49 protein-coding genes and 6 tRNA genes (2 of these 55 cut by a window edge) are annotated in these 56,542 nt (G+C 60.0%); 38 read left to right on the top strand and 17 right to left on the bottom strand.

The window, feature by feature from the left end; genetic code table 11:
• From B9Z33_RS09425 to B9Z33_RS09495, 15 genes are all read left to right on the top strand, one after another.
• Positions 1-5,698 carry the end of a YDG domain-containing protein gene (locus tag B9Z33_RS09425; RefSeq protein ID WP_108286739.1) on the top strand. It extends 10,031 nt beyond the left edge of the window, so 5,698 of the gene's 15,729 nt are visible here — the last part of the coding sequence; the start codon falls outside the window, past its left edge; it ends in the stop codon at positions 5,696-5,698.
• A 111-nt stretch (positions 5,699-5,809) separates the two neighbouring features.
• A complete protein-coding gene (locus B9Z33_RS09430) occupies positions 5,810-6,154 on the top strand; it encodes a hypothetical protein (RefSeq protein ID WP_146183849.1) in 345 nt (114 codons plus the stop codon).
• A complete protein-coding gene (locus B9Z33_RS09435; protein WP_108286741.1) occupies positions 6,151-6,558 on the top strand; it encodes a hypothetical protein in 408 nt (135 codons plus the stop codon). Before B9Z33_RS09430 ends, B9Z33_RS09435 begins: the two co-directional genes overlap by 4 nt.
• Positions 6,551-7,378, top strand: coding sequence for an ABC transporter substrate-binding protein (locus tag B9Z33_RS09440; protein ID WP_158270205.1), 828 nt, complete (start codon positions 6,551-6,553; stop codon positions 7,376-7,378). The genes B9Z33_RS09435 and B9Z33_RS09440 overlap by 8 nt, the downstream gene beginning before the upstream one ends.
• An 87-nt stretch (positions 7,379-7,465) precedes the next feature.
• A complete protein-coding gene (locus B9Z33_RS09445) occupies positions 7,466-8,971 on the top strand; it encodes a sigma-54-dependent Fis family transcriptional regulator (protein ID WP_108286743.1) in 1,506 nt (501 codons plus the stop codon).
• A 205-nt stretch (positions 8,972-9,176) separates the two neighbouring features.
• On the top strand, positions 9,177-10,364 hold the full coding sequence (locus B9Z33_RS09450; RefSeq protein ID WP_108286744.1) for a substrate-binding domain-containing protein: 1,188 nt from the start codon (positions 9,177-9,179) through the stop codon (positions 10,362-10,364).
• Between the two features lie 108 nt (positions 10,365-10,472).
• Positions 10,473-11,237, top strand: a complete 765-nt coding sequence (locus tag B9Z33_RS09455; RefSeq protein ID WP_108286745.1) for an ABC transporter ATP-binding protein — start codon at positions 10,473-10,475, stop codon at positions 11,235-11,237.
• Positions 11,234-11,959: an ABC transporter ATP-binding protein gene (locus B9Z33_RS09460; protein WP_108286746.1), complete on the top strand. Its 726-nt coding sequence runs from the start codon at positions 11,234-11,236 to the stop codon at positions 11,957-11,959. Before B9Z33_RS09455 ends, B9Z33_RS09460 begins: the two co-directional genes overlap by 4 nt.
• On the top strand, positions 11,956-12,942 hold the full coding sequence (locus tag B9Z33_RS09465; RefSeq protein ID WP_108286747.1) for a branched-chain amino acid ABC transporter permease: 987 nt from the start codon (positions 11,956-11,958) through the stop codon (positions 12,940-12,942). The genes B9Z33_RS09460 and B9Z33_RS09465 overlap by 4 nt, the downstream gene beginning before the upstream one ends.
• A 10-nt stretch (positions 12,943-12,952) precedes the next feature.
• Positions 12,953-14,044 (top strand): branched-chain amino acid ABC transporter permease, encoded by a 1,092-nt coding sequence (locus B9Z33_RS09470; RefSeq protein WP_108286748.1) that lies wholly within the window; start codon positions 12,953-12,955, stop codon positions 14,042-14,044.
• Between the two features lie 7 nt (positions 14,045-14,051).
• A complete protein-coding gene (locus B9Z33_RS09475; RefSeq protein ID WP_108286749.1) occupies positions 14,052-14,918 on the top strand; it encodes an alpha/beta fold hydrolase in 867 nt (288 codons plus the stop codon).
• 67 nt (positions 14,919-14,985) lie between these two features.
• Entirely contained in the window at positions 14,986-16,002 is a 1,017-nt protein-coding gene (locus B9Z33_RS09480; RefSeq protein ID WP_108287081.1) for an ABC transporter substrate-binding protein, read from the top strand.
• A 13-nt stretch (positions 16,003-16,015) separates the two neighbouring features.
• Positions 16,016-18,235, top strand: coding sequence for an iron ABC transporter permease (locus B9Z33_RS09485; protein ID WP_108286750.1), 2,220 nt, complete (start codon positions 16,016-16,018; stop codon positions 18,233-18,235).
• A gap of 4 nt (positions 18,236-18,239) precedes the next feature.
• On the top strand, positions 18,240-19,295 hold the full coding sequence (locus tag B9Z33_RS09490) for an ABC transporter ATP-binding protein (RefSeq protein WP_108286751.1): 1,056 nt from the start codon (positions 18,240-18,242) through the stop codon (positions 19,293-19,295).
• A gap of 156 nt (positions 19,296-19,451) precedes the next feature.
• Positions 19,452-20,081: an HAD family hydrolase gene (locus B9Z33_RS09495; RefSeq protein ID WP_108286752.1), complete on the top strand. Its 630-nt coding sequence runs from the start codon at positions 19,452-19,454 to the stop codon at positions 20,079-20,081.
• A 199-nt stretch (positions 20,082-20,280) separates the two neighbouring features.
• Here the strand turns inward: B9Z33_RS09495 and hemH are convergent, their stop codons facing one another.
• Positions 20,281-21,369: a ferrochelatase gene (gene hemH, locus B9Z33_RS09500; RefSeq protein WP_108287082.1), complete on the bottom strand. Its 1,089-nt coding sequence runs from the start codon at positions 21,367-21,369 to the stop codon at positions 20,281-20,283.
• Positions 21,370-21,388: 19 nt separating this feature from the next.
• Between hemH and B9Z33_RS09505 the strand changes: the two genes are divergently transcribed.
• Together B9Z33_RS09505 and B9Z33_RS09510 are read left to right on the top strand one after the other, a co-directional pair.
• Complete coding sequence (locus tag B9Z33_RS09505; RefSeq protein ID WP_108286753.1) at positions 21,389-22,096, top strand: HAD family hydrolase; 708 nt, start codon at positions 21,389-21,391, stop codon at positions 22,094-22,096.
• Between the two features lie 84 nt (positions 22,097-22,180).
• Positions 22,181-22,831 carry a glutathione S-transferase family protein gene (locus tag B9Z33_RS09510; RefSeq protein ID WP_108286754.1) on the top strand — a complete coding sequence of 217 codons (651 nt, stop codon included), beginning with the start codon at positions 22,181-22,183 and terminating at the stop codon, positions 22,829-22,831.
• Positions 22,832-22,861: 30 nt separating this feature from the next.
• On the opposite strand, the gene hpnD is transcribed toward B9Z33_RS09510, so the two are convergent.
• Both hpnD and B9Z33_RS09520 read right to left on the bottom strand, forming a co-directional pair.
• Positions 22,862-23,701, bottom strand: coding sequence for a presqualene diphosphate synthase HpnD (hpnD, locus tag B9Z33_RS09515; protein ID WP_108286755.1), 840 nt, complete (start codon positions 23,699-23,701; stop codon positions 22,862-22,864).
• A 31-nt stretch (positions 23,702-23,732) separates the two neighbouring features.
• Entirely contained in the window at positions 23,733-24,806 is a 1,074-nt protein-coding gene (locus tag B9Z33_RS09520; protein ID WP_108287083.1) for a squalene/phytoene synthase family protein, read from the bottom strand.
• Positions 24,807-24,891: 85 nt separating this feature from the next.
• On the opposite strand from B9Z33_RS09520, the gene B9Z33_RS09525 reads away from it, so the two are divergent.
• The 11 genes from B9Z33_RS09525 (at position 24,892) to B9Z33_RS09575 (ending at position 36,079) form a co-directional block, all read left to right on the top strand.
• Positions 24,892-26,055 (top strand): efflux RND transporter periplasmic adaptor subunit, encoded by a 1,164-nt coding sequence (locus tag B9Z33_RS09525; RefSeq protein ID WP_108286756.1) that lies wholly within the window; start codon positions 24,892-24,894, stop codon positions 26,053-26,055.
• A gap of 4 nt (positions 26,056-26,059) precedes the next feature.
• Positions 26,060-29,215: an efflux RND transporter permease subunit gene (locus B9Z33_RS09530; protein ID WP_108287084.1), complete on the top strand. Its 3,156-nt coding sequence runs from the start codon at positions 26,060-26,062 to the stop codon at positions 29,213-29,215.
• Positions 29,216-29,331: 116 nt separating this feature from the next.
• Positions 29,332-29,418: transfer RNA gene (locus B9Z33_RS09535), tRNA-Leu, on the top strand.
• A 64-nt stretch (positions 29,419-29,482) separates the two neighbouring features.
• Positions 29,483-30,796, top strand: coding sequence for a trigger factor (tig, locus tag B9Z33_RS09540; protein WP_108286757.1), 1,314 nt, complete (start codon positions 29,483-29,485; stop codon positions 30,794-30,796).
• Between the two features lie 123 nt (positions 30,797-30,919).
• The gene (clpP, locus tag B9Z33_RS09545; RefSeq protein WP_108286758.1) at positions 30,920-31,528 is read left to right on the top strand and encodes an ATP-dependent Clp endopeptidase proteolytic subunit ClpP; all 609 of its coding nucleotides are present in this window, start codon (positions 30,920-30,922) and stop codon (positions 31,526-31,528) included.
• 108 nt (positions 31,529-31,636) lie between these two features.
• The gene (gene clpX, locus B9Z33_RS09550; RefSeq protein ID WP_108286759.1) at positions 31,637-32,902 is read left to right on the top strand and encodes an ATP-dependent Clp protease ATP-binding subunit ClpX; all 1,266 of its coding nucleotides are present in this window, start codon (positions 31,637-31,639) and stop codon (positions 32,900-32,902) included.
• Between the two features lie 100 nt (positions 32,903-33,002).
• Positions 33,003-35,426, top strand: a complete 2,424-nt coding sequence (lon, locus tag B9Z33_RS09555) for an endopeptidase La (RefSeq protein WP_108286760.1) — start codon at positions 33,003-33,005, stop codon at positions 35,424-35,426.
• A gap of 96 nt (positions 35,427-35,522) precedes the next feature.
• A tRNA-Gly gene (locus B9Z33_RS09560) sits at positions 35,523-35,598 on the top strand.
• 94 nt (positions 35,599-35,692) lie between these two features.
• Positions 35,693-35,766: transfer RNA gene (locus B9Z33_RS09565), tRNA-Cys, on the top strand.
• 86 nt (positions 35,767-35,852) lie between these two features.
• Positions 35,853-35,928, top strand: a tRNA-Gly gene (locus B9Z33_RS09570).
• A 77-nt stretch (positions 35,929-36,005) separates the two neighbouring features.
• Positions 36,006-36,079, top strand: a tRNA-Cys gene (locus tag B9Z33_RS09575).
• Positions 36,080-36,119: 40 nt separating this feature from the next.
• Here the strand turns inward: B9Z33_RS09575 and B9Z33_RS09580 are convergent.
• Entirely contained in the window at positions 36,120-36,905 is a 786-nt protein-coding gene (locus B9Z33_RS09580; protein ID WP_108286761.1) for a hypothetical protein, read from the bottom strand.
• A complete protein-coding gene (locus tag B9Z33_RS09585) occupies positions 36,902-37,435 on the bottom strand; it encodes a hypothetical protein (RefSeq protein WP_108286762.1) in 534 nt (177 codons plus the stop codon). Before B9Z33_RS09585 ends, B9Z33_RS09580 begins: the two co-directional genes overlap by 4 nt.
• 128 nt (positions 37,436-37,563) lie before the next feature.
• Between B9Z33_RS09585 and B9Z33_RS15610 the strand changes: the two genes are divergently transcribed.
• From B9Z33_RS15610 to B9Z33_RS09605, 5 genes are all read left to right on the top strand, one after another.
• Complete coding sequence (locus B9Z33_RS15610) at positions 37,564-37,734, top strand: hypothetical protein (protein ID WP_167394290.1); 171 nt, start codon at positions 37,564-37,566, stop codon at positions 37,732-37,734.
• A gap of 130 nt (positions 37,735-37,864) precedes the next feature.
• Positions 37,865-38,257: an MAPEG family protein gene (locus B9Z33_RS09590; protein ID WP_108287085.1), complete on the top strand. Its 393-nt coding sequence runs from the start codon at positions 37,865-37,867 to the stop codon at positions 38,255-38,257.
• Positions 38,258-38,296: 39 nt separating this feature from the next.
• Positions 38,297-38,388, top strand: a tRNA-Leu gene (locus B9Z33_RS09595).
• A 19-nt stretch (positions 38,389-38,407) separates the two neighbouring features.
• Positions 38,408-39,037: a DUF6806 family protein gene (locus tag B9Z33_RS09600; RefSeq protein ID WP_108286763.1), complete on the top strand. Its 630-nt coding sequence runs from the start codon at positions 38,408-38,410 to the stop codon at positions 39,035-39,037.
• An 8-nt stretch (positions 39,038-39,045) separates the two neighbouring features.
• A complete protein-coding gene (locus B9Z33_RS09605; protein WP_108286764.1) occupies positions 39,046-40,347 on the top strand; it encodes an MFS transporter in 1,302 nt (433 codons plus the stop codon).
• Here B9Z33_RS09605 and murI read toward each other — a convergent pair whose 3' ends face one another.
• The 3 genes from murI to B9Z33_RS09620 are packed head-to-tail and all read right to left on the bottom strand — an operon-like array spanning position 40,348 to position 43,450.
• Positions 40,348-41,199: a glutamate racemase gene (gene murI, locus B9Z33_RS09610; RefSeq protein WP_108287086.1), complete on the bottom strand. Its 852-nt coding sequence runs from the start codon at positions 41,197-41,199 to the stop codon at positions 40,348-40,350.
• A gap of 55 nt (positions 41,200-41,254) precedes the next feature.
• The gene (locus tag B9Z33_RS09615) at positions 41,255-42,808 is read right to left on the bottom strand and encodes a fumarate hydratase (RefSeq protein ID WP_108286765.1); all 1,554 of its coding nucleotides are present in this window, start codon (positions 42,806-42,808) and stop codon (positions 41,255-41,257) included.
• 39 nt (positions 42,809-42,847) lie between these two features.
• Positions 42,848-43,450, bottom strand: coding sequence for a TIGR00645 family protein (locus B9Z33_RS09620; protein WP_108286766.1), 603 nt, complete (start codon positions 43,448-43,450; stop codon positions 42,848-42,850).
• Between the two features lie 177 nt (positions 43,451-43,627).
• Here B9Z33_RS09620 and acs point away from each other — a divergent pair, with 177 nt between their 5' ends.
• Entirely contained in the window at positions 43,628-45,589 is a 1,962-nt protein-coding gene (acs, locus tag B9Z33_RS09625; protein WP_108286767.1) for an acetate--CoA ligase, read from the top strand.
• Positions 45,590-45,683: 94 nt separating this feature from the next.
• On the opposite strand, the gene B9Z33_RS09630 is transcribed toward acs, so the two are convergent.
• The 3 genes from B9Z33_RS09630 to B9Z33_RS09640 form a co-directional block, all read right to left on the bottom strand.
• Entirely contained in the window at positions 45,684-46,667 is a 984-nt protein-coding gene (locus B9Z33_RS09630; protein WP_233252783.1) for a tripartite tricarboxylate transporter substrate binding protein, read from the bottom strand.
• A gap of 103 nt (positions 46,668-46,770) precedes the next feature.
• Positions 46,771-48,582, bottom strand: a complete 1,812-nt coding sequence (locus B9Z33_RS09635; RefSeq protein ID WP_199220320.1) for a gamma-glutamyltransferase family protein — start codon at positions 48,580-48,582, stop codon at positions 46,771-46,773.
• A 94-nt stretch (positions 48,583-48,676) separates the two neighbouring features.
• The gene (locus tag B9Z33_RS09640; protein WP_108286770.1) at positions 48,677-49,435 is read right to left on the bottom strand and encodes a 3-hydroxyacyl-CoA dehydrogenase; all 759 of its coding nucleotides are present in this window, start codon (positions 49,433-49,435) and stop codon (positions 48,677-48,679) included.
• 202 nt (positions 49,436-49,637) lie between these two features.
• On the opposite strand from B9Z33_RS09640, the gene cfa reads away from it, so the two are divergent.
• Positions 49,638-50,813, top strand: coding sequence for a cyclopropane fatty acyl phospholipid synthase (cfa, locus tag B9Z33_RS09645; protein ID WP_108286771.1), 1,176 nt, complete (start codon positions 49,638-49,640; stop codon positions 50,811-50,813).
• Positions 50,814-50,823: 10 nt separating this feature from the next.
• On the opposite strand, the gene B9Z33_RS09650 is transcribed toward cfa, so the two are convergent.
• On the bottom strand, positions 50,824-50,952 hold the full coding sequence (locus B9Z33_RS09650) for a DUF3149 domain-containing protein (protein WP_199220321.1): 129 nt from the start codon (positions 50,950-50,952) through the stop codon (positions 50,824-50,826).
• Positions 50,953-51,092: 140 nt separating this feature from the next.
• Between B9Z33_RS09650 and B9Z33_RS09655 the strand changes: the two genes are divergently transcribed.
• The 3 genes from B9Z33_RS09655 to ahpF all read left to right on the top strand — a co-directional run bounded on the left by B9Z33_RS09655 (position 51,093) and on the right by ahpF (position 53,948).
• A complete protein-coding gene (locus B9Z33_RS09655) occupies positions 51,093-51,491 on the top strand; it encodes a DUF423 domain-containing protein (protein ID WP_146183850.1) in 399 nt (132 codons plus the stop codon).
• A 161-nt stretch (positions 51,492-51,652) separates the two neighbouring features.
• Entirely contained in the window at positions 51,653-52,216 is a 564-nt protein-coding gene (gene ahpC, locus B9Z33_RS09660) for an alkyl hydroperoxide reductase subunit C (protein ID WP_108286773.1), read from the top strand.
• A 181-nt stretch (positions 52,217-52,397) separates the two neighbouring features.
• Positions 52,398-53,948, top strand: coding sequence for an alkyl hydroperoxide reductase subunit F (gene ahpF / locus B9Z33_RS09665; protein ID WP_108287088.1), 1,551 nt, complete (start codon positions 52,398-52,400; stop codon positions 53,946-53,948).
• Between the two features lie 185 nt (positions 53,949-54,133).
• Here the strand turns inward: ahpF and B9Z33_RS09670 are convergent, their stop codons facing one another.
• The 5 genes in view from B9Z33_RS09670 to B9Z33_RS09690 are tightly spaced (at most 45 nt apart) and all read right to left on the bottom strand, a layout consistent with a single transcriptional unit that may run on beyond the window.
• Positions 54,134-54,352, bottom strand: a complete 219-nt coding sequence (locus B9Z33_RS09670) for a hemin uptake protein HemP (protein ID WP_108286774.1) — start codon at positions 54,350-54,352, stop codon at positions 54,134-54,136.
• Positions 54,349-54,762: a biopolymer transporter ExbD gene (locus tag B9Z33_RS09675; protein WP_108286775.1), complete on the bottom strand. Its 414-nt coding sequence runs from the start codon at positions 54,760-54,762 to the stop codon at positions 54,349-54,351. Before B9Z33_RS09675 ends, B9Z33_RS09670 begins: the two co-directional genes overlap by 4 nt.
• Entirely contained in the window at positions 54,752-55,453 is a 702-nt protein-coding gene (locus B9Z33_RS09680) for a MotA/TolQ/ExbB proton channel family protein (protein ID WP_108286776.1), read from the bottom strand. Before B9Z33_RS09680 ends, B9Z33_RS09675 begins: the two co-directional genes overlap by 11 nt.
• 45 nt (positions 55,454-55,498) lie before the next feature.
• Entirely contained in the window at positions 55,499-56,188 is a 690-nt protein-coding gene (locus tag B9Z33_RS09685; RefSeq protein WP_108286777.1) for an energy transducer TonB, read from the bottom strand.
• Positions 56,189-56,193: 5 nt separating this feature from the next.
• Positions 56,194-56,542, bottom strand: the 3' portion of a protein-coding gene (locus B9Z33_RS09690; protein ID WP_233252784.1) for an alpha-hydroxy acid oxidase. It continues 746 nt past the right edge of the window; 349 of the gene's 1,095 nt are visible here — the last part of the coding sequence; its start codon lies beyond the right edge, outside the window — the gene reads right to left on this strand; it ends in the stop codon at positions 56,194-56,196.

The raw sequence follows: 56,542 nt of genomic DNA on the forward strand, positions 1-56,542 counted from the left end.
GCAGATTGACAAGGCCAATTTGATCGCCACCGGCAACAGCGGTTCGGTGACTTACAACGGTGCCAATCAAAGCGTGAGCGGTTTCGCGGTGAGCGGTTTGTTGGGCAGTGATTCGGTGAGTAGCCTGAGCAGCATTGTTGCAAGCGGTGCCACCGGCAAAAATGTGGGCAGTTACACCAATACGGTGACGGCTGGCACCGAGGCCAACTACAACGTGAGCACGGTCAATGGCAGCTTGCAAATTGGCAAGGCCAACTTGATTTTGTCGGGCACGCGCGAATACGACGCGGGCAAGACGTTTGCGGGGACGCATCTCACAGCCACGGGCGTCGCTGGTGAAACGTTTGCCCTGACCGGTGCAGGCGACGCCAGCAACCTGAGCAGCAAGAATGTTCAGACCAACCAGTTGCTCAGCAGCGTGACGGGTTTGAGCTTGGGCACCAGTGCCAATGGTGGATTGAGTACAAACTACAACGCCATCAGCACCACAGGTTCCAGCGTGAGCGTGACGGCGAAGGCAGCAACCGTGACGGGCACCGCCACCAACGTGACCTACAACGGCAGTTCACAGACGCAGTCGGCAGCTGCCAGCACAGGCTTCATCGCGGGTGATGTCATCAGCATCACAGGTGAGGCCAGTGGCAAAAATGCGGGCACCTACACGTCCAGCTTGGCCGTGAGCGGTGCCGATGCGGGCAACTACAACGTGACGGTGAGCAACGCCGATCTGGTGATTGCCAAAGCAGCATTGACCGTGACGGCTTCGCAAGTGAGCAAAACCTACGACGGTGGCTTGGGGGCTACAGGCACGGGCACTGTGGGTACCTTGGCGGGTGCAGCGGCAGGCGATGTGGTCAACAACGCGGGCGCCCAGGCTTATCTGGACGCCAACGCGGGCACGGGCAAAACCGTGCGTGCTTCGGGCTTGACGATCAAGGACGCCAGCAACGCCGACATGACGGGCAACTACACGATCAGCTATGTGGACAACACCACCAGCACGATCAGCAAGGCCGCCTTGACCGTGACGGCCAATGCCGATGCGCGTTTTGTGACCCAGACCGATGCAGCGGGTTTTAACGGTGTGAGTTATGCCGGATTTGTGGGCGGAGAAAACAGCAGTGTTTTGGGCGGCTCTTTGGCGATTTCTCGTACCAATGCCCCTGGCACGCAGGGGGCCGGGGTTTACAGCGGTGTGTTAGAAGCCAGTGGGCTGACTTCGGGCAATTACGACATCCGTTACACGAACGGAAATTACACGATTGTTCCGGCCAATCAGCTGCTGATCAAGACTGTGAACAATTCAGTCACGTATGGCGGAGCGCCTGTTTTCAACACCACGGCACAGTACCTTCTGGACGATGGTGTGCATCCAAGCCAGGTGGTGACGCTCTCTCGCTCGGGCAGCAACGGCAGCTACAGCTTCAGTGACGGGGTGGGCGGCTCGGTGAGTATGGTGCTCAAGCCGTATGTCACCAACAGCGCGACTGCAGCGGCGGTGAGCAGTTCGAGCCATACCGTGGTGGGCAATTACGACATCAAGGACGCATCACCGACTGTGGTGGGCAGCAACTTTGTGGGTGCGCCCGTGTTTGTGGGTGCGCTGACCGTCGACACCAAAGCCGTGACGCCCAGTGCCACGGGCGTGAGTAAAGTCTACGATGCCAGCACATCGATGAGCAACGTTGTTGTCGGGTTGAGCGGTCAAGTCGGTTCTGACAATTTGACGATCAGTGGCACCGGCGCGTTCTCTCAGAAAAATGTGGGCACAGGGCTGGGCTACACCGTGTCGGGCATCACGCTGAACGGCTCAGACGCAGCGAACTACCACTTGGCTGGAGGCAACACCAGCTTGTCAGGCCATGATGGTGTCATCACGGCGGCCGAGTTGAAGCTCACCACCTCGAATGTCACCAAAATTTACGATCGATCTCTCAGTGCCTTGGGCACTGCGCAGGCCACTCAAGGCACACAACTCTTTGGGTCAGACACGCTCAGTGGTGGCGCATTTGCTTTCACCAACGGGAATGCGGGCAACGGCAACAAAGTGGTGACGGTGTCCGGTGTGACGGTTAATGATGGCAACAACGGCGCTAACTACAACGTGAGCTACGTGGACAACACCACCAGCACCATCACGCCTAAAAATCTGACAGCCAATTACACCGCGATCAGCAAAACCTACAACGGCAGCATGGCCGCCACCGTGACGGGCAGCTCCAGCGACGTCATCAGCGGGGATACGGTCAATTTGTTCAACACCAGTGCCAACTTTGGCTCCAAGGACGTTGGCGTTAGCAAAACTGTGACGGTTTCGGGCATTGGCATCAGTGGTGCCGATTCGGGCAACTACGCCTTGCAAAACACAACGGCCAGCACCACAGCCGACATCTCGGCCAAGAACTTGACCGCCCGCTTCAGTGCGGCGACCAGGGCCTACAACGGCGGTGTGGTGGCGAGCGTGACGGGCAGTTCCAGTGACATCGTGGGCAGCGATGTCGTCACGTTCAGCACCACCAGCGCTAGCTTCGATACCAAGGATGCAGGCATCGGTAAAGTGGTTTCGGTCGCTGGCATTGGCTTGGGCGGTGCAGATGCGGGCAACTACATTCTGCAAAACACCTCGGTCAGCACCACGGGAGCCATCACTAAAAAAGATGTTTCGATCACCAGCCTGACCGCAGACCACAAGGTCTATGACGGTAGCCGGGTTGCTGTGATTTCAGCAGGTGCCGTGTCGACGGGTGTGGGCTCTGAAACGCTGCTGCTCAGTGGCAGTGGTACTTTTTCGGGCAAAAACGCAGGAACTGGCAAAACGGTGACCGTGGCCGATGTGACCACCTTGACCAAGAGCGATGGCACGGGCGATTGGCGCAATTACAACCTGGTCAACACCGGCGGCATGACGACAACAGCCGACATTGCTCAGGCAGCGTTGACGGTCACGGCCTCTGCGGTGACCAAGACCTATGACGGCACCTTGGCCGCCAGTGGCGCGGGGACCGCAGGGGCGCTGGCCGGTGCCGGTGACGTGGTGGGCAGTGCAGGCAGCCAAGTTTTTCTGGACAAGAACGCTGGCACGGGCAAAACCGTTCGCGCCTCAGGCGTGACGATCAAGGATGCCAGCAACGCGGACATGACGGGCAACTACGCCATCACGTATGTGGACAACACGACCAGTGTGATTCAGCAGGCGGCATTGGAGTTGACGACTGCCAATGTGGTGAAAACCTATGACGGTCTGTTGGGTGCCAACGGGACGGCAGCGGTCAAAACAGGCACCTTGTTTGCCGGTGACAGTTTGACCAGTGGCACATTTGCTTTCACGGACAAAAACACCGGTGTGGGCAATAAAACTGTGACGGTTGCGGGCGTGACGGTGGGTGACGGCACCCACAATGGCAACTATGCGGTGACGTATGCGGCCAACACGACCAGCACGATCCATAAAGCCGCATTGACGGTGACGGCCAATGGCGTGACCAAGACCTATGACGGCACTTTGAGTGCCACAGGCTCGGGGACCGCAGGGGTGCTGGCTGGTGCCGGTGACCTGGTGAACAGTGCGGGCAGCCAGGCCTTTTTGGACAAGAACGCCGGTACGGGCAAAACCGTTCGCGCTTCGGGTGTGACGATCAAGGACGCCAGCAATGCCGACATGACGGGCAACTACACGATCAGCTATGTGGACAACACCACCAGCACGATCAACAAGGCGCAACTGAGTGCTGCATTGGTGGGACCGATTCAGAAGGAGTACGACGGTACCACCGCCACTGCCACCGATTTGACCCCTGCCCACTACGCCCTGACCGGGTGGGCCACGGTGGGCGGTGTGTCTGAGGGTGCGAGCGTGGGCCAGAAGGTGGCGGCCTATGCCAACGCCAACGTAGCAAACAACCAGGGGGCCGGCAGCGTGACGGCATCGCTGCAGGCCACAGACTTCACCGCCAATGCAGGCACGGATCTGGGCAACTACCAGCTGCCCATGTCGGCCAGCGGCAATGTGGGTTTGATCACGCGTGCCGCCCTGACGGTGAAGGTGAACAACACGGCCATGTTTGTGACGCAAGACCCCAATACGGCGTTTGACCAAGGCTTCAGCTTCACGGGCCTTAAAAATGGCGAAAGCGGTGCCAGTGTGTTGGGCGCTTTGACCCGAAGCTACGCAGGCGCGGCCAATCCGGCCACAGGCTCTTATGCTTCGGTCTACGGGCTGGCCACTGCGCCAGTTGCCGCCAATTACAACGTCACGGTTCAAAATGGCGATTTGACGGTCGTTGCGGCAGACAAATTGCTGATCAACGTGGGCGGAAAATCTGAAACTTATGGGGCCTTAACGGCCAGCAATGCCGGAGCCAGCGCCAATACAGTCGTTGCGCAGTATTGTCTGGTGTCGACCGATTGCAATGGGGCCAATCTGGCCAACCTCGCGATGAGCCGTCAGGGCAGCCTCTGGACTGCGACCGATGTGTCGAACTCCACCATCAGCTTCAACACCGTGGTGGACACTGCGGGTCGCATTTCAGGCGGCGGTTACCTCAATGCAGGCAGTTACACCTATGCCACAGAGGGCTTGACCACTTCGGGTGTCGTCAACTTCAACGGCATCGTGTTGTCGGGTGGCGTGTTGAGTGTAGACGCCAAGCGCTTGACTTTGAGTGCCTCCAACGTGAGCAAGGTGTATGACGGCACCGTTGCTTTGGCAGGCATGGCCTTGACGCCCTCGGGTGTGTTGGCTGGCGACTCGGTGGGCGTCACTTCCAGTGGCGGTACGTTCAGCAGCAAAAACGCAGGCAGCCAAGCCTTCAGCCTGACTGGCCTTCAGCTGCAAGGCAGTGACCTTGCAAACTATGTTTTTGCGGGCAACAGCCTGTCTGGTACCGGCACCATCACGCCAAAAACCTTGTTGGTGACGGCCAGCGCGTTGGACAAAACCTATGACGGCACCACAGCCGCAACCGGCAGCCTGAGCACCGCCAATGTGATCGGCCAAGACGATGTGCGGCTCAGCTGGGGCCCTGTGGCCTTTGCGAGCAAGGATGTGAGCCGTGATGCACAAGGGCAAGTCCAAGCTCAATCTGTCAATTTTGCAGGTGTGCAATTGAGTGGTCTGGATGCGGGTAACTACAGCGTCAACAGCACGGCCCTGAGCAGCGCCAAAATCACGCCCAAGTTGCTGAGCGTCAGCGGCACTGTGGTGGCCAACAAGCCACAAGACGGCAACACGCAGGCCAGCGCCCAGGCGGGCAGCTTGTCGGGCTTGGTGGGCTCTGAGCAGTTGCAGCTGCAAGCACAGGCCAGTTTTGATACACCCTTGCCCGGCAGCAACAAACCGGTGACGGTGCGTTATCGCCTGGCCAATGGAGCCAATGGCGGTTTGGGTGGCAACTACGAACTACCGGCCCAAGTCTTGAGCGCCAGTATTTTGGCGCGATCGGGGGGCAATGCGGTGCAGCCGCTGCGTGTGCCGGTTGTGACGGTTAAGCCAGGTACGGTCAATTCGGGCACGGGTGCGGCGATTGGCACGTTGAGGAATACCGAAAGCGGAGATGTTTGCTCATCTGCCACACCTGAAAAATGCCAGTGCCATGCAACCAGTGTGGCTGGCATGGAAATCTGCACGCCGGGGCTTTTGAAGCCCGAGCCTGCAACACCTGAGCGGGGCCGGATGTTCGTTCAAGCGAAGGGCCCGTGATGGTTGATTTTGAATTTGAAGCATAAAATATGCACTTTGGGTTTTTCCATGCCGTGTGCCCCTTGTCCAGACTTCACTGTTCCCGTTGCCGAGCCTCGGCCATGAGTCGGCATGGTTGAGATGAAACACGCCTTCAAATGGGCTTTGGCAGGTGTTGTGCTCTGCTGGCTATCGCCATTGTGGGCCGATGTGTTGCTGGACTTTTCGGTGGTGCTGCCCCCAGCGGTTGACAAGCACAAGGTTGTACAGCCCGTGGTGCAATGGCTTGTGCGCGCGGATGCGCCAGGTTATTGCCAGCAGATCAAGGAGCACGATGGCTTTGCCGTCTGGCAAGAGGGGTGTGTTTATTGGACGAGCACCCCGTCGACTTGCTCGATCGTGACCACAGGACGAACCACCCATTCTCAGGTCGGGCGTTTGTTCCTCTTGTGCCTGACTGCCGGGGAACCCACATGAGTAAGTGGCAGGGCAGCTTGTGCTGCGCGCGATTCGTGTTGCTGATGTGGCTAAGTGTCTTCTCAGCGGCCCAAGCCCAGACTGTCGATGTGAACGATCTGCCCGATGCCAGTTATGTGCGCAGGTTCCGTCCGCCTGCTGTAGACCGCACGCGTTTTGAGCCTTTGCAACCCGATCAGCGCATGCTCAACGAGCCCAAGGTCAAATACCTGGCCCGTAAAGATGGTTATGAGTTCTGTTCTCGCATCACAGGTGTACCGATCAGCCTGACATCGCGTCCGATGGCCTGTGCTTTTTGGAACGTCAAGCGCCGAGAGTGCACCGTGGTCACCCCTGAGGTCACGGGTTACAACTACGTGGGGCATGAAATTCGCCACTGCTTTGAGGGGGCGTTTCATGATTGATTCACGCGCTCCTCAGCAGCTTTGTGTGCCGCCAGTCGGAAGACGCGCGTGGCTGCAAATGGCCTTGGCGCTCGCCTGTTCGGGCGCAGCCCTTCATGCCCCAGCGCAAGACAAGCCACGCATGCGCGTGGGCTTCATCTCGCGCTACCAGCCCTACAGCTTTGTGCAAGCCGACGGCACTTTGACGGGCTTTGATGTAGAGGTCGTGCGGGCCTTGTTGAACGCTTCGGGCCACGACATGGAGCCCGTGGCCGATTCTTTGACGAATTTGCGCCAGAAGATGCAAAAGGGCGAGATCGATTTCATTGGCAACCAGTTGTTGGTGACCCCTGAAAACCGACGCCACTTTGATTTTGTGAAGTCCTACGCCACGATCCAGTTGGTGAGTGTGCTGCATGAAGACGATGACCGCGACTTGATGAGCTTGGATGACTTTCTGGGTAAAAAGCTCGGCGTTTTGGCCAATACCGGAATTGAAGAGCAGGCCCGGGGGGCAGTGGGCAAGTCGGTGCAATCGTTTGAGCGCATCGAGGATGCGTTTCGCGCGTTGGTCGATAAAAAACTCGACGCGGTGATCGAAGAGAACCTGATTGCCGAGTACTTCATCGATAAAGCGGGCTTGCCGCTCAAGGTGGGTGTGCCTTTTGCTGCGCCCATTCGTGTGGGCTTGGCGGTGCCCAAAGGCAACAAGGACATTGAGCAGCGCTTGTCTTTGGGTGTCCAATCACTGGTCAAAGACAAAAACTTCAAAGCCATTTCGACGCGCTGGTTTGGCTACGACGTCAGCCGGCCTCGGGTCTCTCACGCGTCCAGCACCTGAAGTCTCTGCTGTTTGTAAAGTTGTGTGGGAGGCTGCCCCTGCGGCCGAATGCCTGTCGTGGCTCCCGTGCATCGGTAAGATCACAAGATGCCTCTATCTGCACCATCTGACCTGACGGGCTTGCCCAAAGACGCCCAAAGCATCCTCAATTTGGCGGCCAAGTCGCTTTTTGACGTGTTTGCCCATGCCAGCGAAGGCATGCTGCTGGTCGACCGTGCGGGCAAAGTGGTTTGGATCAACGACCAGTACCGACGTTACTTGCCCGCCTTGGGCTTTGCCAGCGAGCAGGATTTTGTGGGGCAGCCTGTGTCGGCGGTCATTCAAAACACCCAGATGCAGCAGGTCTTGGAAACCGGCAAACCCATCCTGATCGATCTGCTGGTCAACAAGGCCGGCACGTTTGTGGTGAGCCGTTTCCCTTTGCACGATGACGCCGGTCAGGTCATTGGGGCTTTGGGGGTGGTGTTGTTTGACCAGCCGCAATCGAATTTGCAGCCTTTCTTGGCCAAATTCACCTTGATGCAACGTGAGCTGGATGAGGCGCGTGATGCCTTGGCGGTGCAGCGCCGCGCGGGTACGGGCCTGCGCCAGGCACGGCACAGTTTCGCCAGTTTCATTGGCTCCAGTTCTGTGGTGGTCGATCTCAAGCGTCAAGCGCGCAGGGCGGCGCAGTCCAGCAGTCCGGTGCTGTTGTTGGGTGAGACGGGCACGGGCAAAGAGTTGTTGGCCCACGCCATCCATGCCTCTTCGCCCCGAGCCAAAGGGCCACTGGTCAGCGTGAACATTGCGGCGGTGCCCGAGACTTTGCTGGAGGCCGAGTTCTTTGGTGTGGCACCGGGCGCTTATACCGGCGCTGAACGCAAGGGACGCGATGGCAAGTTCAAACTGGCCGATGGCGGGACCTTGTTTTTGGACGAAATTGGCGACATGCCTTTGGGCTTGCAGGCCAAGCTCTTGCGCGCACTGCAAGAAGGCGAGATGGAGCCGCTGGGCTCCAACCGCCTGATCCCGTTCGATGCACGCATCATCGCCGCCACCTCGCGCGATTTGGTCAAGCTGGTGCAGTCGGGCCAGTTCAGGGAGGATTTGTTTTACCGCCTGAACGTGTTGCCCTTGCGGGTGCCGCCCCTGCGTGAACGCTCAAGCGACATACCCGCCTTGATCGAGGTGTTGGCCGAAGACCTGGCTTTGCGCAGTGATTTGCCGCACCCGGAGTTCAGCCCGCAAGCCGTGGCTTTGTTGTCGGCACAGAACTGGCGCGGCAATGTGCGTGAGTTGCGCAACGTGCTGGAGCAATTGCTGCTGCGCAGCGATACCGGCGTGATGGATGCGCCTGAAGTGGAGCAGGTCTTGCGCGAATCCGGTTTGGGCCAGATTTCACCTGTGCCTGCGTCTGCGCCCTTCGCGCGCCATTCGGTTTTGCCTTTGGTGTCACAGGATGCAGATGCCTTGTTGGCACCTTTGTCGCAACAGGTGGAGGCGCTGGAGCGTCTGGCCGTGGCCAAAGCACTTGAAGTGACCCAAGGCAACAAAGTGGCGGCCGCCAAAATGTTGGGGGTTTCTCGCGCCAAACTGTACCTTCGGCTTCCTTGATGTGTCTTATTTTTGATCAAGTGTATTTTTATTAATCAGTCAATATGTATTTTAAAAATACACTTTGCCGCTGCCTGAACAGTTCAACTGGAAATTTCAAGCAATGACAAGGGGTTAGGATGGTGCTGCTGATGCACGTTTCTGGCACGGCTTGTGCAAAGCATGTTGCGTGACAAGCGCATGACCATTCCAACAGGAGACCCCTATGTTCCGTAGACACCTCATCTCTTTGGCCGCCTTGGCGGTTGCATCTTCTTTGGCACCGGCTGTGATGGCCCAGGGCAAAGACATCAAGATCGCCCACATCTACAGCAAGACCGGCCCGCTGGAGGCTTACGGCAAGCAAACCCAAGTCGGCCTGATGATGGGCCTGAACTACGCCACCGGCGGCACCATGACCGTGGGTGGCCGCAAGATCGTGGTGATTGAAAAAGACGACCAGGGCAAGCCTGATTTGGGCAAGAACCTGTTGGCCGCGGCCTATGGCGACGACAAGGTGGACCTGGCCGTCGGCCCCACCGCTTCGCCCGTGGCGCTGGCCATGCTGCCTGTGGCCGAAGAGTACAAAAAGATTTTGCTGGTCGAGCCTGCTGTGGCCGACTCCATCACCGGCGAGAAGTGGAACAAATACATCTTCCGCACCGGCCGCAACAGCAGCCAGGACGCGATTGCCAATGCTGTGGCCGTGGACAAAGATGGTGTGAGCATCGTCACCATGGCGCAGGACTCGGCTTTTGGCCGTGATGGTGTGAAGGCCTTCAAGGACTCGGTCAAGAAAGCCAAGCTGGTGCACGAAGAGTACCTGCCGCCTGCCACCACCGACTTCACCGCCGGTGCACAGCGCATGATCGACAAGCTGAAGGGTTTGCCCGGCCGCAAGATCATCTTCATCATCTGGGCCGGTGGCAACCCCTTCAAGATCGCCGACATGGACTTGAAGCGCTACGGCATCGAGATCGCCACGGGTGGCAACATCCTGCCCGCGATGGTGGCCTACAAGCAGTTCCCCGGCATGGAGGGCGCGGCCTACTATTACTTCGGCATGCCCAAGAACCCCGTCAACGATGCCATGGTGGCTTCGCATTACCAACAGTTCAAGACACCGCCAGACTTTTTCACCGCAGGTGGTTTCTCGTCGGCCATGGCCTTGGTCACCGCGCTGAAAAAGACCAACGGCGACACCAGCGCCAACAAGCTGATCAGCACCATGGAGGGCATGAGCTTTGACACGCCCAAGGGCAAGATGACCTTCCGCAAAGAAGACCACCAGGCCATGCAGAGCATGTACCACTTCAAGATCAAGGTCGACCCGGCTTTCGCCTGGGGCGTGCCCGAGCTGATCCGCGAGATCAAGCCTGAAGAAATGAACGTGCCGATCCGCAACAAGCGCTGATCGTTTTTATTGTGCAGGAGCCCGCCCTTGCGGGCGAATGGCCCGGCGCACTGCCGGGCCTGTTCGCACGCATGGGCATTCCCTCGGCTTATCTTTTCACTCCACTCCATGCTTGAAACCCAAAACCTGACCGTGCGGTTTGGCGGTCATGTGGCCGTCAATGCGATCTCTTGCCGCTTTGAGCCCGGCACGCTCACGGCCATCGTCGGCCCCAATGGCGCGGGCAAAACGACCTACTTCAACCTGATCTCTGGGCAGCTGCCTGCCACCGCGGGCTCGGTGCACCTGAACGGCCGTGAGTTGACCGGCTTGCCTGCATCCGCGCGCACGCGCGCTGGCTTGGGCAGGGCGTTTCAGTTGACCAACCTGTTTCCCAATTTGTCGGTGCTCGAAAACGTGCGCCTGGCGGTGCAGGCCACGAAAGAAGGCGCGCACCGCAGGGGCCTGAACCTGTGGAGCATCTGGAGCGACCACACAGCCTTGACCCAACGCGCCTTGGAAATTTTGCAGTCCGTCTCGATGACTGCGCAGCAAGACGCCCCGGTGGCCAGCCTGCCGCACGGCGACCAGCGCAAGCTTGAAGTGGCGCTGCTCATGGCGCTGGAGCCTTCGGTCTACATGTTTGATGAGCCCACCGCAGGCATGAGCCATGACGAAGCGCCGGTGATCCTGGACCTGATCCGCCAGCTGAAAAAAGACAAGACCAAAACCATTTTGCTGGTCGAGCACAAGATGGACGTGGTGCGCGAGCTGGCCGACCGCATCATCGTGCTGCACAACGGCACGCTGGTGGCCGATGGCGAGCCCAATGAGGTGATCGCTTCGCCCATCGTTCAGGAAGCCTACTTGGGTAAAGCCAGGGAGGTGGCATGAATAAGAACCTGTTGACCCTCGAAGGCGTGCACACGCATATCGGGGCGTACCACATCCTGCACGGGGTGGATTTGGCCGTGCCGCGTGGCGAGCTGACCATGCTGCTGGGCCGCAACGGCGCGGGCAAGACCACCACGCTGCGCACCATCATGGGCTTGTGGACGGCCTCGCAAGGGCGCATCACCTTTGGCGGTGAAGACATCACGGCACTCAACACGCCCGCCATTGCGCAAAAGAACATCGCTTATGTGCCCGAAAACATGGGCATCTTCTCGGACCTGACCGTGAAAGAAAACATGCTCCTGGCCGCCCGCAGCGCCAAAAATTCGACGCAGATGGACGAAGCGCGTTTGCAATGGATTTTCAAACTGTTCCCGGCGGTGGAGAAGTTCTGGAACCACCCGGCGGGCAAATTGTCTGGCGGGCAAAAGCAGATGCTGGCGGTGTCGCGGGCGATTGTGGAGCCGCGTGATCTGCTGATCATCGACGAGCCCAGCAAGGGCCTGGCCCCGGCCATCATCCAGAACATGATTGACGCGTTCGAGCAGCTCAAGGCCAGCGGCGTGACGATCTTACTGGTCGAGCAAAACATCCACTTTGCCCGGCAACTGGGCGACAGCGTGGCCGTGATGGACAACGGCCGCGTGGTGCATGCGGGCCGCATGCAGGCGCTGGCCGAAGACACGGCTTTGCAGCAATCCTTGTTGGGGCTGGCCTTATGAAATTATTCGAAGACATCGATACGCGCCCGCTGCTGCTGGTGCCAGTGCTGGCGTTGCTGGCATTTCCGTTGATCGGCTCGGGTTCGACCTGGCTCACGCTCACGGTGGCGGGTCTGGCCATGGGCATGATCATTTTCATCATGGCCTCGGGCCTGACGCTGGTCTTTGGCCTGATGGACGTGCTCAACTTTGGCCACGGTCTGTTCATCGCGCTGGGCGCTTTTGTGGCCACCAGCGTGCTGGGTGCCATGGGTGACTGGACCGGCTCGGGCGAGTGGTGGCGCAACATGGTGGCGGTGTTGCCTGCCATGGCGGTAGCCATGGCTGTGGCGGCTGCCGTGGGCTTGACGTTTGAGCGTTTCATCGTGCGGCCGGTCTATGGCCAGCACCTCAAGCAAATCCTGATCACCATGGGCGGCATGATCATTGGCGAAGAACTCATCAAAGTGGTCTGGGGGCCGCAGCAGATCGCCTTGCCTTTGCCCGAAGCCATGCGTGGCGCGGTGCTGTGGGGCGATGCCGCGATTGAGAAATACCGCCTGCTGGCCGTGTCTGTTGGCTTGGCCGTGTTTACTTTGCAAATGTGGGTGCTGGGCCGCACCAAGATCGGCTTGTTGATTCGGGCCGGCGTGCAAGACCGCGAGATGGTCGAGTCGCTGGGCTACCGCATCCGCCGCCTGTTTGTGGGCGTGTTTGTGGCGGGCAGTGCGCTGGCGGGCTTGGGCGGTGTCATGTGGGGGCTGTACCAGCAGAACGTGGTGCCGCAAATGGGCGCGCAGGTCAATGTGCTGATCTTCATCGTCATCATCATCGGCGGGCTGGGTTCTACAGGTGGGGCATTGATCGGTGCTTTGCTGGTGGGCCTGATGGCCAACTACACCGGCTTTTTGGCCCCCAAGCTGGCGTTGTTTTCCAATATCGCGCTCATGGCGGGCATTTTGTTGTGGCGTCCGCAGGGCGTGTACCCGGTGGCCAACCGCTGAAAGGCCAGACATGTTCAATCGACTCATTTCCAACGACCAGCCGCGCAGCCGCCTGCTCGCTGCTTTGCTGATCGTCATCCTGCTCGGGCTGGCGTTTGCGCCCTTTCTGTTTCCGGGCGTCAAGGCCTTGTCGGTCGCAGCCAAGGTGCTGATCTTTGTGGTGCTGGTGGCGGGCTTTGACCTGCTCTTGGGCTACACCGGCATCGTGAGCTTTGCGCACACCATGTTCTTTGGCATCGGGGCCTATGGCATTGCCATCTCGTCCAACACCTGGGGGCCGACTTGGGGGGCGATCGGGCTGGGTTTTGCGCTGTCGCTCGTGCTCACGTTGGTGTTGTCGCTGGCGATTGGCTTGTTTTCGCTGCGGGTGAGGGCGATCTTTTTCGCCATGATCACGCTGGCCGTGGCGGCGGCCTTTCAGACGCTGGCATCGCAGCTGTCGGACTTCACGGGCGGTGAAGACGGCCTGAGCTTCAAGCTGCCCGAGCTGCTGCTGCCCAGCACCGAGTTCAGTGAAGAGCCGTTTTTGGGTGTGTCGCTCGACGGGCGTTTGCTCTGCTACTACCTGCTGTTTGTGCTGGCCGTGGGCATGCTCTTGTCACTGCTGCGCATCGTCAACTCGCCCTTTGGCCGCGTGTTGCAAGCCATCCGAGAAAACGAATTCCGGGCCGAAGCCATTGGTTACCGCGTGGTGGTCTACCGCACGCTGTCGAGCGTGTTGTCGGCGCTCTACGCCTGCGTGGCCGGGGCCATGCTGGCGCTTTGGCTGCGCTACAACGGGCCTGACACCTCGCTGAGCTTTGAAATCATGATGGACGTGCTGCTGATCGTGGTCATCGGCGGCATGGGCACCATTTATGGCGCGGCCATCGGCGCGGTGCTGTTCTTGCTGGCGCAAAGCTATTTGCAGGATTTGCTGCGTTTGGCGAGCGAAGCCACCACGGCTTTGCCTTTGCTGTCGGCCTTGTTGTCGCCTGACCGCTGGTTGCTTTGGCTGGGCCTGTTGTTTGTGTTGTCGGTCTATTACTTCCCGACCGGGGTGGTGGGGCGCTTGCGCAGCCGGGCTGTGGTGAATGCCTTGGCATCGTCGAAACAGGCTTGAGGTGGACATGACTTTCACATCCAACTACATCACTTGCGCCGGACTGGAAATCCATTACACCGACTGGGGCAAGGCCGACAAAGGCACGGTGATTGCCTGGCACGGCTTGGCCCGCACCGGGCGCGACATGGACGAGCTGGCCGCACACCTGAGCGCTCAAGGCTACCGCGTGATCTGCCCCGACACTGTGGGCCGTGGCCTGTCGCAATGGAGCAGCTCGCCCGAGCAGGAGTATTGCCTGGCGTTTTACGCACGCATCGCCCGCGAGCTGATGGACGGTCTGCAGCTGCGCGCCGTGCATTGGGTGGGTACCTCCATGGGCGGCGCGATTGGCACACTGTGCGCGGCTGGTCTGGTGGAGCCCAGCCTCAAGCACCGAATCCTGAGCCTGACCCTCAACGACAACGCGCCTGAGCTGGCCCAAGCAGCCATTGACCGCATCAAGGCCTATGCGGGCACGCCCCCGGCATTTGCCACGGTGACCGAGCTCGAGGCCTTTTTGCGCCAGGTCTACAAGCCCTTTGGCTGGCTGAGCAATGCCCAGTGGCGGCGCCTAACCGAAACATCGACGCGCCGTTTGCCTGACGGCCGCGTGACGCCGCATTACGACCCGGCCATGGCCCTGCAGTTCACAGCGCACCCCAACGATTACCTGATCTGGGAACATTACGACGCTTTGAAGTTGCCTGTACTGCTGCTGCGGGGGGTGGACTCGGATTTGGTCTTGCCTGCAACGGTGATGGAGATGCGACGCCGCGGCCCGGGCTTGCGAGGTCAACTCAAAACCATCGAGGTGCCTGGTTGTGGGCACGCGCCCGCCTTGAATGTGCTGCAGCAGCTGGAGTGGGTGACCGATTTCATTGGGGCTGTCTGAGTGTTTCTACTCTGAAGGTTTTCAGCTTTTCCCTGCACAATGGTTTTTTGCGTTGCTGGAGAATCGTGTGAAGTCTTTCAAACTGCTGCCTCTTTTGGCCATTCTGGCCACAGGTGCCCAAGCCCAAAACCGTGAGGTCAACATCATCTGCTCGGCCCAGGCGGCTTGGTGCAGCATGATCGCCGTCACCTTTGAAAAGAGCCAAGGGATCAAGGTCAACATGACGGCCAAAGGCTCAGGCGAGGCCCTGGCCCAGCTGGCCGCCGAAAAAGCCAACCCCAAAACCGACATCTGGTTTGGCGGCACGGGCGACCCGCATTTGCAGGCGGCCGAGCAAAACCTGAGCTTGGAATACAAATCCCCCACCTTGCCCAAGCTGCACGACTGGGCGCAAAAGCAGGCCGCCCAATCGGGCTACAAGACGGTGGGCATTTACTCTGGCCCGCTGGGCTTTGGCTACAACACCGAGCTGCTGGCCAAAAAGAAATTGCCCATCCCCAAAACCTGGGGCGACCTGCTCAAGCCTGAATACAAAGGCGAAATCCAGTCGGCCAACCCGGCGTCCAGCGGCACGGCTTACACCATGATCGCCACGCTGGTGCAACTCATGGGTGAAGACAAAGCCTTTGAATACCTCAAGGGCCTGCACAAGAACATCGGCACCTACACCCGCTCGGGCACCGGGCCTATCAAGGCCGTGGCGCGGGGCGAGACGGCGGTGTCGATCAGCTTTGTGCACGACGGTCCGGGCGAAAAAGCCCAGGGTTTCCCCATCGAGACCATCACACCATCCGATGGCACGGGGGCCGAAATCGGCTCGATGTCCATCGTGCGCGGCAGCCGCAATCTGGAAGCGGCCAAAAAGTTTTACGAATGGGCGCTGACCCCCTCGGCACAAGCGCTGGGCGCAGCCACTTTGCAGTTTCAGCTGCCCTCCAACAAAGAAACGCAGGTCGATCCGCGTGTGCCTGACTTCCGCAAAATCAAGCTGATCAATTACGACTACGCCAAATACGGCCAGACCGCCGAGCGCAAACGTCTGATCCAGCGCTGGGAAAAAGACGTCAATTCCTTGCCCCGGTGAGTGAAAGTCTGAGATGAATCCTGCGCTGCGTTTGCAGCGCGCATTGCAAGGGTGGGTCGTGCTCGGCCTGCTCAGTTTTGCGCTGCTGCCCTGGTATTTCCTGCAACAAATGTCACTGGCCGAGGCTTTGCCGGGTATCTGGGCCGTCACCGGGGCCGGGGCCGAAACGGCCAGCGGTGCCGTGCAGGCACTGAAACACGGTCGTCCCTGGCTGTGGTCAGGCCTGGCAGGTTTGCTGGTTTGTGGTCTGGCGGTGGTGCGCCCGTGGCTAGCCCGGGTTCAAGGCAGGGCTTTGCTGGCGGGTAGCCTGATCGGCCTGTTGGGCTTACTGCTCAGCGGCTTTGCGATTGGGGCCACAGGTTGGGCGTTTGAATTGCTCGCCACACTTTGGGGTGATTTACCCATTGGCCAATACGGCATGGGTTGGGGCGCGGCCGTGGTGCTGCTCAGCCTGGTGGTCTTGCTGGGCGCAGCGCTGGCGCGGCTGGGCGCTTTCAGGGGCGATGTGTTCGTGGCGGCAGCGGTGGTGGCGTGCACTGCGCTGCTGGCGCTGTTTGTGGTGTATCCGGTGCTGCGCTCGCTGGTGGCAGCCTGGGTGGACGATGCGGGCGGTTATGCCTGGGCACATCTTTTGGAGCGCGTCGCCACCGAACGGGTTTGGGGCCTCGGCTGTGTGCAAGGGGCAGGGCGCTGCGGCGTGGCCTGGAACACCCTGTGGCTGGCCAGCCTCACGGCGGTGGGCACCACCCTCATGGGCACTTTGCTGGCTTTGTGGGCCGAGCGGGGTAACACCCGGCTGGCCAAACCGCTCAACATCCTGGCCATGCTGCCCATCATCACGCCGCCTTTTGTGGTGGGTCTGGGTTTGATCTTGCTGTTCGGACGTGCGGGCTTGTTCAATCAGGCGCTGGAGTGGGCCTTCGGCATCGAGCCGGGCCGCTGGTTTTATGGCGTGTTGGGCATCTGGCTGGCCCAGATGTTCGCTTTCACGCCCATCGCCTTCATGATCATGCGCGGCGTGGTGCAGGGCGTGAGCCCCAGCATGGAAGAGGCCGCGCAAACCCTGCGCGCCAGCCGCATGCAAACCTTCTGGACGGTGACGCTGCCCCTGCTCAAACCTGGTCTGGCCAATGCCTTTTTGGTGGGCTTCATTGAGAGCATGGCGGACTTTGGCAACCCCATCATTCTGGGTGGGCAGTACGCGGTGCTGTCCACCGAAATCTTTTTCGCCATCGTGGGTGCGGCGCTCGACCCCGGCATGGCCGCTGCGCTTGCGCTGGTACTCACGGCATTTGCGTTGGCCGTGTTTTTTGTGCAGCGCCGGGTGCTGGCGGGCAGCAGTTTCACCACCGTCTCGGGTAAGGGCGATGCGGGCGTGGCCATGGCCTTGCCGCCCGTGGTGCTGCGCGTGTGCCGCAGCGTGGCCGGGCCGTGGTTGTTGTTCACCGTGGTGGTGTATGTGTTTGCCTTTGCGGGTGGCTTTGTGCAGACCTGGGGGCGCGACTTCACCTTCACGCTGGCGCATTTCAAAACCGCGTTCGATGTGCAATCGGGCGAGTTTGGTTGGGTGTTTGCAGGCACCGCCTGGAAGTCGCTGTTCACCACGCTCAGCCTCTCGGCCATGGCCGCCCCGGTGTGTGCGGGCGTGGGTCTGTTGATCGCGTGGTTGCTGGCCCGGGCCGAGTTCCGGGGCAAGGCCGCGTTTGAGTTTTCGGCCCTGCTGACGTTTGCCGTGCCGGGCACGGTGCTGGGCGTGAGTTACATCCTGGCGTTCAACGTGCCGCCGGTCGAGCTGACGGGTACCGGCTTGGTGATCGTGCTGTGTTTTGTGTTCCGCAATTTGCCGGTGGGTGTGCGGGCGGGCACGGCGGCCTTCCGGCAGCTGGACCGTTCGCTGGACGAAGCCTCTCAGATGCTGCGCGCCAGCACGCTGACCACGCTGCGCCGGGTGGTGCTGCCGCTGCTCAAGCCCGCGCTGGTGGCGGCGCTGGTCTACAGCTTTGTGCGCTCCATGACCACGGTGTCGGCGGTGATCTTTTTGGTCACGGCGCAGTACGAGCTGGCCACGACTTACATCATTGGCCGCGTGGGCAACGGCGACTATGGCGTGGCGCTGGCTTATTGCACGGTGCTCATGGTGCTGATGTCCGTCATCACCTGGGGCATTCAAAAGCTGGTGGGGCAGCGGCAATTGGGGCGCAGGGCTGCCCCGCTGAACGAAACAAGGGTTTAAGGCCATGGGCATTCAATTCAAACAAGTCACCAAACGCTATGGCGGCAGCGCATCGCCGCTGGTGGTGCAAGGCATCGACTTTGTCGTGCCCAAGGGCAGCCTGACCACGATCCTCGGGCCATCGGGCTGCGGCAAAACCACCACCTTGCGCATGATCGCCGGGCTGGAAGCGCCCAGCGGCGGGCAGATCCTGATCGACGGTGTGGACGTGACGCACCTGGGCCCGTCCGAGCGCAATGTGAGCATGGTGTTCCAGAGCTATGCGCTGTTTCCGCACATGAACGTGATCGGGAACGTGCGCTACGGCCTGGACGTGAGCGGTGTGCACAAGGCCGAAGCGCAGGAGCGTGCCCTCAAAAGTCTGGCGCTGGTGGGTCTGGCGGGTTATGAAGAGCGCCTGCCCAGCGAGTTGTCGGGCGGGCAACAGCAGCGCGTGGCGTTGGCGCGAGCGCTGGTGCTTGAGCCCTCGGTCTTGCTGTTTGACGAGCCGCTGTCCAACCTGGATGCCCGGCTGCGCCGCTCCATGCGCGACGAAATCCGCCACTTGCAGCAGCGCCTGGGCCTGACGGTGGCCTATGTGACGCACGACCAAAGCGAAGCGCTGGCCGTGAGCGACCAGATCATCGTGATGGAGGCCGGCCGCATCGCGCAAGCGGGCACGCCGCAAGACCTGTACGAACGGCCCGCATCCGCATTTGTGGCCGGGTTTATGGGCGAGGCGGTGCTGTTTGACGGCCAGTCGCTGACCGACGGCACGGTGCAGCTGGGGCCACTGCGCCTGGTGCCGCGCCATGTGGTGGCACCGGGTGCGGTGCGTGCAGCGGTGCGGCCCGAGGCCTGGCTGGTGGGGCGCGAGCTGCTGGGCAGCGAAACCGTGCCCGGCAGTCTGTCGGCCAAGCTCCTGCAATGGTCTTATTTGGGCAGCTTCGTCGAGCTGACCTTCGAGACCGCACTGGGCCCCGTCTTTGTGGTCTCGCCCGAAGTGGAGCGCGACTGGCGCATCGGTCAGGTGCTGGCCCTGAGCTTGCCGGGACGCGGGGTGTCTGTGGTTGCGGTTTGAACTCAGACACAGTGTTGCGGGTTTGTTGTCGGAGCGAGCCCCTGCTCGCGAATGCGTGCACAGCCCAGCCATCCATCGGCCTCAGGGACGGCCTCCCACAAAGCCCCAATTTGCATGTTGCTGAATGGGGCAATGGCTGCAATGGAAAGATAAGAGATGAGCAAAGACGTGGTGTTTGATCTGGGTGGCGTGGTGTTCCGTTGGGAGCCGCTGGTGGTGCTGCAAACGCTGTTCCCGCAACGCGTGCCCAACGAGGCGGTCGCCCGCGAGTGGGCGGCTCAAATTTTCCAGACCTTTCACCCCGATGCGGACTGGGCGCAGTTTGATCTGGGCCTGATCGAGCCAGAACCCCTGGCGCATCGCATCGCGGCGCGCACCGGGCTGGCGCTGCCCGATTTGCGGCACCTGATCGACAGCATCCCCGCACACCTGTTGCCGATGCAAGGCACGGTGGACCTGATTCATGACCTGAAAGCGCAGGGCCATCGGCTGTACTTTTTGTCGAACATGCCCGCAGGCTATGCCGAACACCTGGTGCGCGAAAACAGCTTTTTCAGCCAGTTTGAAGAAGGCATCTTCTCGGCCCATGTACAGCAGATCAAACCGTTGCCCGACATTTTTGCAACGGCGCAGGCCCGTTGGCCCCTGCGCGGGCAGCCGGTGTTCATTGACGATGTGCAACACAACATCGACGCCGCCGAGCTGCACGGCTGGCAAGGTGTGCGATTTGACACGCCTGAGCAGGTGAGGGCGGAGATGGTAGCGCAGGGTTATTTAGCCGCTTGATGTAAGCGGTGGGATACCGCTCCTGCAGCCGCATGGAAGCCGTTGCAAGTCGTTCAATCGCCAGCAGGCGCTCGTTCCCACACGGAGCCTGTCGAGGCTTTGGGGGGGGTGTGGGAGGCCGCCCCTGCGGCCGAATGCGTGTTGTTGCAGGTCAGCCATTCGCGAGCAGGGCTCGCTCCCACTTCAACGGGTCAGGAGCTCAGACTTTCGCCCCATGCGCCAAAGCCCTTGCCCGGCTGGCTGCCAGCGCCGCCGCATCTGGCGCTGACAAATCCCAGCCCTGCATGTGCCCCAGGCTGATGTCGGCCAGCGCTTCGATCCACTGCGCGTGGTTGTTCAGGCAAGGGATGTAGCTGAACTTTTCACCGCCTGCGTGCAAAAAGGCTTCCTGCGCTTCTTGCTGAATCTCTTCCAGTGTCTCCAGGCAGTCGCTGGTGAAGCCGGGGCAGATCACATCGACCTTTTTCACGCCTTGCTGTGCCATGGCGATCAGTGTAGGTTCGGTGTAGGGCTCCAGCCACTTGGCTTTGCCAAAGCGCGATTGGAAGGTCAGCTTGTACTGGTCCTTGGTCAGGCCCAGCGCCTCGGCCAGCAGGCGGCCGGTTTTCATGCACTCGCAGTGGTAAGGGTCGCCCAGCTGCAAGGTGCGCTCGGGCACGCCATGGAAACTCATCACCAATTGTTCCGCCTGGCCGTTGGCTGCCCAGTGTTCGCGCACGGTCTGTGCCAGCGCGGCGATGTAGCGCGGGTCGTCGTGGTAGCGGTTGACAAAGCGCATCTCGGGGATGAGCCGGGTTTTCAGGCCCCAGCGGTACACCGCGTCAAACACGCTGGCCGTGGTGGTGCCGCTGTATTGGGGGTAAGCGGGCACGATCAGCACGCGCTGCACGCCTTCGGCTTTGAGGGCATTGAGCTGCTCGGGGATGGACGGCTGGCCGTAGCGCATGGCGTAACGCACGCTCACGTTGTGGCCGCGCTCTTGCAGTACCGTGCCCAGCGACTGGGCTTGTTGTTCGGTGAAGGCTTTCAGGGGCGAGCCTTGCTCTGTCCAAATGCTGGCGTATTTGGTGGCCGACTTTTTGGGGCGCACGCGCAAGATGATGCCGTGCAGGATCAGCCACCAGATGGGTTTGGGGATCTCGACCACGCGGCTGTCGCCCAAAAATTCGGCCAGGTATTTGCGCAGGGCCGGTGCTGTGGGTGCGCTGGGTGTGCCCAAATTGCAATACAGGACAGCGGTACGGGCGGCTTGCCCGTGCTGGAAGGAAGGTTCTTTGTTGAATGCCATGCGGTATTCTCCCACCACCATGCTTGACATTTCCCGCATTCGCGCCATTACCCTCGATCTGGACGACACCTTGTGGCCCGTCTGGCCCACCATCCACCGGGCCGAACAGGTGCTGACCGACTGGCTGGCTCAGCATGCGCCCGCGACGGCTGCCTTGTCGGGGCAGCCCGAAGTCAAAAAAGCCGTGCGGGCCGAGATCAATGCCCGCCATGCCGACCGGGCGCACGATTTGTCGTTTTTGCGTTTGGAAGCCATTCGCGCCATGCTGCTGCAAGCCGGGGACCCGGGCCACCTGGCCGAGCCTGCGTTTGAAGTCTTTTTTGCCGAGCGCCAGCGGGTGGATCTGTTTGACGACGCGCTGCCCGCGCTGGCGTTCTGGAGCCAGCGCTACCCGGTGGTGGCCTTGTCAAATGGCAATGCCGATGTGCACCGCGTGGGCATTGGCCAACACTTTCACGCTAGCGTGAGCGCCAAGTCCATGGGCGTGGCCAAACCGGACTTGCGGGTTTTTGTGGCCGGGGCAGAGGCCGCAGGCGTTGCGCCCCACGAAGTGCTGCACATTGGCGACGATGCCCACGCCGACTGTGTGGGCGCACTGGCTGCGGGCATGCAGGTCGCCTGGCTCAACCGCGAAGGCCAGGTCTGGAGCCACGGCGACACGCGCCCGCACCTAGAAGTGCGAGACTTGCACGCGCTATGTGCCAGCTGGCCCGAATACGTGTTGTAGGTCGGTGGCTTTAGCCCCGAAATGCGTTGTGAATGAGATGGCGTTGGAGCTGAAGCTCCAACCTACAAAAAACAGGAGAACCACATGACTTTGAAAATTTACGGCATTGGTGCATCACGCGCAGCCCGCCCTTTGTGGACCGCTTTGGAGCTGTGCGTGCCGTTTGAACACATCCCCACGCCCTATGCCGGCGGTGCCACGCGCACGCCCGAGTTTCTGGCGATCAACCCCAACGGCCACATTCCAGCCCTGATCGACGAGCGCCCCGAGGGCACGGTCACTGTGTGGGAGAGCATGGCCTGTGCGCTCTACATCGCCCGCGTGCACGGCCAAGCCGATGGCCAGTCGATCACCCCCGCCACGCCCCGCGAAGAAGCAGAAGCCCTGCGTTGGAGCTTCTGGACCGTGTCAGAACTCGAAAAAGACGCGCTCACCGTGCTGATGCACCGCATGGCCATGCCTGCCGAGCAGCGCAAGCCCGAGCTGGCTGACCAAGCCGAAAGCCGCCTGAAAGTGCCACTGGCCGTGCTGGAACAACACCTGCAAGCTCAAAATGCCAGGGGCGAGGCCTACCTGGCCGCCAACCGTTTCACCGTGGCCGATGTGTGTGTGGCCAGCGTGGCGAGCTGGATTCGCCCGGCGGCAGCCTTGCTGGCGCAGTACCCTGCAGTGTCCGCATGGTTAAAGGCCTGTGTGGACCGGCCTGCGCAAGTGCAGGCGCGGGGAATGAAGTAAGCCAGTCAACTCAGGCAACGAGGCGGGTGATCAAAACCGCCCCAACGCCTGCATCTTCCACGCCAGCCACAGCTTGCGCAGCGGGGTGAGGGCAATGCGCTGGTGCAGCACCTGAAAGCCCGACGCCTCGATCTCGCGCAACAAAGTGCGGTAGATGCTGGCCATCATGAGGCCGGTTTTTTGGGTGCGGCGGTCGGCGGCGGGCAGCAGGGCCAGGGCTTCGTCGTACAGTGCGTGGGCGCGTTCGGTCTGGAACTTCATCAGCGCGGTGAAGTTGTCTGAATAGCTGCGCTGGATCAGGTCTTGCGCCTTAACGCCAAAGCGTTGTTGTTCGTCCAGCGGCAGGTAAATGCGCCCGCGCAGGGCGTCTTCGCCCACGTCGCGGATGATGTTGGTCATCTGAAAGGCCAGGCCCAGCTTGTGCGCGTAGGCTGTGGTGGCCTCGTCGGTCTGGCCAAAGATGCGGGCGGCGACTTCGCCCACCACGCCGGCCACCAAGTGGCAATACTTCGTCAGACCCGCAAAGTCCAGATAACGGGTCTGGTTCAGGTCCATCTGGCAGCCTTCGATCACGGCCATCAGGTGGCGGCTTTCGATGCCAAAGGGCTGGGTGTGTGGCATGAGCGCATGCATGACCGGGTGGGTGGGCTGACCCGCATAGGCTTGCTGCACTTCTTTTTGCCACCAGCCGAGCTTGGCGGCAGCCACGCTGGGGTCGCTGATTTCGTCGACCACGTCGTCCACTTCGCGGCAAAACGCATAAAACGCGGTGATGGCCGCACGGCGTTCTGGCGGCAGGAACAGGAAGGCGTAATAAAAGCTGCTGCCCGAGGCGGCGGCTTTTTGCTGGACGTAGTCTTGCGGGTTCATGGACGGGGATTCTCGCACCCAAACATGGGGCTCAAGCTGTGGATGTGCCGGACAATTTTTGGAACAACCGACCCAAAGTGGCGGGCGAACCCAAGCCACAGGCGATTTGCCACATCAGCAGGCGCATTTCTTGGCGCGGCATTTTGACGCGTTGGGTCAAAGCCAGCGGTCCAGCTTGCCGCAGCATCGCAACGGTGCGTGCGCCAATCAGGGCGGGCAGGGCACTGGCCAGGCGCAGGCGAAGCGGCTTGACGGCCATGGCGTAGCGCATGCCGTCGGCCAATTGGGCTTGGGTGTGGTCGAGCCACTGGGTGTAAAGCGGGGCCAGGGTCTGCAAGGTTTTGGCGCACCCCGTTGCGGCGGCTTTGGCCAGTTGCGCTGGTGTGAGGCCGACAGTCGCCAGTGTTTCCAACGGCCAATAGCAACGCCCGCCAGCCAGATCGGCACCGGCGTCGCGCAGGATGTTCAGGCGCTGCAAACCCATGCCGTATTGGCGACCAATGCGCAGCATCTCTTCTTGCGGCAGTCGCGCATACCCGGGCAAATGGCGCTCGCACAGCTCGGTCCAGAACTCGCCGACGCACCCGGCCACCAGCCAGGTGTAGTTGTCGAGTTCGGCTTCGGTGTTCAGGGCGTGCAGGCCGGGGCCAAAGCGGGCCATGTCCAGTTGCTGGCCTTGGGTGATGTGGCTCAGCACTTGGCGCACGCTGGCCTGGTCTGGTGCCCCCAGAGTTTGCAGCAGGGGCAGGCATTGCGGCAGCGCTTGCATCAAGGCGCGCTCGTGCGGGTCCGTTTGTTGAGCGGCAAAGGCCTGAATGAGCGGGGTCAGGTCAGGGGCTTGAGCGGCATCAGCGTCTGGCGACGCGATCGCTTGCGACATGCCGTTCAACAAATGCTGGCGTTCATCCAGCGGCAAGGCGGTGGTGTCGGCCACGGTGTCGGTGGCTCGTGCCAGAAGGTAGCCGATGGCCACGGGCGCCTGCAGTGCACCGGGCAAGAGCCGGATGGACAGGTCAAACGAGCGCGACACATGGCGCAAGAGTTGCCGGTGTTCCGGACTCAGGCGGGGGTGCTTTGGGCGCTTGAATGGGGCTTGTTGGTGCATGGTCAATCGCTATTGTCGCTTGACACGGCGGGCGACTTTGAATAGATTACTAACCAGTCAGTCATTATTATTTTCCGGAAATTCCATGCCTTCTACCTTGTCACTCGCCAGCCGGCGGGTTCTGCGTTTGTGCGCCGCCGCTGTTTTTGTGACTACTTTGGTAGCGTGTTCCAAAGCCGAGGCCCCCAAAGAGCCCTTGCGCGCCGTCAAGGTGCTGACCGTGGCCGGTGGTGCTTTGAATGTCGAGGGCGAATATGCGGCCGAAGTGCGTTCGCGTGTGGAGTCCCGACTGGGTTTCAGGGTTGCAGGCAAGTTGGTGCAGCGCTCTGCTGAGCAAGGGCAGCGTGTGGCGGCAGGTCAATTGCTGGCTCAAATTGACGCGCAAGACTACCAATTGGCCGCTCAGGCGGCTTTGGCGCAGGTGAGTGCTGCGCAAAGCCAGCGCGATCTGGCGGCGGCCGACTTCAAACGCTTTGAAGCCCTGAAAGCGCAAAACTTCATCAGCGGCGCGGAGCTGGAGCGTCGCGATGCCACCCTCAAAGCCGCCGATGCCGCCTTGAACCAGGCCAAAGCCCAAGCCCAAGCCCAAAGCAACCAGGCGGGTTACGCCCGTTTGATGGCGAGCCATGCCGGTGTGATCACGGCCGTCGAAGCCGAAGTGGGGCAGGTGGTGTCTGCGGGCCAGCCCGTGCTGCGTTTGGCCCACGATGGCCCGCGTGACGCGGTGTTTGCCGTTTCCGAGCAAATGGCTTTGGCCCTGAAAGTGGGGCAACCCATGCAAGCTACCTTGGCCAGCACGGGGCAAACCCTGAAAGGCAAAGTACGAGAGTTGGCCGCCAGTGCCGACCCGATCACGCGCACCTATGCCGTCAAGCTGGCGCTGGACGCCTCGGACCGCTTGCCTTTGGGGGCCACGGTCAACGTGCTGGCCGCCCAATTGCCAGGCAGTCAAAGCGCCGTGATCAAGTTGCCCACCAGCGCGTTGCGCCAGGAAGGGCAGGGCACGGTGGTGTGGTTGCTGGACGAATCCAGCATGACCGTGAACACCCAGTCGGTGCAAGTGGGACCTGTGGATGGCAACGAGGTGGTCATCACCTCGGGCTTGAAGCCGGGGCAAAAGGTGGTGAGCGCGGGGGTGCATGTTTTGTCGCCGGGCCAGAAGGTCACGGTGTATGGCGCTGCTGCCAGTGGTGCAGTGCCTGCACCCGCCGCAGCCGCCTCCACACCTGCACCCACAGCGCAGCGGTGACCGCATGAGCAGCACCGACAACACCGCATTCAACCTCTCGCGCTGGGCGCTGGAGCATCCGGCCCTGACCCGCTACCTGATGGTGGTGCTCATGGTCTTGGGCATGGCCTCTTACTTTCAGTTGGGGCAGGACGAAGACCCGCCCTTCACCTTCCGCGCCATGGTGGTGCGGGCTTATTGGCCTGGGGCGACCGCCGAGCAGGTGGCCGAACAGGTGACCGACAAGCTGGAACGCACCCTGCAGGAAGTGCCGTTCACCGACAAGATCCGCAGCTATTCCAAGCCGGGCGAGGCGCAGATCATTTTCCAGATCAAGGACAACTCCAAACCCGGTGATGTGCCTCAGGTCTGGTATGCGGTGCGCAAAAAGATCGGCGACATGCGCGGCAGCTTGCCGCAAGGCGTGGTGGGGCCATTTTTCAACGACGAGTTTGGCGATGTGTACGGCGTGATCTACGCCCTGAGCGGGCAAGGCTTTACGGCCGCTGAAGTCAAGACCGAGGCCGACAGCCTCCGCCAGACTTTGCTGCGCGTGCCCGATGTGGCCAAGGTGGAGTTGTTTGGCGCACAGGACGAAAAAGTCTTTGTCGAGGTCTCGCAAAAGAAGCTGGCCCAAATGGGCCTGGACATGGGCGCGGTGCTGGCCCAACTGAACCAACAAAACGCGGTGGAGTCGGCGGGCAGTTTGCAGTCGCCGGCCGATGTCTTGCAGGTGCGCGTGGGTGGCCAGTTCCAAAGCCTGGCCGATTTGCAGGCCATGCCGATCCGTGGGGCCTCTGGCGCGCAAATTCGCCTGTCTGACATCGCCACCGTGACCCGTGGTTATGCAGACCCGCCTTCGGTCAAGGTGCGCCACGAAGGCCAGGAAGTGATCGCGCTGGGCGTGTCCATGGCCAAAGGTGGCGACATCATCGCCCTGGGGCAATCCCTGCGTCAGGCGGTCGCCTTGGCGCAAACCCAGTTGCCTGCGGGCATGTCCCTCACGCAAGTGCAAGACCAGCCCAGCGCGGTGTCCAACTCGGTCAACGAGTTCATCAAGGTGCTGATCGAGGCGGTGGTGATTGTGCTGGCGGTGAGCTTTTTGGCGCTGGGCTTGCACAAGCGGCCTGGCAACAACCCCCTGTGGCGTCGCTGGACGCTGGACATTCGTCCCGGCCTGGTGGTGGGCATCACGATTCCGCTGGTACTGGCGGTCACGTTTTTGGCCATGCATTACTTTGGCATCGGCTTGCACAAAATCTCGCTGGGCTCGCTCATCATTGCTTTGGGCCTGCTGGTGGACGACGCCATCATTGCAGTCGAGATGATGGTCCGCAAGATGGAAGAGGGCTACGACAAGGTGCGCGCAGCCACCTTTGCCTATGAGCTCACGGCCATGCCCATGCTGACGGGCACCTTGATCACGGCCGCAGGCTTTTTGCCGATTGGCATGGCCAAGTCCATGACCGGTGAATACACCTTTGCGATTTTTGCGGTCACCGTGGTGGCTTTGCTGGTCAGCTGGGTGGCTTCGGTTTACTTTGTGCCTTATCTGGGCGCTTTGCTGCTCAAGCCACCAGCGCACGCGGTGTCGGCCGAGCACCTGGATTCGGCCGAGATGTACGACACCCCGTTTTACCGGCACTTTCGCACCTGGGTGACCTGGTGCGTCACGCACCGCTGGAAGACGATCGGCATCACCGTGTTCCTGTTTGCGATGGGCATTGTGGGCATGGGCAAGGTGCAGCAGCAGTTTTTCCCGGATTCCAGCCGCCCTGAAATCATGGTCGATTTGTGGCTGCCCGAAGGCTCGCCCTTCAAGGCCAGCGAAGACATGGCCAAGCGCGTTGAGCAGCGGTTGGCGCAGGAAGATGGCGTCAAGTCGGTCACCACTTGGGTGGGGTCAGGCGTGCCGCGCTTTTATTTGCCGCTCGATCAGGTGTTTCCGCAGACCAACGTGTCGCAGCTGATCGTGCTGCCCAAAGACCTGAAAACCCGCGAAGTGCTGCGCGCCAAATTGCCCGCTTTGCTGGCGCAGGAGTTCCCGGAGATCCGTGGCCGCGTCAAATTGCTGCCCAACGGCCCACCCGTGCCGTATCCGGTGCAGTTTCGCGTGGTGGGGCCTGACCCCCGTGTCTTGCGCCTGAAGGCCGACGAGATCAAGGCCGAGATGCGCCAAAACGCCAACACCCGGGGCGTGAACGACAACTGGAACGAGTCCGTCAAATCGGTGCGCTTGGAGGTGGACCAGGCCAAAGCCCGTGCTTTGGGTGTGACCAGCCAGTCCATCGCGCAGGCCTCGCGCACCTTGCTTTCCGGCTCCACGGTGGGGCAATACCGCGATGGTGACAAGCTCATCGACATCGTATTGCGCCAGCCTTTGGCCGAGCGTGACGCCTTGTCTGACCTGGGGCAGGCCTATGTGCCCACGGCTTCGGGCAAGTCGATTCCGCTCTTGCAAATCGCCACCCCGGTGTTTGCCTGGGAGCCCGGGGTGATGTGGCGCGAGGGCCGCCAATATGCGATCACGGTGCAATCCGACATTGCCGAAGGCTTGCAGGGTGCGACGGTGACGGCGCAGTTGTTGCCTGCGCTCAAAAAGACCGAAGCCACTTGGCAAGGCCAGGGCCTGAGCGGCTACCGCATCGAGGTGGCGGGCGCGGTGGAGGAAAGCTCCAAAGGCTCCGCCTCGATTGCGGCGGGCGTGCCGGTCATGCTGTTCATCACGTTCACCTTGCTCATGCTGCAGCTTCAAAGCTTCAGCCGCGCCATGCTGGTGTTCTTGACCGGACCCTTGGGCATGGCGGGTGTGGCCGGGGCTTTGCTGGTGCTCAACCGGCCGTTTGGCTTTGTGGCTTTGCTGGGGGTGATCGCGCTCATGGGCATGATCCAGCGCAATTCGGTGATCCTGATCGACCAAATTGAGCAGGACCGTGCCGCAGGCGTTGCCCCTTGGCAAGCCATTGTGGAGTCGGCCGTGCGGCGTTTGCGCCCCATTGTGCTGACGGCTGCTGCGGCTGTTTTGGCCATGATTCCCCTCTCGCGCAGCATCTTTTGGGGGCCGATGGCGGTCGCCATCATGGGCGGCTTGATCGTGGCCACGGCCCTGACTTTGCTGGCGCTGCCTGCGATGTACGCCGCGTGGTTCAGAATTGCGCGCCCAAATGAAGCCCGTGCCTGAATTTGGACAAATGAAGCGGCTAAAATAGAAAGTTGACCGATTTCAACCGGGCGGTCAGGTGCGTGAGGCAGCTTTGGGGCTGAAGAACGAACCTGACGCCCTTTTTGTTTGGACCTGCGCGGGTGGCGAAATTGGTAGACGCACCAGGTTTAGGTCCTGACGGTGGCAACACTGTGCGGGTTCGAGTCCCGCCCCGCGCACCAACCGACTTTTGGCCAAAGGGGCAACCCGGCGGCATGAGAGAAATTCAATTAACCGAGAACGACGATGACAGTGACTGTTGAAACCCTTGAAAAGCTGGAACGCAAGATCACCCTGACTGTGCCCGTGACGGCCATCCAGTCCGAAGTGGACGCACGCCTGAAGAAAATGGCCCGCACGGTCAAGATGGACGGTTTCCGTCCAGGCAAAGTGCCCATGAACGTCGTGGCCCAGCGCTATGGCTACTCGGTTCAATACGAGGTGCTGAACGACAAAGTCGGCGAAGCCTTCTCTGTGGCAGCCAACGAAGCCAAAGTGCGCGTGGCAGGTCAGCCCCGCATCTCTGAAAAAGAAGGCGCGCCCGAAGGCGAGCTGAACTTCGAAGCCATTTTCGAGGTGTATCCCGAAGTCAAGCTGGGCAATCTGGCCGACACCGAAGTCGAAAAACTGACCGCTGAAGTGTCGGATGCGGCCATCGACAAAACCATTGACATCCTGCGCAAGCAGCGCCGCACCTTTGCTCAGCGCGCTCAAGACGCCGCTGCACAAGACGGCGACCGCGCCACCATCGACTTCGAAGGCAAGATCGACGGTGAAGTGTTCTCCGGCGGCAAAGCCGAAGACTTCCAGTTCATTTTGGGCGACGGCCAGATGCTCAAGGAATTCGAAGACGCCGTGCGCGGTATGAAGTCGGGCGAAAGCAAGACTTTCCCCCTGGCTTTCCCCGCCGACTACCATGGCCAAGATGTGGCTGGCAAAACCGCTGACTTCCTGGTCACCGTCAAGAAAATCGAAGCCGCCCACCTGCCCGAAGTCAACGAAGCCCTGGCCAAATCCTTGGGCATCGCTGACGCGACCGTGGAAGGCCTGCGCGCTGACATCCGCAAAAACCTCGAGCGCGAAGTGAAATTCCGCTTGCTGGCCCGCAACAAGCAAGCAGCCATGGACGCTTTGGTCGCCAAGGCCGAGCTGGACCTGCCCCAGGCCATCGTGCAAAGCGAAATCGAGCGCCTGAAAGACGGCGCCCGTGCCGACTTGAAGCAGCGCGGCATCAAGGACGCCGACAAGGCCCCGATCCCTGACGACATCTTCCGCCCCCAAGCCGAGCAGCGCGTGCGCTTGGGTCTGGTGGTTGCTGAAGTCGTGCGTGGCAACACCCTGCACGCCAAGCCAGAGCAGATCAAGGCCCACATCGAAGAGCTGGCCGCCAGCTACGAGCGTCCCGATGACGTGGTGCGTTGGTACAACAGCGACAACCAGCGTTTGGCCGAAGTGGAGGCCGTGGTCATCGAGAGCAATGTGTCCGATTTCGTCCTGGCCCAGGCCAAAGTGGTCGAAAAAACCATTACTTTTGAAGAGTTGATGGGTCAACAGGCCTGATCGGTCTTTTGAATCCTTGAAGAATGGGGCTTGTGCCGGGCTTGTAGTCTGGCTCACAAGCCCCATCTCTTTGGTGGGGTTGAAAACTCAGGTTAAAGTCATTCTGAATTTCTTGGAGAAAAGATGAGCGCACTGGACATCACAAATTTGGGCATGGTCCCCATGGTCGTCGAGCAGTCGGGCCGTGGCGAGCGTGCTTATGACATTTATTCGCGTTTGCTCAAAGAGCGCGTGATCTTTTTGGTCGGTGAGGTCAACGACCACATGGCCAACTTGATCGTGGCCCAGTTGCTGTTTTTGGAGAGTGAAAACCCTGAGAAGGACATTTCGCTTTACATCAACTCGCCCGGTGGTTCGGTCAGCGCCGGCATGGCGATTTACGACACCATGAACTTCATCAAGCCCGATGTGTCCACCCTGTGCAACGGCATGGCCGCCAGCATGGGCGCGTTTTTGCTGTCTTCGGGTGCCAAGGGCAAGCGTTTTTCGTTGCCCAACTCCAAGATCATGATTCATCAGCCCCTGGGCGGTGCGCGTGGTCAGGCCACCGAAATCGAAATCGCAGCGCGCGAAATCGTCAAGACCCGTGCGCACCTGAACCGCATCTTGTCCGAGAACACCGGCCAGCCGCTGGAAAAAATCGAACTCGACACCGAGCGCGACTATTACCTGTCTGCGACCGAGGCCAAAGACTACGGTTTGGTGGACGAAGTCATTTCCAAACGCGCTTGAGGGTGGCCGGGCTTTCCGGCACCTTGGCTGACGGCGTTGACCTCCAAAGGGTGAACGCCGTTTTTCTTTCGTTATCATTGACGAATTCCGGATTCCGAGGCGACATTTATGGCCGATAAAAAAGGCTCGACCACTGAGAAAAACCTGTTCTGCTCCTTTTGCGGCAAAAGCCAGCACGAGGTCAAAAAGCTGATCGCAGGTCCGTCGGTGTTCATTTGCGACGAATGCATTGACTTGTGCAACGACATCGTGCGTGATGAACTCGCCACCACCACCGTAGCCGACGGCGGCAAAGAGGGCTTGCCGACCCCGTTGGACATCAAGACCAACCTCGACAATTACGTGATTGGCCAGGAAAAAGCCAAACGCAGTTTGGCAGTGGCGGTGTACAACCATTACAAACGCCTCAAGCACAAAGAGGGTGCCAAAAAAGACGACGTCGAATTGGCCAAGAGCAACATCTTGCTGATCGGCCCCACGGGTTCGGGCAAGACCTTGCTGGCCCAGACCATGGCGCGCATGCTGGATGTGCCCTTTGTGATGGCCGACGCCACCACCCTGACCGAAGCCGGTTATGTGGGCGAAGACGTCGAGAACATCGTGGCCAAGTTGCTGCAGACATGCAATTACGATGTGGAGCGCGCTCAGCGCGGCATCGTTTACATCGACGAAATCGACAAGATCACCCGCAAGTCGGACAACCCCTCCATCACCCGCGACGTGTCGGGCGAGGGCGTTCAACAGGCCCTGCTCAAGCTGGTAGAAGGCACCATGGCCAGCGTGCCTCCGCAAGGCGGCCGTAAGCACCCCAATCAGGATTTCCTGCAGATCGACACGACCAACATCCTGTTCATTTGCGGTGGTGCATTTGCCGGGCTCGAAAAAGTCATCGAAAACCGCACCGAATCCGGTGGCATCGGCTTTGGCGCCACGGTCAAGAGCAAAAAGCAACGCTCACTGACGGACGTGTTCAACGAAGTTGAGCCCGAAGACCTGATCAAATTTGGCCTGATTCCCGAGTTGGTAGGGCGTTTGCCCGTGGTGGCGACTTTGGCCGAGTTGACCGAAGAAGCGCTGGTGCAAATCCTGACCGAACCCAAGAATGCCGTGGTGAAGCAGTTCACCAAACTGCTGGCCATGGAAGGCGTCGAACTGGAGGTTCGCCCCAATGCTCTGAGCGCTATCGCACGCAAGGCGCTGGTACGCAAGACGGGGGCCAGGGGTCTGCGCTCTATCATGGAGCAGGCCTTGATCGATACGATGTTTGAATTGCCCAATGCGGTGAATGTTGAAAAAGTGGTGGTGGACGAGTCCGTCATCGATGACAACAAGCCACCACTGCTGGTTTACCGCGAGTCGGCCAAGCAGGCCTGACCCACATGCGCCGCACCATGATGAATGCCCCTTTGTTTGAATGGGTTGAAATCTCGGGTGCAGCATCCATGTGTAGCTGAATTGACCTGAGGGACACACCATGTCTGGACACACACCTTTGCCGCCCACCCCGATCGAACTGCCCATGTTGCCTTTGCGCGACGTGGTCGTGTTCCCTCACATGGTGATTCCTTTGTTTGTGGGGCGTCCCAAGAGCATCAAGGCCCTTGAGTCCGCCATGGCTGCCGAGCGCCGCATCATGTTGGTGGCTCAAAAGACCGCCGCCAAAGACGAGCCCGCCATCGACGACATGTTCGATGTGGGCTGCGTTTCGACCATTTTGCAAATGCTCAAGCTGCCTGACGGCACCGTCAAGGTGCTGGTCGAAGGCCAGCAACGTGCGCTGGTCAAGTCGATTGTGGATGGCGAGGCGCATTTTGTGGCCACCGTCACGCCCGTGGACCCGACCGCCGAGCAGTCCGAGCCCAGCAGCGAAATTGAAGCGCTGCGCCGCGCCGTGATGCAGCAGTTTGACCAGTACGTCAAACTCAACAAGAAAATTCCGCCCGAGATCCTGACCTCGATTTCCAGCATCGACGATGCCGGCCGCTTGGCCGATACCATCGCCGCCCATTTGCCTTTGAAACTGGAAAACAAACAGCAAGTGCTGGATTTGGCCAGCATCAAGGCCCGCTTGGAAAACCTGTTTGCCCAGTTGGAACATGAAGTCGACATCCTGAATGTGGACAAGCGCATCCGCGGTCGCGTCAAGCGCCAAATGGAGAAAAACCAGCGCGACTTCTACCTGAACGAGCAGGTCAAAGCCATCCAGAAAGAACTGGGTGAAGGCGAAGAGGGCGCGGACATCGAAGAGATTGAGAAGAAGATCAAGACGGCCAAGATGTCGGCCGAAGCCCGCAAAAAGGCAGAAGGCGAGCTGAAAAAGCTCAAGCTGATGTCGCCCATGTCGGCCGAGGCCTCGGTGGTGCGCAACTACCTTGAAGTGCTGACCGGTTTGCCCTGGAGCAAAAAGACCAAACTCAAACACGATCTGGGCAATGCCGAAGACGTGCTGAACCAGGACCACTTTGGCCTGGACAAAGTCAAAGACCGCATCCTGGAATATCTTGCTGTCCAACAGCGCGTGGACAAGGTCAAGGCACCTATCTTGTGCTTGGTCGGACCACCCGGTGTGGGCAAGACCTCGCTGGGGCAATCCATTGCCAAGGCCACCGGGCGTAAATATGTGCGCATGGCCCTGGGCGGCATGCGTGACGAAGCCGAAATTCGGGGCCACCGCCGCACTTACATCGGTGCTTTGCCCGGCAAAGTGTTGCAAAACCTGAACAAGGTGGGCACCAAGAACCCCTTGTTCTTGTTGGACGAAATCGACAAGTTGGGCACGGATTTCCGGGGCGATCCTTCGAGCGCTTTGCTTGAAGTGCTGGACCCCGAGCAAAACCACACCTTTGGTGACCATTACGTCGAGGTCGACTTTGACCTGAGCGATGTGATGTTTGTGGCCACGTCCAACTCGATGAACATCCCTTCGGCCCTGCTGGACCGGATGGAGGTCATTCGCCTGTCAGGTTACACCGAAGACGAGAAGACCAGCATCGCCATGAAGTATTTGCTGCCCAAGCAAATGGCCAACAACGGCGTCAAAGAGACGGAGTTGAACGTCAGCGAAGAGGCTGTTCGCGACATGGTGCGCTACTACACACGTGAAGCCGGCGTGCGTTCGCTTGAGCGCGAACTCGGGAAAATTTGCCGCAAAGTCGTCAAGGCTTTGCTGCTCAAGCAGATGAAGCCCCAGGTTCAGGTGACCGTCGACAACCTGAATGAATTCCTCGGTGTGCGCAAGTACAGCTATGGCCGTGCCGAACAGAAGAACCAGATTGGCCAAGTGGTGGGTTTGGCCTGGACCGAGGTGGGCGGCGATTTGCTGACCATTGAGGCGGCCCTCATGCCCGGCAAAGGTGTCATCACCCGTACCGGTTCACTGGGCGATGTGATGAAAGAGTCGGTCGAAGCCGCGCGTACCGTGGTGCGCAGCCGCTCACGACTGCTCGGCATCAAGGACGAGGTCTTTGAAAAGAAGGACCTGCACATCCACGTGCCCGATGGGGCCACGCCCAAAGACGGTCCGAGCGCTGGTGCGGCCATGACCACGGCCATGGTGTCGGCCATGACGGGCATTCCCGTGCGTGCCGATGTGGCCATGACCGGTGAGATCACGCTGCGAGGCGAAGTGACGGCGATTGGTGGCTTGAAGGAAAAGTTGCTGGCTGCCTTGCGCGGTGGTATCAAAACCGTGTTGATCCCTGAAGACAACGTCAAAGACCTGCAGGACATTCCCGAAAATGTCAAAAATGGTCTGGAGATCGTGCCCGTCAAGTGGATCGACCAAGTGCTGGACATTGCACTGGAAGCCAAGCCTGTGCCTTTGAGCGACGAAGAGGTGGCTGCTGCTGCAGTCACGGCCGTTACATCTACGGCAACGCCGCAAGCCGTGAAACATTGATGCAATTTTTTCGGGGCAACTCAAAATGCCCCGAAATTTGCATTACAATTCATCCATCGCAGCGAACACGGCATACAATGCTAAGTTATCTGAAATGCGGGAATAGCTCAGTTGGTAGAGCGCAACCTTGCCAAGGTTGAGGTCGCGAGTTCGAGCCTCGTTTCCCGCTCCAAACATTGAAAGAAGTGCCAACATCTTTCAGCAAAAAGGGAAGCAACAGCTTCCCTTTTTTGTTGGTTTTTTGAAGCCCACTGGTTTTGAAACAGGGCGCGGTAGCAAAGCGGTTATGCACCGGATTGCAAATCCGTGTAGGTCGGTTCGACTCCGGCCCGCGCCTCCATTCAAACCAGCTTGAAAAATTGATCCGAGTTGTGATTGGCAGCCGTTTTAGACGGTTTATCGATGTATAATTTGGGTCTTCTAAATGCGGGAATAGCTCAGTTGGTAGAGCGCAACCTTGCCAAGGTTGAGGTCGCGAGTTCGAGCCTCGTTTCCCGCTCCAGACATTGAAAGAAGTGCCAACATCTTTCAGCAAAAAGGGAAGCAAGAGCTTCCCTTTTTTGTCAAAAATGTGATTCTGGCGCGATAGCAAATCGGTTATGCAACGGATTGCAAATCCGTCTAGCCCAGTTCGACTCTGGGTCGCGCCTCCAAATCAAAGCCGTTACAGCGTCATGCTGTAACGGCTTTTTTTCACCACGTGGCCCCAGCACAATACAAGACGGCTGGGAAAGTGGCGATCCATGCCCAAAAGAATCGGTTGAGACCAAAAAACACGAACACCAAAAAATGGAAAAGCGCTGCCACGGCGCAAAACAGCCAAGCCAGCCGAACATCCAGCAATGCGAGTGGAAAGCAGCCCTCCCAAACCGTGAATGACCACGAGCACACCCTGGCAAGCATGGGGTGCCTGAAAATACTGCGGCTTGGCAACGGCCCGTAAATGCCCGTGTCCAAAAAGAGCGTCATGGCACGCCCCGACCGCCATTCGGGGCGCAACAGCTTGACCCAGCCTGAGACGAAATACGAGCTGATCGTTTGCAAGCTGATGTACCAAAACCCTGCGCGCCAGCCCCAAGACATGTCTGTCAGTGCCCCTGCTGTGTGTGCCAGCAACAAGCCACTGATGGCGACCAAGGTCATGAAGTCACTGCCGCCGTTGAAGGCACCGCGCCAGCGCAAAAGTAAGAGCAGCGCGATCAGAAACAACAGGATGGCACCACTCAAGCCGATGAGTCCGAACATCAGCGCCATGGCCAGTGCCAGGCGCAGCAAAAGCAGGGCGATGTAAGGCTTGGGCGCAAACAACGCATCGAGCAAAGCTTTGATCCACGCCGGTCTAGCGGGAATCTCTTGCCTCAGAACAGGCCAGACGGAGATGCGGTCCAGCGATTGCACGCGCAGGTATTCCAGCGTTTGCAAAGCCAAGCTCCAACCCAGCAGGATTTCGAAAACGCGGATGGACAGAGACAAGCTCATGTGCGCAGCTCCGGCGATCGCAGCATGAGTTGACTGCTTTGCCCACCCGGCAATTCCATGCGCAGTTCAAACTGGAAGGCATAAAGGTCGCGTACCGGTTCTTGGGCCATCATCGGGTGGTCTCCCCATTGACCCCCTTCCAGGGCTTGCCGGGCCAGTCGGCTGACCAATTGGTAAGTCACCTTGTGCTGAATGTCCGCGCCGTCGGGCAAATCGTTGATGTCGTTGGCCAGGTGGTCGACCAGATTCTGGTGTGTCAGCGCGAGATTGACCGCAGGATTGTGAAACAGATGCAGCCCTCGCAGCGGCAGTCTCGGATAGATCAGGCGCCAATCAGTCCAGCCCCCTGACTCGGACTGGCCACGCACATAGAGGCGAGGCGCGTGGTTGATGCCGTGGTAGAACTTCCAGTTGGGGAAAAACGCCCGAAAGAAAAACAGCCAAGGCCCTTCAATCGTGCCCCAGCGTTTGCGCAAAGAGACAGCCAGCAAGGCGAAATAAGCCACGATCAAAGCGGTGGTGAGGTCCATGTGCCCAGTTTATCGTCAGTCGAAATGCGCCCAAACAGCGTATCGGTGTCCGTTTGAACGCTGTGGGTGCGGAAAACGCGTCATTCTTGTGGCTTAATAATGCTTTGTATTTTTATCTGGAGCCATCCATGGGCAACAAAATCGTTACCGAAGCCGATCGTAAATTCACAGCACCTCTGCCAGCATTGCCAGGCGTGACATTGCGCACCCATGGCCGTGGCCAGCGCGTGAGCCTGGAGCGTGGTGTTGCCACGCGCAGCAAGAAAAACCCAGGCAAGCGCTCGAAAAAAGGCGGTTGATTGCTTCGGGATCTGGCCTTCGCCGATCCTGGACTGCCCCAAGCCACTGTTCTTCAGTGGCTTTTTTGTTGGTTCGTGCAAAAACGGGTGTTTGTTGAACCCGATCAACCCAAAGACAAAGGAGTCTGTGATGGTGGTTTCTTATGCATCCGTGTTGGTGGCTGGTTTGATGCCCATGATTTGTGCAGGCATCGCCAAGTCTGGCGCCAAAGGCTACGACAACCATGATCCCAGGGCCTGGTTGGCTCAGCAAACAGGCTTCAGGGCCAGAGCCAATGCGGCACAAGCCAATTGCTTTGAGGCCTTCCCCTTCTTTGCCATGGGAGTCGTGCTGGCACTGCTGACGGGCGTTGAACCTTGGGTGGTGGACATGCTGGCCGTGCTTTTTGTCGCGGCACGGGTCGCTTATGTGGCTTGTTACCTGGCCGATAAGGCCTTGTTTCGCTCGCTTTTTTGGTCTGTCGGCTATTTGAGCGTGATCGTTTTTTATGTCCTGGCGATGCAGAACTTGCAGATGAATTGAGCCGGGAAATCGGTTTTATCAAGGCACAATACAGCCTTGGCCCCGGTGGTGAAACTGGTAGACACACCGGACTTAAAATCCGTTGCTTCCTGAAAAGGGGCGTGCCGGTTCGATTCCGGCTCGGGGCACCATCGATACAGAAGCACCATCATGAAAAACGACAACGCACCGCTTGAAATTCATGTGCATGGTGATGTGCCGATCAAACCCGGCACCGACATCAAGGCGATCCAGGAAGCGCTCAAACCGCTTTGGCATTACGCAGGCGCCCGCACTTTGAGTGAAGGCTCGCCCAGCCTTTACGAAGAAGAGCCCGGTATTCGTTTTGACATCCACGCGCTTCGGCTGCAGATGTGCTGGACGGTCCGTGGCGATGATGATTTCCGCATGGTCATGGACGATCTGTGCATGAACCTCAACGAATTGTCTGCGGCAGGCACCCAGATCGAGGTGACTTTTTACGACACCGAATTTGACGACGAAGACGAAGCCAGTGGTGCGGACTCGCGTGACGACTTTGTGATGTTGTTTGTCGGTCCTGATCCTGGTGCCATCATGCAAGCCCAGCGGGACTTGCTGGTCCATGATGTCGTGAACATGATGGAGCGCCATTTTGATGGCTCAGAGTTGTCTGGTGTTGTGGCCGAAATTGACAAATTGTTCAGCCAGCGCTTTGACAATCTGGTGAGCTCCCTAGAGCTGGGCAAGCCACCCCGTGGTTCGGGTGGCAACAACAGTGGCCACGGTGGCGGTGGTCGCCGTCCACGCCACCTTCACTGAAAGATTTTATGGCCGCCATGTTCTCACTCGAAGCGCTCAACCCCGGCGTTCGGTTGCGCGAGGTTTTTGGCTGGGCCATGTACGACTTTGCCAACTCGGGCTACACCACCGTCGTCATCACGGCCGTGTTTGCAGCCTATTTTGTGGGCGGGGTCGCTGGCAGTGCACCTTGGGCCACACTGGCCTGGACCTCCGGCCTGAGCCTGTCGTATTTGATCGTCATGCTCACCATGCCTGGCTTGGGGGCGTGGGCTGACCGTGTGGCAGGCAAACGGCGTTTGCTCATGTGGGTCACGGCCGGTTGCGTGCTCAGCACCGCGGCTTTAGCCCTGGTGGGGCCCGGGCAGGTCGCTTTGGGCTTGCTGATTCTGGTCATCTCCAACACGTTCTTTTCTTATGGCGAGTCCTTGACCGCTTCTTTTTTGCCCGAACTGGCCAAACCGCAGGCCATGGGGCGCGTGAGTGGTTGGGGGTGGGCTTTGGGCTACATTGGCGGCATGCTCACACTGGGCGTGTGCTTGGCCTATGTGTTGGCAGCTCAGGCGCGTGGTGAGTCGGGCAGCCAATTTGTGCCTGTGACGATGCTGATCACGGCCTTGGTTTATGGCCTTGCGGCCTGCGTGACCTTTACCTTGATGCGAGAACACGCACAGCCTCGGCCGGATGCGCCGGTCGTGGGCATGCTGAAAAGCCTGCAAGGCTTGGCGCAAACATTCCGCGATGCGCGCCCCTACCAGGACTTCACCAGATTGATGGCCTGCGCGGTGGCTTACCAAGGCGGGGTGGCGGTGGCGATTTCCTTGGCGGCCATTTATGCCGAGCAAGTGATCGGGTTTCAGCCACAGGAAACCATGGTCCTGATTTTTGTATTGAACATCGCAGCCTTTGTGGGCGCTTTTGTCTTCGGTTACGTACAAGACCGCATTGGCCACAAACTGGCGCTGTCCCTGACTTTGCTGGGCTGGATTTTGACCTGTGTGATCGCCGCTTTGTCGAGCACCAAAGAGGTGTTCTGGTGGGCTGCGGCGATTGCCGGAGTGTGCATGGGCTCCAGCCAGTCGTCTGGCCGTGCCATGGCCGGGCTGATGGTTCCCCCAGCGCGCTTGGGGGAGTTTTTTGGTTTGTGGACGTTCGCGATCCGTCTGGCCAGCATATTGGGCCCTTTGAGCTATGGCCTCATCACTTGGCTGAGCGGTGGCAACCAGCGGATTGCCATTGGCTCGACTTCCTTGCTCTTTGTGCTGGGGCTGGCCTTGCTCATGCCGGTCAATGTGGCGCGCGGGCACCGCATGGCGATGGGGCAGGGCTGATCAAACGTGGTTGTCTGCCCGGTGACAGGCGGCGTGGGGCAGACCTAGCCAGCGTTGCGCTGCCGCTTGAAGGCTGGTCAAGTCACCATTTGTCATGAGGCGGATGCGGGCGCTCAAGGTGTGTGGCCCCGGGCCATTTCTGAGCATGGTAGCTGCCTCCAGCAATCGGCGGGTTTGCCTGGCCACGGGCTCGCCGGTTGAAACCAGATGAATCTGCGGGCCGAGCAATTCGCGCAAAGCATGCTCGGCAAATACATAGTGGGTACAGCCCAACACCAGGGTGTCCATCTGCCCAGGGGCTGGGCCAAATTCGCCCATTGCCCGCGTGTAGTCCTGCAGCAGTTCCGTGATGCGCTGTGTCGCTTGGGCTGCGGTTGCCTGGTGGGTGCTTTGCTCGATGGCCAGCGCCAGCCCGTTGCAAGGCTGAACGGTGAAGTGGGCCTGGTCTTGCAGGCTGGCCAACAGACGGTGGAACTTGTCGCTGATGAGTGTGCCCCGTGTGCCGATCACGCCAATGTGTCCTGTTTGGCTCAGTTGCAATGCAGGCTTCAGGGCGGGTTCCACACCGATGAGGATCAAATGAGGGTGTTGCACCCTGAGCTCATGAATGGCCGCCGCCGTGGCTGTGTTGCAGGCCACCACCAGGGCTTTGATGTGGTGTTGCTTGATCAGGTGGTCGGCAATGGTCAGGCTGCGCTGGCGCACAAAAAGATCGCTTTTTTCGCCGTAAGGCGCATGCCCGCTGTCAGCCCAGTAGACGAAATGCTCCGCCGGTAAAGCCGCCTGCAAAGACTGTAAGACACTCAAGCCGCCGATGCCGCTGTCAAAAACGCCAATGGGAGATTCGGTCATGTCGTGGGCGAGGGCGGTGGAAGATTGCACAAGCAAGGCCACCGCCACATCACTTTCAGCCAGCCGTCACGCCAATGCCCTTGAACTCGCCCGTGGCGATGCGCTTTTGCCATTCGGCCGGGCCGGTGATGTGGGCGCTGGTGCCGCCCGCATCCACAGCCACCGTCACCGGCATGTCGACCACGTCGAATTCATAAATCGCTTCCATGCCCATGTCGGCAAAGCCCACCACTTTGGCGTGTTTGATGGCTTTGGACACGAGATAAGCCGCGCCGCCCACGGCCATCAGGTAGGCCGATTTGTGCTTCTTGATGGCCTCAATGGCGACCGGGCCCCGCTCGGCCTTGCCGATCATGGCGATCAGGCCAGTCTGGGCCAGCATCATTTCGGTGAAACCGTCCATGCGGGTGGCGGTGGTGGGGCCTGCGGGGCCCACGGCTTCGTCGCCCACCGGGTCAACAGGGCCCACGTAATAGATCACGCGGTTCTTGAAGTCCACGGGCAGGGGCTCGCCTTTGGCCAGCATGTCCTGAATGCGCTTGTGCGCAGCATCGCGGCCCGTCAGCATCTTGCCGTTGAGCAGCAAGGTTTGGCCGGGTTTCCAGGCAGCGACTTGCTCAGGTGTGAGGCTGTTCAGGTCCACGCGCTGGCTCTTTTCGGTGTCGGCTGTCCAGCCCACGTTGGGCCACAGGTCCAGCGATGGCGCTTCAAGGTACGAGGGGCCGGAGCCGTCCAGCACAAAGTGCGCATGGCGGGTGGCTGCGCAGTTGGGGATCATGGCCACGGGCTTGCTGGCCGCGTGGGTGGGGTACATCTTGATCTTGATGTCGAGCACGGTGGTCAGACCGCCCAGTCCCTGCGCGCCAATGCCCAGGGCGTTGACCTTGTGGTACAGCTCCAGGCGCATTTCTTCGACCTGGTCGAGCTTCTCGCCTTTGCTTGATTTTTCGAGCAACTGGTACATGTTCAGGTCGTCCATCAGGCTCTCTTTGGCCAAGAGCACGGCTTTTTCAGCGGTGCCGCCGATGCCGATGCCCAGCATGCCGGGCGGGCACCAGCCTGCGCCCATGGTGGGCACGGTTTTGAGCACCCAGTCAACGATGCTGTCGCCGGGGTTGAGCATGATCATCTTGGATTTGTTCTCGCTGCCGCCGCCTTTGGCCGCCACGGTCACATGCACATGGTGGCCGGGCACGATCTTGGTGAAGATCACGGCAGGGGTGTTGTCCTTGGTGTTTTTGCGGTTGAAGTGTGGGTCAGACACGACGGATGCGCGCAGTGTGTTGTCGGGGTGGTTGTAGCCACGGCGCACGCCTTCGTTGATGGCGTCTTCCAGACTGCCGGTGAAGCCATCAAACTTCACATCCATGCCGACTTCAAGGAACACGTTGACGATGCCAGTGTCCTGGCAAATCGGGCGGTGGCCGAAGGCGCTCATCTTGCTGTTGGTCAGGATTTGCGCAATCGCGTCTTTTGCAGCAGGGCTTTGCTCGCGCTCATAGGCGCTGGCCAGATGCGAGATGAAGTCAGCCGGGTGGTAGTAGCTGATGTACTGCAGCGCGGCGGCGACGGATTCGATCAGATCGTCTTGTTTGATCAGGGTGGTCATGGTGTGGGAGTCCAGTGAAGAGTCAAAAAATAAAGGGGTTCAGTGGTCAGCTTTGTCGTGGTGTGACATCAGGCGGTCGGCATAGGCAATGGCAATGGCACTGAGCAAGAAAGCGATGTGGATGATGGTTTGCCACATCAGCACTTTCTCGTCGTAGTTGGCGGCGTTGATGAAGGTCTTGAGCAGGTGAATGGAGCTGATGCCGATGATGGCCGTGCCCAGCTTGACCTTGAGTACCGAAGCGTTCACATGGTCCAGCCATTCGGGTTGATCGGGGTGGCCTTCGAGGTTCAGGCGCGAGACAAAAGTTTCGTAGCCGCCCACGATGACCATGATCAGCAGGTTGGAGATCATGACCACGTCGATCAAGCCCAGGACGACCAGCATGATCACGGTCTCGTTGAGCGTGGTGATGGGTGCAGTGGTTTTGTAGCCAATGCCCGTGATGAGTGCTTGCAGTGCGGGCTGACTGCCAAAAGCGGCTTCCAGCAGGTGCACCAGCTCAACCCAAAAATGGAAGACGTACACCGCTTGCGCTGCGATCAGGCCCAGATACAAGGGTAATTGCAGCCATCGGCTGGCAAAAATGAAGCTGTTCAAAGAGCTCAAAGAACTTTTTTGCTCGGGGGGGTGTTTTGACATGGCTTTCCTGAAATTTTCCTGAAACGGCAGGCTTTGGGCAAACCCGGATTTTAGGCGGTAGAACACCCGTTAAAACGCATGCCCATGCAAGTCTGATGTCAGTCAGTGCTTTGTAAGAGCGAAAGCCGACATTTGCACCAGTTTTGAAAACGCCATGTCATTGAGGAGACAAATCAGATGAGTTCCAACATTTACCAACCCAGCGCAGATTTCGTTAAAAACGCCAACGTCTCCGGTATGGCGGCTTACGAAGCCCTGTGCAAAGAAGCCGAAACCGATTACCAGGGTTTCTGGGGCCGTCTGGCCAAAGAGCTGATCACCTGGAAGACGCCCTTCACCAAGGTGCTCGACGAGTCCAATGCGCCTTTCTTCAAGTGGTTTGAAGACGGCACCCTGAACGTGTCCTACAACTGCCTTGACCGCAACATCGAAAAAGGCCTGGGCGACAAGACCGCCATCATCTTTGAAGCCGACGGCGGCGAAGTGACCAAGGTCACCTACAGCCAGCTGCTGGCCAAGACCTGCCAATACGCCAACGCCTTGAAGAGCCTGGGCATCAAAAAAGGTGACCGCGTGGTCATCTACATCTCCATGTCGATCGACGGCGTGGCCGCCATGCAAGCTTGCGCCCGCATCGGCGCTACCCACTCGGTGGTGTTCGGTGGCTTCTCGGCCCAGTCCCTGCGTGATCGCATTGAAGACACCGGCGCTGTCGCAGTCATCACCGCTGACCACCAGGTGCGCGGTGGCAAGCAATTGCCTTTGAAGTCCATCGTCGACGAAGCCCTGGCTTTGGGTGGCTGCGACACCATCAAAAACGTGTTGGTCGTCAAGCGCTCGGGCGCTGACATCGCCATGACCGCAGGCCGTGACCTGTGGATGGCCGACGTGGCCGACAAACAAGCCACCACCTGCGAGCCAGAGTGGGTGAGCGCTGAACACCCCTTGTTCTTGCTCTACACCTCGGGCTCTACCGGCAAACCCAAAGGCGTGCAACACAGCACCGGCGGCTATCTGCTGCACGCGGCGCTGACCACCAAGTGGACCTTCGACCTGAAGGCCGACGACGTGTTCTGGTGCACTGCCGACATCGGCTGGGTCACTGGCCACACCTACATCACCTACGGCCCCCTGGCTTTGGGCGGCACCGAGATCGTGTTCGAGGGCGTGCCCACATACCCCGACGCTGGCCGCTTCTGGAAGATGATCCAGGACCACAAAGTCTCGATCTTCTACACCGCGCCGACTGCCATCCGTTCGCTCATCAAAGCCGCGGAAGCCAACGACGCTGTGCACCCCAAGAGCTACGACCTGTCGAGCCTGCGTTTGCTGGGCTCGGTCGGCGAGCCGATCAACCCCGCTGCATGGGAGTGGTACTACCAGCACGTGGGCGGCAGCCGTTGCCCCATCGTGGACACCTTCTGGCAGACCGAAACCGGTGGCCACATGATCACCCCGCTGCCTGGTGTGACCCCCATGGTGCCTGGTTCGTGCACACTGCCGTTCCCCGGCATCCAGGCCGCCATCGTGAGCGAAACCGGTGACGACATGCCCAATGGCCAAGGCGGTATCCTGGTCGTCAAGCGCCCATGGCCTTCCATGATCCGCAACATCTGGGGCGACCCCGAGCGTTTCAAGAAGAGCTACTACCCTGAAGACTTCAAGGGCAAGTACTACCTGGCGGGCGACGGCGCGATCCGCGACGAGAAAACCGGTTACTTCACCATCACCGGCCGCATCGACGACGTGCTGAACGTCTCCGGTCACCGCATGGGCACGATGGAAATCGAATCGGCCCTGGTCAGCTGCACCGAGCTGGTGGCCGAAGCCGCCGTGGTGGGCCGCCCTGACGACACCACCGGTGAAGCGATTTGCGCCTTCGTGGTGCTCAAGCGCGCCTTGCCCAACACCGACGAAGGCAAAGCCATCGCCAAGCAATTGCGCGACCACATCGCCAAAGAAATCGGCCCCATCGCCAAACCCAAAGACATCCGCTTTGGCGAGAACCTGCCCAAGACCCGCTCGGGCAAGATCATGCGCCGCCTGCTGCGCTCGCTGGCCAAAGGCGAAGAGATCACGCAAGACATCTCGACACTTGAGAACCCCGGCATCTTGAGCCAGTTGGGTCAGGCTTACTGAGCCTGGAACCGGGTCACAAAAAAACGGCAGCCTAGGCTGCCGTTTTTTGTTTGATCCGAGCCTTTAGGCTCGATAAAAAGCCATTGATTGGCTTTTAGGACTTGATGCCCAATCCCAACTTTTCAATCAGCCGCTTTTCCTTCACATAGCTGGCCAAAATGAACTGGGTGTAAGCCTCGCTGTCCATATAGATCACGGGTTGGTCGTATTTTTCGAAGGCTGCGATCACGCCAGGATCGCTCAAGGTTTTTTTGAAGCCGTCTTGCAGCTTTTGCACCACTTTGGGGTCCATGCCCCGTGGGCCAGCAATGCCGAAAGGCGAATCAGACACGGTGTCGTAGCCCAGCTCGTTGAGCGTGGGCACGTTGGGCCAGCGCTTGGTGCGTTTGCTGCCGTAAGTGGCCAGTAGTCGCATCGTGCCCGCCTCGACGTGGGGCGCCCAGCCCGTGGCGTCGCTGTGGGCGTCAATGTGGCCACCCAGCAGGGCCTGCAGGCCGTCCGAGCTGCCCTTGAAGGGCACATGGGTGAGCTGTATGCCCGCCTTGTTGGCGAACTCTTCGACCGCCAAGTGTGGCGTGGTGCCGTTGCCTGTTGAGCCGTAGTTGAATTTTCCAGGGTTGGCTTTGGCGTAATTGACCAGATCCTTGATGGATTTGATGGGCGAGTTGGCCTTGACCACGATGCCAAAGGTGTAGCCCGTCAAGCAAGCGATGTAGGTGAAATCCTTGAGCGGATCGAACTGCATTTTTTGCATGTGCGGCAGGCGGGCCACACCAATCGTGATTTGCGACAGGGTGTAGCCGTCCGGCGCAGCCTTGACCAGTTCATTGGGGCCCAGCATGCCGCTGGCACCAGGCTTGTTGTCGATGACCACTTGCTGGCCCAATACTTTGGTGGCTGCATCAGCCAAAGCACGCATCACGATGTCGCTGGAGCCGCCTGCAGGCCAAGGGCAAATCAACTTCAAGGGGCGTGTCGGAAAGGCTTGTGCCTGGGCCAGTGTGGGCAGGGCCAACGTGGCGGCTGAGGCGATACCGCTGTGCACAAATTGGCGGCGTGTGGTGTCGTTGAATTTCACAAGTCTCTCCTGATCGATGATTCAACGCTCAGTATGGACGCAGACCCGGCGCAACCACATCGGGAATTCCCGCACAGGGTCGCGTGGGAGACCTGTTGGCTGATCAGTCGCCCAACACCACACCCTCGCGCCGTGGATCGGCTCCGCCAAACCAGCCAGTGGGCGTGCGTTCAATGGCCTGCAAGCCACTGGTCATCTCCATTTCGCGCACCTCGTGTCCACGGGCTTTCAAGGCGTCGACGGTGCTGACCGGGAAGCGTTTTTCTTCGAGCAGGGTGGGGCCGTTGAGCGAGCCAAAGTTGGGCAAACTGACCGCCTGCTGCGCGTTCAGGCCCCAGTGCAAAGTGCCCGCCAGCAGCTTCGCGGTGTAGTGGATGATCAGCGCGCCGCCGGGGCTGCCGCCGCTCATGAGCAACTGGCCTGTGGTTTTGTCAAACACCAGTGTGGGGGACATGGACGAGCGAGGGCGCTTGCCGGGCTCCACCCGGTTGGCAATCGGCCGACCTTGTGGGTCCGCAGGCACAAAGCTGAAGTCGGTCAGTTCGTTGTTGAGCAAAAATCCGCCGGCACGCGCGGGGTCGGTGGTGACCATTCGCCGTGAACCAAACGCGGCTTCGATGGTGGTGGTCATGGCCACCGCCCGACCTTGTGCATCGACCACGCTGATGTGGCTCGTGCCGTATTCGGTTTGTGGCGGCATGGGGGCCCATGAGGTTTTGACGCCTGCAGGCTGGCCAGGGGTGGCGATCTTCATGGATTGGTCGCCGATCAACAGACTGCGTTGACGCAGGTAGTCGGGGGCCATCAGGCTGCGCCAGTCGCCTGCGGGGGCTGCTGCGAAGGCGGGGTCGGCCACGTACTGCGCCCGATCGGCAAAGGCCAGGCGCGAGGCCTCGGTGTAGCGGTGCAACCAGTCGGCCGATGGCAGTCCTGCTGCAAATTCGGGGCCTTGCGGTGTGGTGTTGGCCAACAAGCCCAGGATTTGCCCCATCGCGATGTGGCCCGATGAGGGCGGCGGAAAGCCGCAAATTCGATAGGTCCGCGATTGCGCGGTGTGGTCAAAACACAAGGCCTCGCGAACCTTGGGTTGGTAGTCACGCAGGTCTTGCAAGCTCAAACTGCCGGCACGCGGTGCAGATTGTGTGCGTTGGACGATGGCCTGGGCCACGGGCCCTTCGTGCAGTGCGCGGCTGCCTTCGGCGGCAATGCGGCGCAGGACATGCGCGTATTCGGGGTTGCGCAGCAGATGACCCACAGGCCACGCTTGTCCTTGTGCGTTGTAGAAAAAGCGCAAAGCCAGTGGGTCTTTTCTGAGGTGCGGGTCGGCTTGCAGCAAGGTGTTCAGGCGTGGGCTGACCTTGAAGCCTTGCTCAGCCAGCGCAATCGCTGGTTCAAAAAGGCGTGCCCAGGGCAGCGAGCCGTGCTGGCGGTGTGCAGCTTCGAGCATGCGCACGGCACCCGGAACACCCACCGCGTGGCCACTTTGCACGGCTTCGTCAAACGGCAGGGGCTTGCCATCAGAACCCAAAAACATGGGTCCTGAAGCACCTGCCGGGGCGGTTTCCCGGCCGTCATGGGCCGTGATTTTTTGGCCATCAAAGTGCATCAAAAATGCCCCGCCGCCGATGCCGCTGGACTGCGGCTCCACCAGTCCCAGCACCAGCTGCACTGCAATGGCGGCGTCCAATGCCGAGCCTCCTGCACGAAGCACCTGGTGTCCGGCATCGGTGGCCAAGGGATTGGCCGCTGCAACCGCTTGCCGTGCATAAGCCCAACCGGGCTTGTCGGTGCTGCCACTGGCTGCTTCCGGCTGCTCGGGCACGCTGTAATGCCAGGAGGTGGTGTTTGGCGGGCTGGCACAGGCGGCCAGCAGCGCCAGGGCGGCAAGGGTGATCAGGGGGCGGGTGGCTGACATGCGTGCTCCTTGGGTGCGATGCGCCATCCTAGTGCCGAAATGACAACAGGCCCCGCAGGGCCTGTTTTTTATTGAGCAGCGATAAGCCTTCAGTTCACTTCGGTGCAAGGCGGATCGCGCCATCCAGACGGATCACTTCACCGTTGAGCATGTCGTTTTCGATGATGTGTTTGGCCAGCTTGGCGTAGTCCTGGGGGGTGCCCAAACGGCTGGGGAAGGGCACGCCAGCGGCCAGTGCGTCTTGCACTTCTTGCGGCATGCCAAACAGCATGGGGGTGCCAAAGATGCCGGGGGCGATCGTCATGTTGCGGATGCCGTTGCGCGAGAGGTCGCGGGCGATCGGCAGTGTCATGCCGACCACGCCGCCTTTGGACGCGGCGTAAGCGGCCTGGCCGATCTGGCCGTCATAAGCGGCCACGCTGGCGGTGCTGATCAGCACGCCGCGCTCACCAGTGGCTTCGGGTTCGTTCTTGCACATGGCTTCCGAGGTCAGGCGGATCATGTTGAAGGTGCCCACCAGGTTGACCATGATGGTCTTCGTGTAGACGGCCAGGTTGTGCGCGCCGTTCTTGCCCACGGTTTTTTCGGCAGGGGCGATGCCTGCGCAATTGACCAAGCCCACCAGTTTGCCCATGGACACCGCCTTGGCGACCACCGCCTGGCCGTCGGCTTCGTTGCTCACGTCGCACTTGACGAATGCACCGCCCAGTTCTTTGGCGATGGCTTCGCCTTTTTCAGCTTGCATGTCGGCAATCACCACTTTGCCGCCGTTGGCCGCCAGCATGCGTGCCGTGCCTTCGCCCAGGCCCGATGCGCCGCCTGTGACGATGAAAACTTTGCCTTGAATGTCCATGTCTGACTCCTTTTTGGTTGACGTTACGTAAACGTCAATTATGCACATGAGGCCCTTGAATGACCAGCCACCGAAGACCTGGGTTAAGGGTTTTAAGGTAAGCCGACTACTTTGAAGTTTGGATATTCAAGTGTGAGACCACTGCCTAGGATGGACACCACCCGGGCAAGTTGGTCGGGCAATTTCAGTTGAGGAGAACTGCATGGTTTCCGTGACCACTTGGAATAATCAGGATCAAAGTTTGTTGTACGACGACGACAACTGGCGCAGGGCGACGCAGTTGTTGGCCACTGCCGACATCCGGGTCGGTGGTGGCAGACCTTGGGACATGCGGGTTCACCATCCCCACACGTTTGACCGCATCCTGACGCGCGGCAGTTTGGGGCTGGGTGAGAGTTATGTCGACGGCTGGTGGGATTGCGATCAGGTCGACGAATTCATCACCCGCATTTTGCGGGCCCGACTGGACGAACAGGTGGGCCGTGCAGGTTGGTTGTGGGCCGCGCTCAAAGCAAGGCTCACCAACTTGCAGTCGCAAAACAGAGCTTGGCAGGTGGGCGAGCTGCACTACGACCTGGGCAACGATTTGTACGAAGCGATGCTGGACCCTTCAATGGCCTACAGCTGCGCTTATTGGCCGCAGGCGCAAACATTGGCACAGGCGCAAGAAGCCAAGCTCGACCTGATTTGTCAAAAACTGCAACTCAAGCCCGGCATGACGCTTTTGGACATCGGTTGTGGCTGGGGCAGTTTGATGTTTTTTGCGGCAGAGCACTACGGCGCGCAATGTGTGGGGCTGACCATCTCCAAGGAGCAGGCCAAGCTGGGGACAGAAAAAGCCGGTCATTTGCCGGTGCGCTTTGAGCTGGCCGATTACCGCCAGTTCAACCCCGACAGTGCGCAGCGGTTTGACCGCATTGCTTCGGTGGGCATGTTCGAGCATGTGGGCCACAAAAATTACGCGGCTTACTTCGACATGGCGCGGCGCAGTTTGCGTGACGATGGCTTGTTTTTGCTGCACACCATTGGCAAAAACAGGGCCGGGGCCGGCATCGACTCCTGGATCGAAAAGTACATCTTCCCGAATGGGGTGCTGCCCTCGGCATCGGAAATCGCTTACTACAGCGAAGATGCTTTCGTGATGGAGGACTGGCACAACTTTGGCGAGGACTATGACAAAACCCTGATGGCTTGGCATGCCCGTTTCGAGGCCGCATGGCCTGGGCTGGAAGACCGCTACGGCGAGCGCTTTTATCGCATGTGGCGCTATTACCTGCAGTGTTGCGCAGGCACATTTCGGGCCAGAGACAACCAACTGTGGCAAGTGGTGCTGTCACCCAGCGGGCATGCCGGTGGTTACCGCAGGCCGCTGATGTGACGGCTGGTGCTCATTCGTTGTTGTTCATCTTGTGCACGAACATGCGCAAGAAGAACGCGGCCATCAACAGTGTGAACACGATCACGCCCAAGCTCATGAGGCCATAGTCGGTAGAAAACAAGTCGATCAGCATTTTCATGGGTTTTCCTTTTGAAGGTTTTGACATTTCACTGTGCACCCGAGAGACCCCGTATCCAATGATGAAGATCAAGCGATTGACACAAACACGTGTTTCAATTCAGCGTGTTCTTTTTTACAGACCTGCGGGTCGAGCCAGACATGCCTTCATTGCCACAGGGCGCATTGCCAATATCTGCCAAGCTTTTTTTGATTTTGGGCACCCTGAGCGCTTGCTCCAGCGTGGTGTTCAGTGCCGCCTTTGCGCATTTGCCCGTTTTTTCGGGGGGCATACCTGCCATGGTGCAAACCGCATTGACCCAGCAGCAATTCCACTCGCTGGGCCTGCTGCTGGTGGGTTTGGCCGTGGCACGGTTGGGTGCTTCGCGCTGGTTGCTCGTCTCAGGTGGGCTCATGCTGGTGGGGCTGGTTTTGTTCAGCTTCAACTTGTATGCCCGCAACGTGCTTGGCTTTGACACCTTCAGGGCTGCGGTGCCTTGGGGTGGTGGTGCCTGGATACTGGCGTGGCTGTTTGCTGCTGTCGGTTTTGTCCGCCGTTAAGCCTCTTTGCCGCACCTTTGAAGAGGCGATGCGGCCACACACGGTTTTCCCTATCGACACGATAGAAACAACTGATCAGTGCCAGGCTTGATTCGGATTATGATTTAGACCAATGAGTTTTCTCATTCGATAGTTTTTTTAAACCAACCCAAGGAAACACCATGTCCCTGATCAACACACAAGTTCAGCCATTCAAAACCCAAGCCTTCCACAACGGCAAATTCATCGAAGTGACCGAGCAAAGCCTCAAAGGCAAGTGGAACGTGTTCATCTTCATGCCTGCGGCTTTCACCTTCAACTGCCCTACAGAAATCGAAGACGCGGCTGACAACTACGCTGCTTTCCAGAAAGCCGGTGCCGAGGTGTACATCATCACCACCGACACCCACTTCTCGCACAAAGTCTGGCACGAGACTTCGCCTGCTGTGGGCAAAGCCAAGTTCCCATTGGTCGGCGACCCTACACACGCTCTGACACGCGCTTTTGGCGTGCACATTGATGAAGAAGGCCTGGCACTGCGCGGCACCTTCATCATCAACCCCGAGCTGACGATCAAGACCCTGGAAATCCACTCCAACGAAATCGCCCGTGACGTGTCCGAGACCCTGCGCAAGCTGACTGCTGCCCAGTACACCGCCGCCAACCCCGGCCAAGTGTGCCCCGCCAAGTGGAAAGAAGGCGCCAAGACTTTGGCTCCTTCCATCGACCTGGTCGGCAAGATCTAAATCTTGACCCAAGCCCTGTTTACAGGGCTTTCAACACCCTGCAACGCAGGGCGTTGAGCACAGCGCAACAAGGCCACCCGCCTAGTGTGCGCTGTCCTCAACGATTCCCCCAAAACTTTTTTTCCGAGGCCCCGCCACAAGCGGGACCTTGGATGTGTGCAGCCCGAAACAGGAGAAAACCATGCTCGACGACACCCTCAAAGCCCAATTGCAACAATACCTTGGCTTGCTGCGCCAGCCGATCCGCCTGATCGCCTCGCTGGACGACAGCGAAACCGGCACCGACATGAAGAGCCTGTTGGAAACCATCGTCGGCCTGTCGGACAAGGTCACGCTGGACACCTTGGGCAACGATGCGCGCAAGCCGTCTTTTGTGGTCGCCCGTGAGGGTGAAGCTCAAGGCGTGCGCTTTGCCGGCCTGCCGCTCGGCCACGAGTTCACCTCGCTGGTGCTGGCCTTGCTGTGGACGGGTGGCCACCCGCCCAAGGTCGAGCCCGAAGTCATTGACAGCATCAAAGCCCTGGATGGCGACTTCAGCTTCGAGGTCTACATGTCCCTGACCTGCCACAACTGCCCGGACGTGGTGCAGGCCTTGTCGCTCATGGCCATCTTCAATCCCAAGGTCAAAACCGTGGTGATCGAAGGCGGCGCATTCCAGAAGGAAGTCGAAGAGCGCCAGATCATGGCCGTGCCCATGGTCTTTTTGAATGGGCAGGTGTTCGGCTCGGGCCGCATGAGCGTGGAAGAAATCGTGGCCAAGCTCGACACGGGCGCGGCCACCCGCGAAGCGGCCAAGTTGGATGCCAAAGACCCCTATGAAGTGCTGATCGTGGGCGGTGGCCCCGCTGGCGCGGCGGCAGCCGTGTACGCGGCCCGCAAAGGCATCCGCGTGGGCGTGGCGGCTGAGCGCTTTGGCGGTCAGACCAACGATACCATGGCCATTGAAAACTACATTTCGGTGCTGGAGACCGACGGCCCCAAGTTTGCCGCTGCCCTTGAAGCCCAAGTGCGCCACTACGGTGTGGACATCATGAATCTGCAGCGTGCCGACAAGCTGATCCCCACTGGGGCCGATGGCTTGGTGCAGGTGCAGATGGAAAACGGCGCCACGCTCAAGGCCAAGACGGTGATCCTGTCGACCGGTGCGCGTTGGCGCAATGTGAACGTGCCCGGCGAAGCCGAGTACAAAAACAAAGGCGTGGCCTACTGCCCGCACTGCGATGGCCCGCTGTTCAAGGGCAAGCGCACCGCCGTGATTGGCGGTGGCAACTCCGGCATCGAGGCGGCCATTGACCTGGCTGGCATCGTCGAGCACGTCACCGTGATCGAATTTGCCGACCAGCTCAAGGCCGACGCGGTGCTGGTGAAAAAACTGCACAGCCTGCCCAACGTGACGGTGCACACCAACGCCCAGACGACCGAGATCACTGGCGACGGCAGCAAGGTCAACGGCATCCGTTACAAGGACCGTGCGACCGGCACCGAGCACCATGTCGAATTGGCAGGTGTGTTCGTGCAAATCGGCTTGGTGCCCAACACCGAGTTCCTCAAGGGCACGGTCGAGCTCTCCAAATTTGGCGAGATCGTGGTGGACGCCAAGGGCCACACCAATGTGCCCGGCGTGTTTGCCGCGGGTGACTGCACCACCGTGCCTTACAAGCAGATCGTGATCGCCGCAGGCGAGGGCGCTAAGGCCGCATTGAGCGCCTTTGACCACCTGATCCGTTCTTGATTTTCAGGTGCGCTTAACGAAAACCGGGCTGCTGGCAGTCCGGTTTTTTGTTTTCAGCCGTCGGAGCTTCAGCTCCGACGTTGGCGGTTCAGCACAAGTCCCATGTCGGGGCTGAAGCCCGCGACCTACGGGAGGCATCTGTAGGTCGGTACCTTCAGGTCCGACGTTGTGGGCTTCGGCACAGACTACTTCGTCAAGATCAACTTGCCTTGCCGGGTGGTTTGCAATCGGTAAATCTCGCCCAAATGGCGGATGAGCACCGACGATTGGCCCGCCAGCAGATCGTGGCTTTCCACGGCGCGTGAGCCTGGGGTGGGGCTGAATGCAGCGGCGCTCACTGCTGTGCCGGTTACAGGCGTTTGCTCTTGTGCGGTGCTTGGGGGGCCATCGCCCGGCTTGCTCATCGCGTGCCGCCTTCGGTCACAAAACCGATCTTGGTCAGGCCCGAGCGCTGTGCAGCGGTCATGGCCTGGGCCACATGCTCGTAAGGCACCTTCTTGTCGCCACGGATGTACAGCTGTGGCTGCGGGTCCTTGGCGGCTTGCTCGCGCAGGGCGTCTTCCAGGGCGTCGGCGGCAATGGCTTGCTTGGCCAAAAAGAACTGGCCCTGTGCATCGACGGCCAATTGCAGGTTGTCAGGCGGTGTCTTGTCGCGGGTGCTGTTGGCGCGGGGCAACTCGACCTTGACCGCGTGCTGCACCACCGGGATGGTGATGATGAAGATGATCAAGAGCACCAGCATGACGTCCACCAGGGGCGTCATGTTGATCTCGTTCATGACCTCGTCTGGGTCTTCATGGGCTTCAAACGCCATGTTGGCCTCCGTGCTGGTGGGTCACGCGGGTGCCGGTCACGTAATAGGCATGCAGGTCGTGCGCAAAGCGGTTCATGCGGGCAATGATGAACTTGTTGCCACGCACCAAGGCGTTGTAGCCCAGCACGGCCGGAATGGCCACGGCCAGACCCAGCGCGGTCATGATCAGGGTCTCACCAATGGGGCCGGCCACCGCGTCGATGCTGGCGTTGCCGGTGGCACCGATGGACACCAGCGCGTGGTAGATGCCCCAGACCGTGCCAAACAGGCCCACAAAGGGCGCGGTCGAGCCGATGGACGCCAGGATGGCCAGGCCGTTTTGCAGGCGGCTGGTGTTGTCGTCAATGCAGTTGCGCAGGCTGCGCGTGATCCAGTCGCTGATGTCCAGCCGGTCGTGCAGCTGCTTTTGCGCGGCTTGGTGGTGCTCGGTGGCTTCTTGGCCCACTTGGGCGAGGGTGTGAAACATATTGTGCGGGCGCTGGCTGAGCACGGCCAGGCCTTCGGCCAAGCTGGTGGTATGCCAGAACTGCTCGCTGCCCAGCGCGCTTTGTTTGTGACGCCAGACGTCCAGCGCCTTGAGCACGATGACGATCCAGCTGACCATCGACATGCCCACCAGGGCGACGAGGATCAGGCGCGTGACGGCATCGCCCTGTGTCCAGATGTGGGACAGACCAAAAGAAGTGGGCATGAAAAACTCCTGTGAATGCGAATACGAAAGTGAAGGGGCGCTGGATCAGTCCAGCACAAAACGGATCGGGACGTTGAACCACATGGCTTCGGGCACACCGGCGCGTTTGCCGGGCACGTAGCGCCAGCGTTGCACGGTGGCCAGTGCCGCTTCGTCCAGTCGGCTGTAGCCGCTGGAGGTGCGGATTTCGGCCTTTTCGGCGCGGCCTTCGGTGTTGATGAACACACGCAGCACCGCCGTGCCTTGCTCGCCCATGCGGCGGCTCATGCCGGGGTACACGGGTGCAGGGTTGTTGAGGTAGTCCGCATCGCTCGAGGGCAAGACCACGGGGGCCGGTGCGGCGCTTGCCGTGCTGGGGCGCTGGTTGCCAGCGGGGGCCGCCGCTGCTGGCGCAGGCACGGTGGGCTCAGCTGTAGTCGGCGCAGCGCTGCTGACGACCGGTGTGGGCATCAGGGTGGGTGCGGGCGTCAGGGGCGTGGGTGTGCGCGGCTGGGGCAGCGTTTTCGGCTGCCTTTGGGGCCGCGGTGCAGGTGTTTCTGTTGCGGCCGGTGCATCGGTGATGACGTTGGCCATGATCAGGTGTTCGGTCTCGCCGCCGGGCACGGCGGTGCTGAGCAGGCCGGTGGCGATCAGCCAGATCAGGGCCGCATGGGCGAGCACCACCCCGGCCGTCACACGCCAGGTGCGGTGTTTCAAAAAGCGCAGGGCGCTGGTGGGCTCGGGTGCGAGGTGCATGGGGTTCACATGACAGGGAGGGCAGGGAGTGCTTGCAGGTGGCCGCGCGTGATGGCCTGCGGCGTGGGGCAGCCGCACAAGGCCAGGGTCATTTCAAATTCATCGCGCATCAGGCGCAGCACATGGGCCACGCCCCGTGCGCCCGCATGCGCCAGGCCATACAGGGCTGGGCGGCCGATCAAAGCCGCATCGGCACCCAACGCCAGGGCCTTGAAGAGGTCGGTGCCACGGCGTATGCCGCCGTCCACCAGCACCGCGCCACCCAGGGGCCGGACCACATCGCAAATGGCGGGCAGCAGTTCGGCAGTAGCAGGCAGCGTGTCCAGCACGCGCCCGCCATGGTTGCTCACGACC

This window comes from Limnohabitans sp. T6-20 (genome assembly GCF_003063505.1).
Classification (GTDB): Bacteria; Pseudomonadota; Gammaproteobacteria; order Burkholderiales; family Burkholderiaceae_C; genus Limnohabitans_A.

What these genes read in the sequence shown, in the direction of transcription:
- B9Z33_RS09430 (WP_146183849.1), top strand. Translation starts at nt 5,810, where the DNA reads ATGGTTGAGATGAAACACGCCTTCAAATGGGCTTTGGCAGGTGTTGTG.
- B9Z33_RS09435 (WP_108286741.1), top strand. Translation starts at nt 6,151, where the DNA reads ATGAGTAAGTGGCAGGGCAGCTTGTGCTGCGCGCGATTCGTGTTGCTG.
- B9Z33_RS09440 (WP_158270205.1), top strand. Translation starts at nt 6,551, where the DNA reads ATGATTGATTCACGCGCTCCTCAGCAGCTTTGTGTGCCGCCAGTCGGA.
- B9Z33_RS09445 (WP_108286743.1), top strand. Translation starts at nt 7,466, where the DNA reads ATGCCTCTATCTGCACCATCTGACCTGACGGGCTTGCCCAAAGACGCC.
- B9Z33_RS09450 (WP_108286744.1), top strand. Translation starts at nt 9,177, where the DNA reads ATGTTCCGTAGACACCTCATCTCTTTGGCCGCCTTGGCGGTTGCATCT.
- B9Z33_RS09455 (WP_108286745.1), top strand. Translation starts at nt 10,473, where the DNA reads ATGCTTGAAACCCAAAACCTGACCGTGCGGTTTGGCGGTCATGTGGCC.
- B9Z33_RS09460 (WP_108286746.1), top strand. Translation starts at nt 11,234, where the DNA reads ATGAATAAGAACCTGTTGACCCTCGAAGGCGTGCACACGCATATCGGG.
- B9Z33_RS09465 (WP_108286747.1), top strand. Translation starts at nt 11,956, where the DNA reads ATGAAATTATTCGAAGACATCGATACGCGCCCGCTGCTGCTGGTGCCA.
- B9Z33_RS09470 (WP_108286748.1), top strand. Translation starts at nt 12,953, where the DNA reads ATGTTCAATCGACTCATTTCCAACGACCAGCCGCGCAGCCGCCTGCTC.
- B9Z33_RS09475 (WP_108286749.1), top strand. Translation starts at nt 14,052, where the DNA reads ATGACTTTCACATCCAACTACATCACTTGCGCCGGACTGGAAATCCAT.
- B9Z33_RS09485 (WP_108286750.1), top strand. Translation starts at nt 16,016, where the DNA reads ATGAATCCTGCGCTGCGTTTGCAGCGCGCATTGCAAGGGTGGGTCGTG.
- B9Z33_RS09490 (WP_108286751.1), top strand. Translation starts at nt 18,240, where the DNA reads ATGGGCATTCAATTCAAACAAGTCACCAAACGCTATGGCGGCAGCGCA.
- B9Z33_RS09495 (WP_108286752.1), top strand. Translation starts at nt 19,452, where the DNA reads ATGAGCAAAGACGTGGTGTTTGATCTGGGTGGCGTGGTGTTCCGTTGG.
- hemH (WP_108287082.1), bottom strand. Translation starts at nt 21,369, where the DNA reads ATGGCATTCAACAAAGAACCTTCCTTCCAGCACGGGCAAGCCGCCCGT.
- B9Z33_RS09505 (WP_108286753.1), top strand. Translation starts at nt 21,389, where the DNA reads ATGCTTGACATTTCCCGCATTCGCGCCATTACCCTCGATCTGGACGAC.
- B9Z33_RS09510 (WP_108286754.1), top strand. Translation starts at nt 22,181, where the DNA reads ATGACTTTGAAAATTTACGGCATTGGTGCATCACGCGCAGCCCGCCCT.
- hpnD (WP_108286755.1), bottom strand. Translation starts at nt 23,701, where the DNA reads ATGAACCCGCAAGACTACGTCCAGCAAAAAGCCGCCGCCTCGGGCAGC.
- B9Z33_RS09520 (WP_108287083.1), bottom strand. Translation starts at nt 24,806, where the DNA reads ATGCACCAACAAGCCCCATTCAAGCGCCCAAAGCACCCCCGCCTGAGT.
- B9Z33_RS09525 (WP_108286756.1), top strand. Translation starts at nt 24,892, where the DNA reads ATGCCTTCTACCTTGTCACTCGCCAGCCGGCGGGTTCTGCGTTTGTGC.
- B9Z33_RS09530 (WP_108287084.1), top strand. Translation starts at nt 26,060, where the DNA reads ATGAGCAGCACCGACAACACCGCATTCAACCTCTCGCGCTGGGCGCTG.
- tig (WP_108286757.1), top strand. Translation starts at nt 29,483, where the DNA reads ATGACAGTGACTGTTGAAACCCTTGAAAAGCTGGAACGCAAGATCACC.
- clpP (WP_108286758.1), top strand. Translation starts at nt 30,920, where the DNA reads ATGAGCGCACTGGACATCACAAATTTGGGCATGGTCCCCATGGTCGTC.
- clpX (WP_108286759.1), top strand. Translation starts at nt 31,637, where the DNA reads ATGGCCGATAAAAAAGGCTCGACCACTGAGAAAAACCTGTTCTGCTCC.
- lon (WP_108286760.1), top strand. Translation starts at nt 33,003, where the DNA reads ATGTCTGGACACACACCTTTGCCGCCCACCCCGATCGAACTGCCCATG.
- B9Z33_RS09580 (WP_108286761.1), bottom strand. Translation starts at nt 36,905, where the DNA reads ATGAGCTTGTCTCTGTCCATCCGCGTTTTCGAAATCCTGCTGGGTTGG.
- B9Z33_RS09585 (WP_108286762.1), bottom strand. Translation starts at nt 37,435, where the DNA reads ATGGACCTCACCACCGCTTTGATCGTGGCTTATTTCGCCTTGCTGGCT.
- B9Z33_RS15610 (WP_167394290.1), top strand. Translation starts at nt 37,564, where the DNA reads ATGGGCAACAAAATCGTTACCGAAGCCGATCGTAAATTCACAGCACCT.
- B9Z33_RS09590 (WP_108287085.1), top strand. Translation starts at nt 37,865, where the DNA reads ATGGTGGTTTCTTATGCATCCGTGTTGGTGGCTGGTTTGATGCCCATG.
- B9Z33_RS09600 (WP_108286763.1), top strand. Translation starts at nt 38,408, where the DNA reads ATGAAAAACGACAACGCACCGCTTGAAATTCATGTGCATGGTGATGTG.
- B9Z33_RS09605 (WP_108286764.1), top strand. Translation starts at nt 39,046, where the DNA reads ATGGCCGCCATGTTCTCACTCGAAGCGCTCAACCCCGGCGTTCGGTTG.
- murI (WP_108287086.1), bottom strand. Translation starts at nt 41,199, where the DNA reads ATGACCGAATCTCCCATTGGCGTTTTTGACAGCGGCATCGGCGGCTTG.
- B9Z33_RS09615 (WP_108286765.1), bottom strand. Translation starts at nt 42,808, where the DNA reads ATGACCACCCTGATCAAACAAGACGATCTGATCGAATCCGTCGCCGCC.
- B9Z33_RS09620 (WP_108286766.1), bottom strand. Translation starts at nt 43,450, where the DNA reads ATGTCAAAACACCCCCCCGAGCAAAAAAGTTCTTTGAGCTCTTTGAAC.
- acs (WP_108286767.1), top strand. Translation starts at nt 43,628, where the DNA reads ATGAGTTCCAACATTTACCAACCCAGCGCAGATTTCGTTAAAAACGCC.
- B9Z33_RS09635 (WP_199220320.1), bottom strand. Translation starts at nt 48,582, where the DNA reads ATGTCAGCCACCCGCCCCCTGATCACCCTTGCCGCCCTGGCGCTGCTG.
- B9Z33_RS09640 (WP_108286770.1), bottom strand. Translation starts at nt 49,435, where the DNA reads ATGGACATTCAAGGCAAAGTTTTCATCGTCACAGGCGGCGCATCGGGC.
- cfa (WP_108286771.1), top strand. Translation starts at nt 49,638, where the DNA reads ATGGTTTCCGTGACCACTTGGAATAATCAGGATCAAAGTTTGTTGTAC.
- B9Z33_RS09650 (WP_199220321.1), bottom strand. Translation starts at nt 50,952, where the DNA reads ATGAAAATGCTGATCGACTTGTTTTCTACCGACTATGGCCTCATGAGC.
- B9Z33_RS09655 (WP_146183850.1), top strand. Translation starts at nt 51,093, where the DNA reads ATGCCTTCATTGCCACAGGGCGCATTGCCAATATCTGCCAAGCTTTTT.
- ahpC (WP_108286773.1), top strand. Translation starts at nt 51,653, where the DNA reads ATGTCCCTGATCAACACACAAGTTCAGCCATTCAAAACCCAAGCCTTC.
- ahpF (WP_108287088.1), top strand. Translation starts at nt 52,398, where the DNA reads ATGCTCGACGACACCCTCAAAGCCCAATTGCAACAATACCTTGGCTTG.
- B9Z33_RS09670 (WP_108286774.1), bottom strand. Translation starts at nt 54,352, where the DNA reads ATGAGCAAGCCGGGCGATGGCCCCCCAAGCACCGCACAAGAGCAAACG.
- B9Z33_RS09675 (WP_108286775.1), bottom strand. Translation starts at nt 54,762, where the DNA reads ATGGCGTTTGAAGCCCATGAAGACCCAGACGAGGTCATGAACGAGATC.
- B9Z33_RS09680 (WP_108286776.1), bottom strand. Translation starts at nt 55,453, where the DNA reads ATGCCCACTTCTTTTGGTCTGTCCCACATCTGGACACAGGGCGATGCC.
- B9Z33_RS09685 (WP_108286777.1), bottom strand. Translation starts at nt 56,188, where the DNA reads ATGCACCTCGCACCCGAGCCCACCAGCGCCCTGCGCTTTTTGAAACAC.